The sequence below is a fragment of the Pseudomonas sp. BCRC 81390 genome (assembly GCF_030341915.1).
GTDB lineage: Bacteria > Pseudomonadota > Gammaproteobacteria > Pseudomonadales > Pseudomonadaceae > Aquipseudomonas.
In genome coordinates, this window is the sequence record NZ_JATAAG010000034.1 from 208,162 (window position 1) to 265,241 (window position 57,080).

Genomic DNA, 57,080 nt, shown 5'->3' on the forward strand with positions numbered 1-57,080 from the left:
CTACAGCCCCGACCAGGCCATGGCGGCGCTGGAGCGCGCGGTGGCCAAGCTGGGCCTGCCGGAGGAAGTGATTGCCAGGCTCGGCGGTAATGCCGACGCCTTTGCCAAGACCCAGCAAGGCCAGCCGCTGATGATCCTGGGCGCGCTGGTGCTGGTGTACCTGGTACTGGGCATCCTCTATGAAAGCTACATCCACCCGTTGACCATTCTGTCCACGTTGCCCTCGGCCGGCGTCGGCGCCTTGCTGGCGTTGTACCTCACTGGCGGCGAATTCAGCCTGATCTCGCTGCTGGGGTTGTTCCTGCTGATCGGCGTGGTGAAGAAAAACGCCATCCTGATGATCGACCTGGCCCTGCAACTGGAACGTCACCAGGGCCTGTCTCCGGAGGAGTCGATCCGCCGCGCCTGCCTGCTGCGCCTGCGGCCGATCCTGATGACCACCCTGGCGGCCATCCTCGGCGCCTTGCCGCTGCTGCTGAGCCGCGCCGAGGGTGCGGAAATGCGCCAGCCGCTGGGCCTGACCATCATCGGCGGGCTGGTGTTCAGCCAAGTCCTCACCCTTTATACGACGCCGGTGGTGTACCTGTACCTGGACCGCCTGCGCCACCGTTTCAACCGTTGGCGCGGTGTGCGCACCGACGCCGCCCTGGATACCCCGCTATGAATTTTGCCCAGACCCCGCTTCACCGAACCCTGCAGGTGCTGGCCCGTGCGCGTGGTTCACGCCTGCTCGGTGCCGGGTTGTGCGTGGCCTTGCTCAGTGCCTGCACGCTGAGCCCGGACTATCATCGCCCTGAGACGAGCGGCACGGCGCAGTTCAAGCACGCCGCTGGCTGGACCCAGGCCACGCCGTCCGATGCCATTGCCCGCGGGGCCTGGTGGGAAATCTACGACGATGCCGGGCTCAATGCGCTGGTCGAGGAACTGAACCGCAGCAACCAGACCGTGGCGCAATCCGAAGCCCAGTATCGCCAGGCCCAGGCACTGGTGCGCAGCAGCCGCGCAGCGCTGTTCCCCAGCCTCGACCTGAGTGTCGGCAAGAACCGCTCGGCCCAAGGCACCGGCAGCTCCAGCTCGAGCCTGTCCAACAACAGCAGCGGCATTCGCAACACCTATAACGCCCAGCTCGGCGTCAGCTGGGAAGTCGACCTGTGGGGCAAGCTGCGCGAAACCCTCGATGCCAACCAGGCCAGTGCCGAAGCCAGCCTGGCCGACCTGGCCTCGATCCGCCTCAGCCAGCAGTCGGAACTGGTGCAGAACTACCTGCAGTTGCGGGTGATCGACGAGCAGAAGCGCCTGCTGGAAGCGACCGTGGCCGCCTATGAGCGCTCGCTGCAGATGACCCAGAACCAGTACCGCGCAGGTGTCGCCGGCCCGGATGCGGTGGCCCAGGCGCGTACCCAGCTGAAAACCACCCAGGCCGACCTGATCGACCTGGCCTGGCAGCGTGCGCAATTCGAGAACGCCATTGCCGTGTTGCTGGGCAAGACGCCGGCCGAGTTCGCCCTGGCCGACAGCAAGCGCATACCGGCGCTGCCACAGATACCGGTGTCGCTGCCTTCGCAGTTGCTCGAACGGCGCCCGGACATCGCCGCCGCCGAACGCAATGTGATGGCTGCCAACGCCAACATCGGCGTGGCACGGGCGGCGTATTTCCCGGATCTCAGCCTGAGCATGAGTGGCGGCTATTCCAGCAGCAGTTTCAACAACTGGATCGAACTGCCCAACCGCTACTGGTCGGTGGGCCCGCAGCTGGCGCTGACCCTGTTCGACGCCGGCAAGCGCAGCGCCGAAGTGGACCGCACCGTGGCGGTGTATGACCAGACGGTGGCGCAGTACCGCCAGACCGTGCTCGATGGCTTCAAGGAAGTGGAGAACCTGCTGGTGCAGTTGAAGGTGTATGGCGATGAGGCAGTGGTGCGCCAGGAAGCGCTGGATGCTGCGCGCGAGTCGCTGCGCCTGACCGAAAACCAGTACCGCGCGGGGCTGATCGGCTACCTCGATGTGGTCAATGTGCAGACCACCGCGCTGAGCAACGAGCGCAGTGTGTTGAACCTGCTGCAAGGGCGCCTGGTCGCCAGCGTGCAGCTGATTGCCGCGCTGGGCGGGGGCTGGGACGCCGGGCAGGCATTCGCCGGGCGGGACTGACCTGCCTGGCTACTGCAAGGCACAAAAACCCCGTGCGTTTCGCCTAAGCTTGAGTACAATCGTCAGCTTTTTCGGGCCTGGGCCCGCCCCAGGAACTTCCAATGCTGACCGGTAGCTACTCCTCTTCGCTGGTGTTGATTTCGCTGTGCGTGGCGATCCTGGCGTCCTATACCGCGCTTGACCTGACCGGCCGCATCGCTACGGCAAAGGGCCGCGCTGCGTTATTGTGGATGGGGGGGGGCGCACTGGCCATGGGTATCGGTGTATGGTCGATGCACTTCATCGGCATGCTCGCCTTCAGCCTGCCCATCGACCTGGGCTACGACCTGGGCCTGACCGCCTTTTCGCTGCTGATCGCGGTACTTTCCTCAGGGTTTGCCTTGTGGCTGGTCAGCCAGCCGAGCCTGCCGTGGCTGCAGCTGGTGTTTGGCGCGCTGATCATGGGCGCCGGCATCGCCTGCATGCACTACACCGGCATGGCGGCGCTACGCATGCTGCCAGGCATCGACTACGACCCGACACTGTTCGGCGCCTCGTTGCTGATTGCCGTGGGCGCCTCGGCGGCGGCCTTGTGGATTGCCTTCCGCCTGCGCACGCACACCCCCTACGTGCGGCAGATCCGCGGCCTGGCGGCGGTGGTGATGGGGTTTGCCATCGTCGGCATGCACTACACCGGCATGGCTGCGGCGAATTTTCCCGAGGGCAGCTTCTGCGGCGCGCTGGCGGCCGGAGGCTTGCAGGGCGATGGTCTGGTCTACCTGGTGTTGATCACCACCCTGGCGGTGCTGGCCGTGGCCCTGCTCACCTCGGTGTTGGATGCCCGGCTGGAGGCGCGCACTGCCGAACTGGCGCGGTCGCTGACCCTGGCCAACCAGGAACTCACCCAGCTGGCGCTGCACGACACCCTCACCGACCTGCCCAACCGCACTCTGCTGGCCGACCGTATCGAGCAAGCGATCGCCAAGGTGGCGGAGCAGGGCGGCTGCTTTGCCCTGATGTTCATCGACCTGGATGGCTTCAAACCGGTCAATGATGCCTTCGGCCACCACGTCGGCGACCTGCTGCTCAAGGCCGTGGCGGCCCGCCTGCGCGGTCACCTGCACAGCCAGGATACGCTGGCGCGCATCGGCGGCGACGAATTCGTGCTGCTGGTGGAGTTGCAGGAGCCGAACGATGCCGTGGACGTGGCGGTGAAGCAGGTCAACCTGGTATCACGGCCGTTCCGCGTGGCCGAGCATGACCTGCAACTGTCGGCGAGCCTGGGTATCGTCCTGTACCCGGGCAATGGCCAGGACCAGCACGAGCTGCTGCGTAACGCCGACGCCGCCATGTACCACGTCAAAAGCGCTGGCAAGAACGGCTACAGCTTCTTCGACGTGTCGATGAACAGCAATGCCCGCCAGCAACTGCAACTTGTGCAGGACCTGCGCCAGGCGCTGGAGCAGCGCCAGTTCCGCCTGCATTATCAGCCCAAGTTCGACGCCCAGGCGTGCCAGCCGATCGGTGCCGAGGCCTTGCTGCGCTGGGAGCATCCGCAGCAGGGCCTGCTGCTGCCTGATCGCTTCATTGGCCTGGCGGAAAAGACCGGCCTGATCATCCCCATCGGTGAATGGGTGTTGATCGAGGCCTGCCGACAGATGCGCCAATGGCTGGATCAGGGCTACCAGGACTGGCGAATGGCTGTGAACCTGTCGGCTATCCAGTTCTGCCATGCAGGGCTGGTCGAAAGCGTTGCCCGGGCGTTGCAGCAGAGCGGCCTGCCAGCCAATTGCCTGACCCTGGAAATCACCGAAACCACCGCCATGCACGACGCCGATGCCAGCCTGACAGTGCTGCAACGCCTGTCCGACATGGGTGTGGATCTGTCCATCGACGACTTTGGTACCGGCTATTCCAGCCTGATGTATCTCAAACGCCTGCCGGCCAACGAGCTGAAGATCGACCGCGGTTTCGTGCGCGACCTGGAGCAGGACAGCGATGATGCGGCCATCGTTTCGGCGATCGTGGCGCTGGGCCAGGCGCTGGGCCTGCGTATCGTTGCCGAAGGGGTAGAAACCGACAAGCAGCAGGCCTTCCTGACCCGCCTGGGTTGTGATTCGCTGCAGGGCTACCTGCTGGGTCAACCAGTGCCGGCTGAACAGTTCATGGGCAAGTTGCAGGCCATGCGTCAGGACAATGCGGCAGTGGGTTAGACCGCATCACGCAGGGGGATGGCAGGAATGAAGGCATCCATTTCCGCTTCGACGGCTTCGATGATGCGTTCCACGTCCGCGGCAGCCATGATCGCCGCGCAGGGGATGCCGGCAATGGCCAGCAGGGTCTCGCCGGTGGCGCGGTCGAACAGCCGCGCAACCATGCTGCGCGGCGCATCCATGCTGGCTTCGAAGCCCAGCGGGTGGAAATGCCAGCGCATCACCTGGCAGGCGTTGGGGAACGTCATCTTGTTCATGCCTGCCTCCTTGTCCTTGCCTGGACGTGGTGAGCGGGTGGCCATCATGCTGTGGCCGTCGGGAAGGTAACCATAGCACCTGTCACGGGTGATTCTCGCTGGTGAATGCGACAAAAGTACTAATGCATGATGGCGGTCACATCTCTGGGCTCGGCGTCGGCCTGCGCGTACCGCTCAGGCAAACGTTTTCCCGGCAGGATAGCGGCAGTTGGCTTGGTGTCGCCTGCCGTTGTATCGATGATCGCTGACAGCTTTTTTTCGGACGAACGGTGCGGTTAGCCCAGCAACCCTGCCGCGATGTTGATGGTGAACCCGAGAATCGCGGTATTGAAGACGAACCCCACCAGGGAGTGCGCCAGCACGACCTTGCGCAGGCTGCGCCCGGCGACGCCGATATCCGAGGTTTGCACCGCCATGCTGATGGTGAACGAGAAGTAGTGGAAATCCCAATAATCCGGGTGGCGTTCGCCGTCGGCGAAACGCAGCGCGGGTTCATGGTTTTGCGCGGTGTAGAACAGCCGCGCGTAATGCAGGCTGAAAATGCAGCCGATCAACAGCCAGGAACCGGCCACGGTCAGGCCTGTGTAGAGGTAGTGCAGGGCCAACGCTGTGCCTTGCAGGCCGCGGCTGGAGACCAGTTGCAGGGTGACGGCGGCGAGGCTGGCAATGGCGGCGATGCACACGGTCAGCAGCACCAGGCCGGCGTTCTCGTCTTCGACGCGGGCGACCTTGTGTACTTTCGCCGGGGTGGCGGTCCAGGTCAGGTAGAACACCAGCAGCAGGTACAGCCAGACACCCAGGTTCCACCCGGCGAGGATGTGCTGAACGGTGTCGTCTGCAGGAATCAGCCATGCGCCGAGCAGGCCGACCAAGGTAGCGGCAGTCAGGCGCGGATGGGTGTGGGTCAGGCGGTGGAAAACCATGTGGCCTCTCTGGCTAAGGGTGTGGCTACTACTCTAGACGGTCATGGGGCCCGGGCCGCATGGCCTGATGTTTCTTTGATGTCGCCCATCGCACGGCATTGCAACTCTCAGTACACTGCACGCTCCAATCCCAACATCCCCAACATCCGTTGAACTCGAGGTTTTTGCATGACGCTCAGTCCTTTGGCAGGCAAGCCGGCTCCGACCAGCGTGCTGGTCGATATTCCACGACTGCTCACCGCCTACTACACCGGCCGCCCCGATGCGTCCGTGGCGGCCCAGCGGGTGGCCTTCGGCACCTCGGGGCACCGGGGCACTTCACTTGAGTTGAGCTTCAACGAATACCACGTCCTGGCCATCACCCAGGCCATCTGCCTGTACCGCGAAGAGAAGGGGATCGATGGTCCGCTGTTCATCGGCGCCGACACCCACGCCCTGTCGGCACCGGCCACCGCCAGCGCCCTGGAAGTGCTGGCGGCCAACGGCGTGCAGGTGATGCTGTCCAAGGACGATGAATACACGCCTACCCCGGCCGTGTCCCACGCCATCCTTTGCCATAACCGTGGCCGCGTGCAGGGTCTGGCCGATGGCATCGTCATCACCCCGTCGCACAACCCGCCGCAAAGCGGTGGCTTCAAGTACAACCCACCCAATGGTGGCCCGGCCGACAGCGACGTGACCAAGTGGATCGAGGCCAAGGCCAACGAACTGCTGGCGGCGGACCTGGCGGGGGTCAAGCGCATGGCGCATGCCCAGGCGCTGCAGGCCGCTACCACCCAGCGTCACGACTACGTCAGCAGCTATGTGGCCGACCTGGAAAATGTCATCGACTTTGACGTCATCCGTGGCGCCAGGTTGCGCCTGGGCGTCGACCCGCTGGGCGGGGCCGGGGTTCGTTACTGGTCGGCGATTGCCGAGCGCTACCAACTGGACCTGGAAGTGGTGAATACCGAGGTCGACCCGACCTTCCGCTTCATGAGCGTCGACTGGGACGGCCAGATCCGCATGGACCCGTCCTCGCCGTACGCCATGCAAGGCCTGATTGGCCTGCGTGAGCGCTTCGACGTGGCATTCGCCTGCGACCCCGACCATGACCGCCACGGCATCGTTACCCCGGATGGCCTGCTGCAGCCGAACAACTACCTGGCCGTGGCCATCGATTACCTGTACCGCCACCGTCCGCAATGGCGCAGTGATGCAGCAGTGGGCAAGACGGTGGTGTCCAGTGGCCTGATCGACCGGGTTACCCGACGCCTGGGCCGTGAGCTGTACGAAGTGCCGGTGGGCTTCAAGTTCTTTGCCCAAGGCCTGTTCGACGGTTCGCTCGGCTTTGGTGGCGAGGAGAGTGCAGGGGCCTCGTTCCTGCGCCGCGATGGTTCGGTCTGGGCCACTGACAAGGACGGCCTGATCCCGGCCTTGCTGGCTGCCGAGATGACTGCCCGCACCGGGCGCAACCCGAGCCAGGCCTACGCCGACCTCACCGCGGCGCTGGGCAAGCCATTCGCCACGCGCGTCGAAGCCAAGGCCGATGCCCGACAGAAGGCGCTGCTGAGCAAGCTGGCGCCGGAGCAGGTGAAATCGACCGAACTGGCCGGTGAGCCGATCGTGCAGATCCTCAGCCACGCGCCAGGCAATGGCCAGGCGATCGGCGGGCTGAAGGTGATGACCGCCAATGGCTGGTTCGCCGCCCGGCCGTCGGGCACCGAGGACATCTACAAGATCTACGCCGAAAGCTTCATCGACGAGGCACACCTGCAGCGCCTGGTGCAGGAAGCGCAGGTGCTGGTGGATGCGGCAATTGCCTGACAGGTAACAAACTGCTTGGTTCTGCGGCAGGCTGTAAATTAGAATTAATCTTATTTACGCCACCGCAGGGCCTACCCCATGATCGACGCCGCGCCGCCACCGGAGCATAGCCTGCCAGACCTGTACCGGGCCCATCGCGGCTGGCTGGAAACCTGGTTGCGGGTGCGCATGGGCAATGCCTGGGATGCCGCCGACCTTAGTCAGGATACCTTCCTGCGTATCCTGGCCAGCGCGCAGCCGCTGGCAGACATTCGCGAACCGCGCGCTTACCTGCTGACCGTGTGCAAGCGCCTGCTGAGCAACTTCCACCAACGGCGCCGCCTGGAACAAGCCTACCTCGATGCACTGGCGCAGTTGCCCGAGCAGCATGTGCCCTCGCCAGAGCAGCGCTGGCTGCTGCTGGAAACCCTGCAAGCGCTCGACGCGTTGCTAGACGGCCTCAAGGCGCCGGTACGCAAGGCCTTTCTCTGGAGCCAACTGGAGGGCCTGGGCTATGCCGATATCGGCAAGCGCCTGGGCGTTTGCGAGCGCTCGGTCAAACGCTACATGGCGCAGGCCTACGAGCATTGCCTGTTGGCAGAACTGTAGTGACCACCCATTCTCCCGAAACCCGCGAGGCACTGCGGGCAGCCGCGCACTGGCTGGCACTGGTGGATTCTGGCGGTGCCAGCGAGGACGACCTGCGCCGTCTGGAACAATGGCGTACCAGCAACACCTTGCACGAACACGCCTGGCAAAAGGCAATGCTGTTGCGCCAGCGCTTTTCCGCGCTACCCGGCGCAGTGGCCATGGCCACCCTGGACCGCCCGGATGCTGGTCGCCGGGCATTGCTCAAGCAGGCCCTGGGCGTGGCGGCATTGTTGCCGGCGGCCTGGCTGGCAAGCCGCGAACTGCCGCTGGAAGCCTGGACCGCCGACATGCACACCGCAGTCGGTGAGCGTCGGCGGATGCTGCTGAGCGATGGCACATTGTTGCAGTTGAACACCGACAGTGCGGCGGATATCGACGTGGGTGGCCGTCGCCTGACATTACTGCGCGGCGAAGTGGCAGTCAGGTTGCCCGGCCCCCTGGGCCTGACGTTGCAGGTGCCCTATGGCCAGGTCGCGCTGGATGCCGGTGAGGTGTGCCTGCGCCTTGTCGATCAGGCTTGCCGGGTAACGGTGCTCAAGGGCACGGCCAACCTGCTGCCGCAGCAAGGCCCGGCACTGCTGCTGCAGGCTGGGCAGCAGGCCAGCCTGCAAGCGACGGGCGTTGGCCCAGTCACCGGCCTGGACGCTTGGCTGCTGGGCTGGCGCGAAGGTGTGCTGCGCCTGGAAGATCGCCCCTTGGGCGAATTGCTGCACGAGTTGCGCAGGTACCGCCCCGGCGTGCTGCGTTGGGCGCCTGAACTGGAGGCCCTGCGGGTGACCGGTACGTTCCGCCTCGACGACACCGACCGGGTGCTGGCCTTGCTCGCCGGCAGCCTGCCTTTGCAGGTGCACACGCGCACGCGTTACTGGGTAAGCCTGACCGCGCGAGAAAACCGCGCATGAGGCTGTCCCCTTTTTTCTGCTCGCCGGTCATTACCGGTAGGAGCAAATAAAGGGGAGCTTTGTTCAATGCCTGTTGTCATGTCCTGCCGCCTGCGCCCACTGGCGCGTGCGGCACATCCGCTGTTCGCCATGAGCCTGTTGTTGTGTGCACCGGCCTGGGCCGATGAACCCGCCCGGCGCAGCTATCAGGTGCCGGCCGCAAGCCTGGGTGCGGCACTTACCCGGTTTGCCGACCAGGCCGGGGTCAGCCTGTCGCTGGACCCGACGCTGGTAAACGGCCGGCAGAGCAATGGCCTGTCCGGCAGCTACAGTGTTGACGAAGGCTTCACTCAGCTGCTGCGCGGCAGCGGCCTGCAGTTGCTGCCGGTGGGCCAGGGCGCTTTCACATTGATGCCGGCCCCCGGGGCGGGCGATGCCCTGGAAATCGCCCCGACCAGCATCGTCGGCGGCATGGCCGCAGGCAGCGAAACGCAACCTTATGCCGGTGGCCAGGTAGCCCGTCAGGGTTCACAGGGCCTGCTTGGTACGCGCGACTTCATGGAAACCCCGTTCAGCATCAGCAGCTACACCAGCGAACTGGTGAAGAATCAGCAGGCGCGGACGTTGGGCGAGCTGATCGCCAGCGACCCATCGGTGCGCGCCACCAACCCGGCGGGTGGGCGCTTCGAGCAGTTCACCATTCGCGGTTTCAGCCTGTTCAACAGTGATGTGGCCTACAACGGACTGTACGGTATCCTGCCGACCTACTCCATCGACATGGAAATGGCCGACCGGGTAGACATCCTGAAAGGCCCCAGCCAGCTGATCAATGGCATTTCGCCGCGAGGCAGTGTCGGCGGCGGCATCAATGTGCAGCCCAAGCGGGCCGGTGACCAGCCGCTCACCGAGTTTACCGGCAGCTATGCTTCGGCAGGCCAGGCAGGCGGTGCAGTGGACGTTGGCCGGCGCTTTGGCCAAGGCCAGCAGTTCGGCGTGCGCTTCAATGGCGTGAAACAGGCGGGCGACACCGAATGGGAGCACCAGCGTGTCGCGCGCGAAATGGCGGTATTGGGCCTGGACTTTCGTGACGAGCGCCTGCAGCTTTCGGCAGACCTGGGCCATACCGAGCGTGACACCGATGCACCGCAGGAGCGGGTGCTGATCGGCGCCAATGCCAAGGTGCCGAATGCCAACGATGTGCGCCACAACTACGCCCAGACCTGGAGCAAGGCGCGCACCAATGACACCTTCGGCGCGCTGCATGCCGAGTACGATATCAGCGAGTCGCTGCTGGCCTATGGCGCGGTCGGTGCGCGCAAGAGCAACCATGACTTCCTGCGCCACAACGTGTCCATCAGCAACGATGCCGGCGACTTCACCGTGCAGCCGCGCGACTTTACCCGGGATGAAACCGTGCGTACCGCCATGGCCGGTGTGCGCAACTGGTTCCATACCGGGCCGGTCAGCCACGAGCTGAACCTGGCCGCCACCTACTTCTACATGGACTTCACCAACGGCGGCGCCCGTTATGCCTCGGCGCCCAGCAACCTCTATCACCCGGTAGCCACGCCGACACCGGCCACGCCAACCCGCATCGACCCCGAGGTGTACACGGAAAACCGTTTTTCCGGCGTGGCCCTGGCCGACACCCTCGGCTTCTTCGACGACCGCCTGCTGCTGACCCTGGGCGCGCGCTGGCAGCGGGTGCAGGTGGATGACTGGAGCGACGGTGTCAAGGGCGATACCGCCTACGATGAAGAGAAGCTGTCGCCTTCGGGCGGTGTGCTGCTCAAGGTTACCGAGCAGCTGTCGTTGTATGCCAACTACATGGAGGGCCTGAGCCAGGGCAAGATCGCACCATCGACATCGGTCAACGAAGACCAGATCTTCCCGCCGTTCACCAGCCGCCAGGTCGAGGTGGGGGCAAAGTACGACCTGGGTCAGGTTGCCTTTACTGCCAGTGCCTTCCGCATCCGCCAGCCCGCCTACGAAACCAACCCCATGTCGCGGGTGTTCGGCCCCAATGGCAAGCGCGACAACCGCGGTATCGAACTGAGCATGTTCGGCGAGCCCGTGCAAGGGGTGCGAATGCTGGGCGGGGTGATGTACATCGACAGCGAGCTGACCGACACCATCGGTGGCGTGTACGATGGCAACCGCGCGCCGGCCACGCCTGAGTACAACGTCAACCTTGGCGCCGAATGGGACGTGCCTGGGGTGAACGGCCTGACCCTGACGGTGCGAGGCATCCATTCGAGCTCGCAGTACCTGGACCAGAACAACAGCAAGCAGATCGACGGTTGGGAGCGTTATGACCTGGGCGCGCGTTATGCCTTCAAGGTGGATGCCACACAGTTTACCTTGCGTGCCAGTGTCGAGAACGTGCTGGACGACCGCTACTGGAGTTCGGCCGGGGCCTCGGATGACAGCGAACCGGGGTTGACGCTTTCTACGCCGCGTACCTACTTGCTGTCAGCGACAGTGGGTTTCTAGCAGGTCAGTAGGTCGACCTGTTTGCCATGATACCTGTCAGATCAAGCAGCCCCCAAGAGCACTGTCAGGTATCAGGGCAAACCCGCTAGGCTTATCCCGCTAGCCCTGGTCAGGCACCACGGCGATCACGTCGATCTCCATCAGCCACTCGGCCTGGGCCAACCCGGCGACCACCAGCCCGGTGGAAATCGGGAACACTCCCTTCAGCCATTTACCCACTTCCTTGTACACCGGCTCGCGGAAGCGCGGGTCGGTGATGTAGGTGGTGGTCTTGACGATGTGCGACAGGTCCGAGCCGGCCTCTTCAAGCAGTTGCTTGACGTTTTTCATCGCCTGCTCGGCCTGCGCCCGCGGGTCGCCCAGGCCCACCAGGTTGCCTTCGAAGTCGGTGCCGACCTGGCCGCGCACATAGATGGTATTACCGGCACGTACTGCCTGGCACAAGTCGTTGTCCAGGGTCTGGTTGGGGTAGGTGGCCTTGGTGTTGAACATGCGGATGCGAGTATGGGTAGGCATCAGTGGGCTCCGAGGGTGCTGACGTTGCTGATCCGGGTTGGTTGCTGCGCATCCGCGGCGCGTTGCTGGCGGTCGCGGTAGGCGCTGTAGGTGCGTTGCGTGGCGATGTGGCCGGCGACGTGCTTGGCGTCGTGCCACACGCCCCAGATGAACGATGAGCCACGCCGCGACAGCCACGGCAGGCCAAGGAAGTAGATGCCCGGCTCGCGGGCCACGCCGCGTTGGTGCTGGGGCTTGCCATTGGCGTCGAAGGTGTCGACCTGCAGCCAGCTGAAATCCACGCTGTAGCCGGTGGCCCAGATGATGCTGGTGACACCGGCCTCGGCCAGGTCCAGTTGCAGCAGCGGGTTGCGCATGCATTCCGGGTCGGCCAGGCGTTCACGGGCTTCGGGCTCTTCCGGCAGGTCAAGGCCGTTGCGCTGGATGTAGGCATCGGCGGCGTCCAGCAGGGCCAGGTAGTTTTCGTCGCCACGGTTGATGTTCTCGACCAGGTTGTCCTGGAAGCGTGCCACTCCGTTTTCGAACGACTGGGTCAGGCCGACCAGGGTCATGCCCTGGTGGGCGAGGGCGCGGAAGTCCACGGTGTGGCCGCCACGGGCACCGCTGACGGCAATGGTCACGTGCTCGCGGCCGGGCTTGGCGACTTCCGCATCCCACTCACCCAGCACCCCCAGCCACCAGCAGAAGTCACGGTTGCGGTAGGCGCGTGGCGGGCGGTCGTGGGCACCGACCGACAGGTATACCTGGCGCCCGGCACGCATCAGTTCCTCGGCGATCTGTACACCCGAGGAGCCGGCGCCCACGACCAGCACAGCCCCTGCAGGCAGTTGTTCGGGGTTGTAATAGGCCGCCGAGTGGATCTGGTGCAGGTTGCTGTCTTGCGGCGCAATGGCCGGAATCACCGGTTTCTGGAACGGGCCGGTGGCCGCGACGACACGGTTGGCGCGGATAACGCCTTCATTGGTTTCGATGGTGAAGCCGGGGCGGTCGCTGTTGCGCACGACCTTCTTCACTTCGATACCGGTGCGTACTGGCAGGTTGTACTTGCGTACGTATTGCTCGAAGTAGTCGGCTACCTGGTCTTTACCGGCGAAGGCATCGGCGTCGAGGTCGAATTCCAGCCCCGGGAAGCGGTCGTGCCAGGCCGGGCCGTTGGCCACCAGCGAGTCCCAGCGGCCGCTGCGCCAGGCCTCGGCGATACGCTTGCGCTCCAGCACCAGGTGTGGCACGCCAAGCTTGCTCAGGTGTTCGCTCATGGCCACGCCGGCCTGGCCGGCGCCGACCACGAGGGTGTCGATTTCGAGATTGTTCAGTGTCATGTCCGAGCCCTTGTTCAGGCGGTTTTTGTCAGGTCGGTTTGGAGGACCGCCGTTACCTGGGGCCAGACTAGGGATGCCGTGGAAACGGCGAAAATAGTATTTAGCTTGGGCTTGCCGATAAAACGGCTAAGGCCTTGGGCCCAGTGGCCTGCTGGGCTGGCTACAGCAGCATTTGCGATGATTCCGAACGGCTTGTCCTGGCCTTAGTTTTTTCCTCTGCAAGCCCTCGGAAAAAGGTGGTTTCGCCTGCCGGAAGGTTCCACCCAGAATGCCTGTATCGCACAGGACAACAGGAACCATCACATGACTTTTTCCATCATTGGCCGCTGTCAGGAAACCGGGCAGGTCGGTATCGCCATCAGCTCGTCGAGCATTGCGGTAGGCGCCCGCTGCCCGTGGGTGCGGGCCGGCGTCGGGGCGGTGGCCACGCAGAACATCACCTTGCCGGCCTTGGGGCCGCAGATTCTCGATGTCCTGGAACAGCAGCAGTTGCCGCCCGCCGCAGCGCTGGACCGGGTGCTGAGCGCCAATGGCTGGAGCGAGTACCGCCAGGTCACGGTGATCGACAGCCATGGCCAGGTCGCGCTGTTCACCGGCAAGGAGGCCCTGGGCACGCACCATGCCGTGGCCGGTGAGCAATGCGCGGCAGCCGGCAACCTGCTGGCCTCGCCCCAGGTGATCGAGGCGATGGTGCAGGCTTTCGAACAGGCTGCGGGGCACCTGGCCGATCGCTTGCTGGCGGCCATGCAGGCGGCGATGGCCGCTGGTGGCGAGGCCGGGCCGGTGCATTCGGCGGCGTTGAAGATTGCCGGCGAACTGACCTGGCCGCTGGTGGACCTGCGGGTGGACTGGGCCGACGCCGACCCGATCGGCGTGCTCGAGGGCCTGTGGCAGGCGTACCGGCCGCAGATGCAGGACTATGTCACCCGCGCCCTGAACCCGACTGTGGCGCCAAGCTACGGGGTACCTGGCGATGAGTGAAGGTGCCAGCCGCGCGCTGCTGGCCCGCTTGATCGGCTTTGCCACGGTCAGCCGCGATTCCAACCTGGCGCTGATCGGTTTCATCCGCGATTACCTGGCCGGGCTGGGCGTGGAAAGCGAGCTGTTCCATAACCCGGAGGGCACCAAGGCCAACCTGTTCGCCACCATCGGGCCCAGGGACGTTGGCGGCATAGTGCTGTCCGGGCATACCGATGTGGTGCCGGTCGACGGCCAGGCCTGGAGCGTCGAACCGTTTGCCCTGAGCGAGCGCGATGGCCGCCTGTATGGCCGCGGCACCGCCGACATGAAGGGCTTCATTGCCTCGGTCCTGGCGGCTGTGCCTGCGTTGGTTGCGCAGCCGCTGCGCCTGCCGGTGCACCTGGCGTTTTCCTATGACGAGGAAGTCGGCTGCCTGGGCGTGCGCTCGATGCTGGCCGCCCTTGAGCAGCGCCCGCACAAGCCTCGGCTGTGCCTGATTGGCGAACCCACCGAACTCAAGCCGGTACTCGGGCACAAGGGCAAGCTGGCGATGCGCTGCCAAGTGCAAGGTGCGGCTTGTCATTCGGCCTATGCGCCGTACGGGGTGAATGCCATCGAATTTGCGGCGAAGCTGATCGGCAAGCTCGGGGATATCGGTGAGGCCCTGGCCTTGCCGGAACATCACGACGCGCGCTTCGATCCACCGTTCTCCACGGTGCAGACTGGTGTGATCAAGGGTGGCAGCGCGCTGAACATCGTGCCGGCAGAGTGCGAGTTCGATTTCGAAGTACGCGCATTGCCAGGCTTTGCCGCGCAGGCAGTGGCCGACCAGTTGCAGACTTATGCCGAGGCCGAGCTGCTACCACGCATGCGCAAGGTCGACGCGGCCAGCGCCATACGCCTGCAACCGTTGAGTGCCTATCCGGGGCTGGCGACCCCGGCGGACAGTGAGGCGGCGCAGTTGGTGGCGTTGCTGAGCGGCTCGGAGACGTTCGCTACGGTGGCGTTTGGCACCGAAGGCGGGTTATTCGACCAGGCGGGCATTCCCACCGTGGTGTGCGGCCCCGGGAGCATGGAGCAGGGGCATAAGCCGGACGAGTTTGTCAGTGTCGAACAGTTGCAGGGCTGTGATGCCATGTTGCTGAGGCTGGTGGATTACCTCAGGCAGGATTGATTGCGCTGGCCTCTTCGCGGATAAACCCGCTCCCACAGGAGCTCGTCAGTCTCAAGGCCTGTGCAGTACCTGTGGGAGCGGGTTTACCCGCGAATGGGCCGCAGCGCGGCCCCGGTATTCAGAAGGTTGCCTTGACCTGCAGGCCAAGCACCAATGCGTTGTCGATGGATTTCCCGGAAAATGCCCCTGGTTCGATGATGTACTGCAGGTCCGGGCGCAGGTTCAGCCACGGCGTGGCCTGGTAGCCATAGCTCAGCTCGATCAGTTGCTCGGCGCTGTCGATATCGGGGAACGGCTGGCCGGCGTTGTAGGCGGCATCCTCTAGTACGTCGCGGCTACGCGGGTTGGGCACGGCGCGGCCATAACCCAGCGCCACGGTATCCTTCGGGCGCCCCTCGAACGGCTGGTACAGCACCACGCCGGCGCCATACCAGCGGGTGAACGGCGAGGCGGCCTTGCTCGATGCCGAGTACTGGCCGAAGGCATGCAGGCTGCGGCCCGGCGAGCGTTGGTCATTCCACAGCGCCTGGTCGACCAGCAGGTAGTGGCCGCCACGGCCCGACACCTGTTCATCGCTGCCGATGCGCTGCACATCGGAGCTGTCGTAGTAGTAGCCCAGCTTGTACTCGCCCGGCAGCTCATCCTGCAGCCTGTATACCAGCTCGACCGGTACCACGGTGCCGGTGGTGTGCTTGGGCCCCAGGTGCCAGGCCCGGCTGGCGTTGCCGTTGCTCTCGGGGTCGACATTGAAGGCTGCCACGCGCAGTTGCCAGGCTGGTGACAGGTCGTATTTCACCCGTACGCCCAAGTGCGCATTGGGGTAGTTGGTCCAGCCACTGCCGCCGGACATGTTCAGCGGGTGGCCGCAGAAACCGGCATTCATGAAGTTGCACAGGATGCCGCTGTCCAGGCCACCGAGGTCGTTGCCCATGGCCATGTAGCCGAGCTTGACGTTCAGCGCCGGGGTGAACAGGGTGCGCTCGTAACTCAGTTCGGTCAGCCGGGTATAGAGGCCACCGTAGTTTTCCTGGATCGGCAGGCGGTTGCCCACCAGGTCTTCCGAGGCGCTGTTGCCGCGGCGGTCGTTGACGGTCAGCTGGACTTTCCCGCCGTTGTCCAGGCCATACAGCTTCGACAGGTCGAACTGCACGCCCAGTTTCAGGTTTTGCGAATAGCGTGCCGAGCGGTGCAGGCCGCCATGGGCGTTGTAGGCGGTTTCGCCACTGTAGTCGCCTGTGAACTTGACGCCATCTGCTTCCAGCTGCTTGCGCAGGCCGCCCCAGTCGCCGGTAAGCGTGCTGCGGGTAGTCAGGTCGGCGTCGGCCAGGGCGGTGGTGCTGGCCAGGGCCAGCAGCAGGGTGGGGGTGATGCGGGGTACGCGGGGCATTGCTGAATCTCGGTGTGTGTTGCGGGGGAATGCGCAAGCAAGCCCGCGTCCCACGAAGGCCAGTGGTGGCCCTGTGGGAGCGGGCGTGCCCGCGAAGCAGGCGACGCGGTGTTACGGCAGCGCGTAAGCCATTACGTAGTCGCCACGGTCAGTCGACTGGCGCGCGCCGCCAGCAGTGACCACCACGTATTGCTTGCCGGTTTTCGGCGAGACATAGGTCATCGGGCCGCCCTGGCTGCCCACGGGCAGGCGGGCCTTCCAGATCTCGTTGCCGTTGCTGCTGTCATAGGCACGCAGGTAGAAGTCCTGGGTGCCGGCGATGAACACCAGGCCACCTTGGGTCGACAGAGTGCCGCCGAGGGTTGGCAGGCCGATCTTGATCGGCAGGTGCATGCGGATGCCGAGCGGGCCGGTGTCTTCGACGGTACCGACCGGCACCTGCCAGGCCACCTGGCGGGTTTTCATGTCGATGGCGGTCAGGGTGCCGAATGGTGGCGCCTGGCACGGAATACCGGCTACCGAGAGGAAGCGGTTCTTGTTCACCGCATACGGGGTGCCCTTGAGCGGTACGGCGCCCATGCCGGTGTTCAGGGCCTCGCCGCCGGAGGCCGCACCGCCCTTGTTCTGTGACGGAATCATCTGGATCCACAGGCCCAGGCGCATGTCGTTGACGAAGATGAAACCATGCACCGGGTCGGTGGAAATGCTGCCCCAGTTCATGCCGCCCAGCGAGCCCGGGAAGCTCAGCGCCAGGTCGGTGCCCGGTGCGGTGTACAGGCCGTCATAGCGCATCTTCTTGAAGTCGATACGGCACAGCAGCTGGTCATACGGGGTAGCGCCCCACATGTCCGATTCGGTCAGGGTCTGCGCGCCGATCTGCGGCATGCCCACCGACTTCGGCTGGGTCGGGGAATAGGGTTCGTTGGGAATGTTGCCGGGCTTGACCGGTACTTCGTCGACCTGGGTCAGCGGCTTGCCGGTGGCGCGGTCGAGCACGTAGATCTGCCCGGCCTTGGTCCCGATCACCACCGCCGGTACCGACTGGCCGTCGTCCCTGGTGAAGTCGATCAGGCTCGGTTGCATCGGCAGGTCGAAGTCCCACAGGTCGTTGTGCACGGTCTGGAACACCCACTTCTGGTTGCCGGTGGTGGCGTCCAGGGCCAGCACCGAAGCGCCGTAGGTGTGGTCCAGCCGGGTGCGTTCGACGCCGTAGATATCGGTGGACGACGAGCCCATCGGCAGGAAGACGGTGTTCATCGCCGGGTCGTAGGACATCGGTGCCCAGCTGTTCGGGGTGCTGCGCACGTAGGTCTTGTCGCCCTGTGGCGCCTGGCGCTCTTGCGGGTTGCCCGGGTCGAAGGCCCAGCGCATTTCACCGGTGAACACGTCGAACCCACGGATCACGCCGCCAGGCATGTCGGTCTGCACGTTGTCGGCGACCCGGCCACCGACTACCACGGTGGTACCGGCCATCAGCGGTGCGGAGGACAGCTGGTAGTAGGAGTCCGGTACATTGCCCAGGCCGACCATCAGGTTGACCTGGCCGTTGTTGCCGAAGCCCTGGCAGAACTCGCCGGTGTCGGCGTCGACGGCGATCAGGCGGCCATCGATGGTGTTGGTCAGCAGGCGACGCTGGCAGTTGGCACCGGCCGGCACGCTACCGACGGTGACCGGCGTGCTGTTCGGCTGGGTTGGCTGGGCGATTGGCGCGCTGGCGTCGAAATAGGCCATGCCACGGCAGCGCTGCCACACCTTGGACTGGGCGTTGATCGTGTTCTTCCACAGTTCCTTGCCGGAGTCGGCGTCAAGCGCGATCAGGTTGTTGTGCGGAGTGCAGATGAACACCTTGTTGCCCACCTGCAGCGGCGTCAGCTGGACCTCCGCACCGTTGCCGTCGCTGATGGCCACGTCACCGGTATGGTAGGTCCAGGCCACCTGGAGCTTGCTGACGTTGTCGCGATTGATCTGGTCCAGCGCGGCGAAGCGGCTGCCGCCTTCGGTGTTGCCGTAGTGCGCCCAGTCCTTCTGCTGCTTGCCGGCTTCGACCGGGGTCATGCCCGGGCCTTTGCCCGCAGGAGCGACAGTGGGGTGGGCAACGAACATGTTGCCGACGGCGACGACCAGCGCCACGGCCATGACCGCGGCCACGCCATAGGCACCACGGCCGCTGCTGGCGCCGCCGGCACGCGCCAGCAGCGGGTAGGCCAGCGCCACCACCAGGCCGATGGCGCCGAACATGAACAGGCGCGAGAACAGCGGCCAGAACACCAGGCCAACGTCGACCAGTGCCCAGATCGCGGTACCCAGCAGGAACGCCGCGTACAGCCAGGCGCCAGCCGGCTTGCGACGTGCGATGAGAACACCGGCGATGGCCATGGCCAAGCCGCCGATCAGGAAGTACCAGGAACCGCCCAGGCCGGCCAGCTTGACGCCGCCCGCCGCCAGGAGGAGGCCAAGCAGGGCGATGATCACGCCCAGGCCGACCAGGATGATGTGTGTAGCGCCGGAAGCGCGCGGTATTGCTTTCATGCCAGGGATCTCAGCAGGTGGAATACGCGCAGTTTAAACGCTTAGCTTGCTAATTAACAAGTTGGTACATAATTTTGTAGGACTGATTGTCGCAGGGTTGAACTGGCCCGAATGCCACTAAAAGTATGGATCAGCTGGCGAAAATGACGAGAAGAAGCTGTTCATATGGCCCAGCTGCGGATGTTGCCTGGTTACGCCGGCCACGGACTGCCATTGCGGTAGAACACCACAAGCCAGATCGTCGCTGTGCCGGGGGCAGTCCATTCCACGCGATGGCGGTAATGCGGCGGGATGTCCAGGCAATCGCCCGCTGCCAGCAGGCGGGTGTACTGTTCATGCTCGAAGCGCAGGCCCGCGGCACCGCTGAGCAGGACCACCCATTCGCCTTCGCCCTGGTCGTACCAGAACCCGGGCGGGCTGGCCTGGCCAGTGGAGACGATACGTTCCACGCGTACGCCCGGGCGGCTGAGCAGTTCATCGACACGTTCAGCGCTGGTGGCGGCGCAAGGGGGCAGGTCGGTCAAGAGGTTGTGCAAAGTCATGGAGTGTCTCGCTCGAAGGGGACTGCTTCCACTATGGACGCGATTTCCAGGCGCCGCGCTTCTTGACCCGCCCGGTCGTTTGTAAGAACTTTCCGAGATTTGGAAGACGGGCAGCAAATGGACAAACTCCTGGCGATGAAAATGTTCGTGGCCACCGTCGATGCCCAGGGCTTTTCGGCTGCCGCGCGCAGGCTTGGGGTGGCGACCTCGTCGGTGACGCGCCTGGTCGATGCCCTGGAAACCGCGTTGGGCGCCACCTTGCTCAACCGCTCGACGCGCCAGGTCAGCCTGACCGAGGCCGGCGCACGCTATTACGAGCGCACCCGGGGTATTTTCGAAGCGCTGGAAGAGGCCGATGCCAGCGTCGCCGACCGAGGCGAGGAACCTGGCGGCGTGCTGCGCCTGTGCTTGCCGGTGGAATTCGGCAGGCGGGTCATCGCCCCGCACCTCGGGGCGTTCCTGGCGCAGCACCCGGCATTGGAACTGGACATCGACCTCAGCGACCGCCTGGATGACTTGCTCGATGGCCGCTACGACCTGTCGATCCGCCTGGGTGACCCTTCACCCAATGACGAGCTGGTGTGTCGCCAGTTGGGGCGCTTCGAGCGGTGGCTGGTGGCCAGCCCGGCTTACCTGGCCGGGCGTGATGCACTGGAGCATCCACGGCAGTTGCTCGAGCACGCCTGCCTGCGCTTTCGCTACGGGCAGAAAGGCCGCCCCTGGCGTCTGGCCCGGGCGCAGGAGAGCCTGGAGCTGGATGTGAGCGGGCCGTTGCGCAGTGCCAATGCCGACCTGTTGCGCGAAACCGCGTTGGCCGGCAGCGGCATTGCGCTGCTGGCCGATTGGCTGGTGCACGAGGATGTTGCCGCGGGGCGCCTGCAGCGGGTGTTCGCTGACTGGCTAGCCAGCCCCGGGGCGGCCAACAGCAGTATCAATGCCCTGTACCTGCCCAACCACCGCGGCTCCCGGCGGGTGAATGCGTTCATGCACTTTTGCGAAGGCTTGCTGACACCGCGTGGCTAGCGTTGCGCAGCGCGCAAAAGCGCGTTGCGCCAGCACCGGATTCCCGGCGTCAGCGTCGCTGGGTAAGGTGGCTGGCATATTCCATCCGTTGCCGAGGAACCTCGCATGAACCCCTCTCTTGCCGCCGCCCAGCCGGCAGCCACCGGCCTGAGCCGGGCCCTGGTCGCACTGCTGGCGTTCTGCTGCGGCGCAATTGTCGCCAACATCTACTATGCCCAGCCCATCGTCGGGTTGATCGCCCCGGACCTTGGGCTGTCCACCGAACATGCCAGCCTGATCGTCTCGCTCACCCAGCTAGGCTACGCCTTGGGCCTGTTGTTGCTGGTGCCGCTGGCTGACCTGCTGGAAAACCGCCGGCTGATGGTGGCCACGGCGGTGCTAGCCGGGGTCAGCCTGCTGCTGGCGGGTACCAGCCGCAGTGGCCAGGGCCAGCTGTTCCTCGGCTATGCGCTGCTGATCGGTTTCAGTTCGGTAGCGGTGCAGATGCTCATTCCGCTGGCGGCGCACCTGGCGCCGGAGCAGCAGCGTGGACGCGTGGTCGGCAACATCATGGGCGGCCTGTTGCTGGGCATCCTGCTGGCGCGGCCGCTGTCGAGCGTGGTGGCCGACCACTTTGGCTGGCGCGCGGTGTTCGTCGGTGCCGCCGGGGTCATGCTGGCGATCATCCTGTTGCTGGCGCTGACCTTGCCGCAGCGTCGCCCCGAGCACAAGGCCAGCTACGCCGGCTTGATGCTGTCGCTGCTGACGCTGCTGCGCCGCTACCCCTTGCTGCGCCAGCGCTCGCTGTACCAGGCGTTGATGTTCGCAGCGTTCAGCCTGTACTGGACCGCGGTGCCAATGGCCTTGGCCGGTGAGCATGGCTTGTCACAGAGCCAGATCGCGATATTCGCCCTGGTGGGCGCGGTGGGTGCCGTTGCCGCCCCCCTGGCCGGTCGCCTCGCCGATGCCGGGCATGCCCGGGCTGGCTCGCTGCTGGCGCTGCTGCTGGCCCCGGCGGCCCTGCTACTGGGGCTGACAGCGCCGGGCTACAGCGTGATTGGTCTGGGCGTGACCGGGGTGCTGCTGGATTTCGCCGTACAGATGAACATGGTGATCGGCCAGCGCGAGGTGTACGCGCTGGACCCGGCGAGCCGCGGGCGGCTCAACGCGGTGTACATGACCAGCATCTTCCTCGGCGGGGCGCTGGGCTCGGCGGTCGCCAGCGCAGTGTTCAGCCAGTTCGGCTGGCAGGGCGTGGCGTGGGTGGGGGCAGGGTTGCCGGGTGTAGCCTTGGTCATCTTCCTAGCCAAGGCCCGTCGCAACTGAAGGGCGACGCGCGCTGCTGCACAAGCTGCCTGGCTCATCGCCCAAGCGGCAGCGCCACGCCGATCAGGGCGAACAGGCTGCCACAGCAGCGATTGAAGCCTTTGCCGCCCTTGGCCAGCCAGGGGCGGATGCGAAACGCCAGGCGGGCCAACAGGTATTCGACCAGAAATTCGACACTGGCAAAGGTCGCCGCCATGACCACGAACTGCGAGAACAGCCCACGCTGCGGGTCGATGAATTGCGGCAGGAACGCACCATAGAACAACAGCACCTTGGGGTTGGCCATGGCCGACAGCAGGCCCTGGCGGAACAGACTGGCATTGCCCAGCCGGGCGCTTTGCCCGGTCGACTCAAGGTGCAGGCCCGGGCTGCGCCACAGCTGGATTCCCAGCCAGATCAGGTAGGCTCCCCCGACCCACTTGAGCACGTTCAGTACCGAGGCCGAGGCCTGCAGCAACGCGCTGAGGCCGAACATGGCCAAGGCGATCAGGGCGCTGAAGCCGAACACCCCGCCGATGATGGTGAACAATGTCCGCCGGGCGCCGTACAAGGCGCCGTGGCTCAGGGCCAGCAGGCTGTTGGGGCCTGGGGTGAGCGACAGGCCGATGCTGGCCAGCAGGTAGATCAGCCAGGTGTCGAGTGCCATGGCGGGATGAGCCTCATTGAGAAGAAGGGTCCAGTCTATGGTCTGGACCACGTCCCGGCAGGGTATGATCTGGACATTTCATGGTCGTTTCTGGACGCTATGCCATGCCACCCGACATCCGCCTACTGATCTTGCCGTTACCGGATTTCGCCTTGCTGCCGTTCGGCGCCTTTCTCGACAAGTTGCGCTTCAGCGCCGATGACGAGGATTACAGCCAGCAGCGTTATTGCAGCTGGACCGTGGCAGGGCTCAGCCCTGACCCGGTACGCTCGAGCAGTGGTGCGGTGGTGCAGGTCGAGGCCCTGGTCAGCCAACTTGACCTGGCCAGCTTCGATTACCTGGTGGTATTCGGTGGGCGCAACGCCATGGCCACTGCCGCACTGGCGCCTTGCTACAAGGCGCTGCTCAGGCAAGCGGGCAAAGCCGGTGTCAAGTTGGTGGGGGTGGACAATGGCGCCTTCCTGCTGGCTGCATGCGGCTTGCTGGAGGGGCACAAGGTGGTCGTGCACTGGCGCCATGAAGCCGAGTTTCGTGCAGCCTTTCCGCAGTTGCAGGTGCTGCCTGAGCAGCTGTATTGCATTGACGGCAGCCGCATCACCTGCGCGGGTGGTACCGCTGCCATCGACCTGGCCGTCGCGCTGTTGTCCGGCGCCTGTGGGCGCACCCGGGCGCTCAAGGGCCTGGCCGACATGCTGGTGGATGACCCGCGTGACAGCCGCCATGCCTTGCGCTCGCTGGAGCTGGGGCCCGGGCCGGGGCGGCAGGTGCAGCGGGCCCAAGCGCTGATGCGTCACCACTTGGGTACGCCGTGGACGGTGGAGCGCCTGGCAGCGGAGTTGGGCATCAGCCGCCGCCAGCTGGACCGGCAGTTCCATGCCAGCCATGGCATGAGCGCCAAGGCCTGGTGGCTGGAAATCCGCTTGCAGCAGGCGCGCTGGCGCTTGCTCAATTCCAGCCATAGCCTGGCGCAGATTGCCGACGAAGTGGGCCTGGGCGACGCCAGTTACCTGGGCAAGTGCGTACGCCGGCGGTTCGGTTGTAGCGCCCTTGCATTGCGTGCAGCTAGTGACCCGCGCTGATTTCACGCACCCCAGTGGCAGCGGGCGTGCCCGCGAAGCAGACGGCGCGTTGTATGGCACCGGCCTTGCCGGTGAACGCGGCTGAAGCCGCTACAGGGATAGCGCCAATTGGATTTATCCGCGATGCAGGCGACGCGGAGAATGGCACTGGCCCTGCCGGTATTCGCGGCCATGGAGGAACACAACGATGTGAGCCAAAAGCCCGTCATGCCGAACGGCTGAAACCAGGCTATCTGCGCCTGGCTCATTGCGGAGCCCCGAACACCCCCGTCCAGTAGATGCCCGCATCGCTTTTCGGGTCCACCGCATAGGCAGCCCCCAGTTCGCGGAACTCCGGGTTCATCAGCGTGGCGCAATGCCCCGGGCTGTCCAGCCAGCCATCGACCACCTTGTGTGCGGTATCACGCCCGGCGGCGATGTTCTCGCCAATCTGCCGGTACAGGTAGCCGGCCAGTTCGGCCCGGTCACCGGGGGTACGGCCATCCTTGTCGATGTGGTCGAAGAAATTCTGGTTGGCCATGGCCCGGGTGTGGTTGGCGGCGACACCGGCCAATACCCCGCTCCAGCTCAGCGCGGGGGCGGCGGCAAACGGCTGGCCACCGCACTGGCGCGGTACCTTGCGCGCGGCGTTGATTTCCTGCAGCACTTTCTGCCCTTCGGCCTGCCAGTCGCCCAGGCGGCCGCTGAGCAGCGGCCGCGCCAGCACGATACGCCATTCGCGGCCTTCCTGGCTGACGCCGATATCGACAAACTGCGGGTCGAGCACCACCTGGCAGAAGCTCTCCTCGATGGCGTGCATGGCGGCGCGCGCATCGCGCGGCCCCGACAGGCTGATGGCTTGTACGTTGACCATGGGATAGGCGGCGCGGGTCATGGCCTGCTGCAAGTCGCGGGTACCTTCTGGCGACAACGCCAGGCGGGTATCGCTGTTGAGCGGCGGCAGCTCCAGCGACGCTTCACCACCACAGGGCTGGGCCTTGCTGCGGTAGGTATTGATCGAATCGATCAGTTGCGCCTCTTCGCCGGTGGCAGCCAATGCCCCGGTCGAGACGACCAGGGCCAGCGACAAGGCGGCAACGGATGACAGGACGCGCATGTGGATCTCCCTATGACTGGCAGCGTCGTGGTTTGCGCTGCTCATCCTACACAAGCCCGGGGCTTTTGGCCCGGGATCGTGCAAAGCAATGAAAACGCCGGCAATCGTTGCTGGCAGCAAAAGAGGGGGTAGACCGGCCAGCGCGGAAAAAGTGCGATCTGGCGCCTCATTGCCATGGCTGGCCTGGGCGGGGTTCAGCGCGCCAGCGCCTGGTTTGGCTTGTAGAAGAGAAAATGCCGGGTCTGGGCCGTCCTGCGATAGGCCTTGGCCCAGTCCGGGTGCACGTTGCGATCATGAAAGTACAGCGCGCCACCGGTGGTGTCTTTCAGTTGCTGGTTGAGCGCCTTGCGCGCGATCTCCTTGGCGACGCCATAGCGCTGCGGCTCCTCGACTTGGTCGGGACGCCCGTCGCACCACCAGGAGAACTGGCAGGCCTTGCTCTCGACGCCTTGCTTGACCACGCCGCAGATGGTGTCCGGGAAGCCCTCGCTACCCAGCCGATTGAGTACCACGCTGGCCACGGCTGCCATGTCTTCTGCGTCGGCGCCCTTGGCCTCCCAGTAAACGGTCCGGGCCAGGCACGTGATGCTGTCATCCAGCGCTGCCTGGCCCGCTGGGTCAACGGCCTGCGCTTCCGCCGGGGTTAGGGTTTCTGTCTTCTTTGGCGGTGGCGCGTCGTTCACCACTTTGTCTTCGAGCCGCGCGGCCTTGTCTTCGGCGATCGCGGCCTTGGCGGGGTCGGCCGCATCCACTGGGCCTGCGAGCAGGGCCAGGCCGATCAGTATCCAGAACAGGCGCATGAGCGGGCTCCGAACCGTGAGGTGGTTCACAGTCTAGTCAAGCGCAAGCATCAATACCAAGGGCAACGTTGCAGCGGCAGCCACGGTCTGAAGCGCGATGATGGCAGCCATCAATGGTGCGTTGCCGCCCATTTGCCGGGCCATCACATAGGAAGAGGAAGCCGTGGGCAGTGCCTGGAACAGCACCGCCACCACCGCCGCCTGGCCACCCAGGCCCAGCAAGCGGCACAAGCCCCAGGTAGTCAGTGGCATGATCAAGAATTTGCACGCCGACGCGGCCAGCAACGGGTGCAGCTGCTGGCCAAGGCTGGCACCGCCAAGCGCGGCGCCGACGCACAGCAAGCCCAGTGGCAGGGCAGCCTGGCCCAGGGCCCTGACGGTGGGCTCGATACCCGCTGGCAAGCCCAGCCCGCTGGCGCGCAGCAGCAAGCCGCCAGCGCAACCGACGATCAAGGGGTTGGCGAATATCGCCCGCAGTACCGTGGCAGGTGAGCCATGGCGGGCACTGAAGCGGGCGAACACCAGCACGCAAAGCAGGTTGACCAGGGGGACGATGGCGGCGTTGGCCACCGCGGCCAGGGCAATGCCGGCGCTGCCGTAGAGGCCCGCTGCCAGGGTAGCCCCAATGTAGTTGTTGAAGCGGATACCGCCTTGGAACACTGAAGTGAAGTCGGCGCCATCGTGGTTCATTGCGCCCTGGTACAGCACCAGCAGTACTGCCCCGGCCAAGGTCGAAAGCATCAGCACGCCGACCATGCCCAGCACCGGTACGCCATCGAGGTTGGCGCTGGCCAGGCCGTGCAGAAACAGCGACGGCAACAACACGTAGTAGCTCAGGCGCTCGGCGCCAGGCCAGAAGCTTTCTGCGAGAATGCCACGCCGCCGCAGGAAAGTGCCCAGGGCAATCAGCAGGATGATCGGTAGCAGGGTGGTCAGCAGCAAGTGGAGCATGGTCAGCGTTCCGTGGACGGGTACAGGGCAAAGCCTACGGAGGCTGTTTGATTTATAAAAACGTTGTTTTCTTCATTGACCGTTGAGCAAAAATGCATGGTTGGCCAGTCACCGGCGTGTAGGAGCGGCCTTGCGCCGTGAAAGGCGGGGCGAAGCGCCGCCACACAGTCTTGCGGGTCTTTCGCGACACAATGCCCCCTTCCATAGCGCCAACCGTAACCTCAAGCTTCCAGCGCGGTCTTCACTACTGCACTCAAATGCCGCCGTTGGCTTTTCTGGTGCTCCAGCAGGACCACCTGCCGGGTCAGCTGCGGTTCGCCAAACGGCAGGCAGGTAGCCGCAGGCAGGCGGGCAAGGTCTTCGTCGGCCATGGGCACGATCGCCACACCCAGGCCCATCACCGCCATGCGCGCCAGGGCTTCCTGGCTATCCAGTTCCATCTGTTCACTTACCTGCAGGTGCTGGCGGCGTAGTTCCTGCTCGATCTGTCGGCCGGCCCAGGCACGCTTGTCGAAGCGCAGGAAGGGCTGGCTGGCCAGCAACTGCGCCACACTGTGCCCGGCCAGCTCGGCGCTGGCGATGGCCCAGAAGCGGTCCTCGAACAACGGCGTATAGTCCAGGCTCTGCGGGTAGGGGCTGACCGGCTCGGTGGTGATCGCTGCATCAAGCTCACCATCTTCCACGCGCCGCGCCAGTTCAGCCGACATGCCGGATGCCACGCTGATGTGCAGCTGCGGGTGGTGCGCCTTCAGCCACACCAGCGCCTTGGGCAAACGCCGCGCCAGCACCGTATGGATCGCCCCCAGGCGCAGGCGGCCGCGCAGGCTCGGGCCGCTGGCCAGGGTATCGGCCAGTTCGTCATAGGCAGCCAGGATCGACTCGGCGCGGGCTACCGCCAACTGGCCGGCCTCAGTCAGCGCCACCTGCCTGCGGCTGCGGTCGAACAGTGTCACGTGCAATTCGTCTTCGAGGGTCTTGATGTGCAGGCTCACCGCCGAGGGCGTGAGGCTGAGCAGGTCGGCGGCACGGGCGAAAGTGCCGTGGCGGGCGATGGTCACGAAGGTGCGCAGGGCTTTGAGGGACATGCAGGTGGGTCCGGGCTGAACAGTCAGTGCTGCATTGTCAGGCCCGCTCCGGTTGCCAGCAAGCCTGCACCCAGGCGGCTGCCTACAGGCTGCCTTCGACTTTGGCGGCGACGTCTGCCGGCAGCCAGGGTTTCCACACCTCGCGGTTATCGCGCAGGAAGGTGAGGGCGGCATCACGGGGTGGGGTGCGCTTTTCGCTCATTTCGGCCAGGGCCTTGTTCAGCCGATCGATCGGCAAGTCCACTCGCTCGAACACGCTCACCAGGTCCGGGTAGTGTTCATGAAACGCCTTGGACACCCCGATCGACAATTTCGCCGGCAGCGAGCGGCTGCCTTTCGGGTTGGGGTTGCCGGGATCGGTGAGGGTGGCCCAGGCCTGGGCGTCGAACGGCGGTTCTTCCAGGCGTATGAGCTTGTAGCGGCCCATCAATGGGGTTGGGTTCCAGTAATAGAACAGCACGGCTTGGCCGCGGCGGATAGCCGAGCCGATCTCGGCATCCATCGCCGCTCCCGAGCCCGTACGGAAGTTGCTGTACAGCGTGTCCAGGCCATAGGCCTTGAGTTTCTGGCTGTTGACGGTTTCCGACGTCCAGCCGCTGGGGCTGTTCAGAAAGCGCCCTTTGCCCGGTGATTCCGGGTCGCGGAAAACCTGTGGGTAGCGCTTGAGGTCGTCGACGCTGCGCAGGTCGGGTGCCATGGGCTTCAGGTTACGTGACGCGTCGCCTTCGACCACATAGGCCGGCACCCACCAGCCTTCTTCGGCGTTTTTCACCGTATCCCCCAGGGCATACACCTGGCCGGCCTGCTCGGCCTTGACCCACGCGGGGCTGCGCCCGGCCCATTCCTCGGCGATCACCTGCAGGTCGTTGCGGGCCAGCGCCACCTCCATGCTGACCGTGCTGCCGGGCAGGGTGTCGGTGGGGTAGCCATAGCCACGCTCCACGATCAGCCGCAGGATTTCGGTGGTCAGGGCGCCGCTTTCCCAGCCTATGGCGCCAAAGTGGATGGGCTCGCTGCGTTCAGCCGAGGCGGCACTGTCGGTACTGGCCAAGCCTATGCTGAGCAGCAGGCCGGCCAACAGTGTTGGGATCTTCTTCATCCAGGCCCTCGTCGGTTGCCGTTGAGTGGTGCGGCAAGTGTAGACGACCCGCGCGGGTGCCCCGGCAACGACGAGATTGCGGGGCCGGCGGGCGCCGGCCCCGCTCGCGGTCATACGCGGAACTGATCCATCAGCGCCTGCTGCTGGTTGGCCAGGCTGTTCAGCGACTGGCTGACCCGCGCCGATTCGTTGGCCTGCCCCGACAGCGATTCGGTGACGTCGCGGATGGTCGCCACGTTGCTGTTGATTTCTTCGGCCACGGCGCTCTGTTCCTCGGCGGCCGAGGCGATCTGCAGGTTCATGTCGGTAATCACCGTCACCGCTTGGCCGATGCGTTGCAGCGCGGTGACCGCCTGGCCAACCTGCTCGACACCACCCTGGGCCTGGCGGTGGCTGTTGTCCATCGCCCCGACCACTTCACGGGTACCGTTCTGCAGCGCCTCGATCACCTGGCGGGTTTCTTCCACCGACTCCTGGGTACGCTGGGCCAGGTTGCGCACTTCGTCGGCGACCACGGCAAAACCACGGCCGGCCTCACCGGCGCGGGCCGCCTCGATGGCGGCGTTGAGCGCCAGCAGGTTGGTCTGTTCGGCGATCGAGCGGATCACCTCCAACACTGAACCGATCTTCTCGCTGTTCTGCGCCAGGCCTTCGACTTCGGCCATGGCTTCGCTCATGTTGGCAGCCAGCGCATCGATGCTGCTCGTCGTCCGTTCGATCACCGTCAGGCCTTCGCGGGTCGCCTGGTCAGCGTCGCGTGCGGCCTGGGCGGCCTGCGCGGCGCTGCGGGCGACATCCTGGGCGGTGGCGCTCATCTCGTGCGAGGCGGTGGCTACCTGGTCGACCTGGCGGTACTGCTGCTCCATGCCAGCGCTGGTCTGCGTGGCAATCGCCGAGGACTGGTCGGCGGTGCCACGAGCGGCCTGTACCGAGCGCTTGACCTCGGCAATGGTCGGCTGCAGCTTGTCGAGGAAGCGGTTGAACCAGCCAGCCAATTCACCCAGTTCGTCACGTTTCTGGTAGGTCAGGCGGCGGGTCAGGTCGCCTTCGCCGCTGGCGATGTCCTTGAGCATGGCGGCCACGCCAAGGATCGGCCGGGTCACGCCGCGAGCCATCAGCCACACCATCAGCAGGCCGGCAACTGCCGCGGCCAGGCCCAGGCCCAGCTCCAGCAGGGTGCCGCTGGTGTTCAGCGCGTCCAGTTCCTGCTTCAGCGCCTCGGCCGGCCCGGTCAGGGCATCTTCCGGCACGTCCAGCAACACGCCCCATGGCTGGGCATCCGGGATCGGGCGGAACGCTGCCAGCACTTTAAGGCGCTGCTGGTCGTGCAGGGTGGTCAACTTGCCATCGGCCAGCGTGCGCACCAGTTGGGCGCCCTTGGCCGTATCGACCTGGTCGAAGCGCTGGGCCAGCTTGCTGGCGTCGGCGCTGTAGCCGGCCAGCAGGCCGACCGGGCTGAGGATGCCGACCGTTGTCCGGCCTTCGTACAGGCTGCGGCTGGCCTCCTGGCTCAGGGCCTGGAGGCTGTTGAGGTTGATGTCCACGGACAGGGTGGCGATCACCTTGCCGTCTACCCGCAGCGGGAAGACGATGCTGGTCATCAGTACCTGCTGGCCATCGATGTCATAGAAGTAAGGTTCCACCACACAGACCTTGCCGGACGTACGCGGGCAGACCCACCAGGTGTTGGCCGGCTGACCGCTGGGGCCGATCTCGGTGTTGGCCATGTCGGTTTCGGGCAGGGCCATGGACGTCAGCTGGCCGACCCGCGGCTGCGACCAGTACAGGGCGAAACGCCCGGTGGCGTTGCTACCCAGTTCCGCCTTGCCGGCGAACAGGCTGTCCTTGTTGTCCAGCGCGTTGGGTTCGAATACCAGCGACAGGCCGAGCAGGTCCGGGTTGGCCTGCAAGGCGGCACGTACCTGGCGGGTCATGTCCTCACGCAGGTCGAAGGCATCGAGAAAGCGCTTTTCAGCCTGTTCACGCAGGAACAGCACCTGGCGGGCGAAGCCGGCGCCGTACTGGTAGGCGTCCATGAACTGGCGGCGGATGTTCAGTGCCTGCACTTCGCCCTGCGACTCGATGCGCGACTGCGCCGACTCGGTCAGCATCTGCATGCTGCTGGCCTTGACCAGGTCCGAGCTGTGCTCCATGCGGTATAGCGACAGGCCGACGAGCAGGGTGACGATGCCGGCCAGGCAGAGACCGGCGAGCAGGGTAATTTTCCACTGGATGGAAAGTTGTCGCAAAGGCATGGGATGGGTCCCTTGTAATAGGAGTGTGGCTGACGATTGTGTCGGCCGGCGCGGTTTTTTCTTTATTCAGACGTTCAATTTAACCTTCAGACCTGTTGGGGCTGCGCCAGGCATTGGCAATCTGCCGCAACATGGCGCTTTTGACTTCTGTCGCCCACTGCTTCAGAGTTCGCGCTTTTTTTCTGTCGCAATGAGGTAAACCAACCATGAATGCAGTGATCGCCGCGGTCGGCATCATGCTGATACTCAGCCTGTCGCGCGTGCACGTGGTCATCGCCCTGATCATTGGCGCCTTGGCCGGTGGCCTGGTGGGCGGTCTGGGTATCGAGGGGACGCTGAAGGCCTTCAATGGTGGCCTGGGCGGCGGCGCCACGGTGGCCCTGTCCTATGCGCTGCTGGGCGCTTTTGCCGTGGCCATCGCCAAGTCCGGCCTGGCCCACGCCCTGGCCGACCGCGCCCTGGGCATGATCGAGCGGCAGGGTCATGCCAATGGCGGCAAGGTCAAATGGTTGCTGGTCGGCCTGATGCTGGCAGTGGCGGTGTCGTCGCAGAACATCCTGCCCATCCACATCGCCTTCATCCCGTTGCTGGTGCCGCCGCTGCTCTATGTGCTGACCCGCCTGCGCATCGACCGCCGGCTGATCGCCTGCGTCATCACCTTCGGCCTGATTACCCCATACATGTTCCTGCCGGTGGGCTTTGGCAACATCTTCCTCAACGAAATCCTGCTGGCCAACGTCGCCCGCGCGGGCGTCGATGTGAACGGCGTCAATGTCACCCACGCGATGGCCATTCCAGCCGCCGGCATGCTCGCCGGCCTGTTGCTGGCGGTATTTGTCAGCTACCGCAAGAAGCGTGACTACGACCTGGCGCGCATCGAGCAGGTAGAACAGGTGAGCGTGCAGTACAACCCGCTGACCCTGCTGGTGGCCGGGCTGGCCATTGCCGCAGCGTTCATCGTCCAGTTGTGGCTGGACTCGATGATCATCGGTGCCATGGTCGGCTTCCTGATCTTCTCGCTGTCGGGCATCGTGCGCTGGAAAGACACCGACGACCTGTTCACCGAGGGCATGAAGATGATGGCCATGATCGGTTTCATCATGATCGCCGCCTCGGGCTTCGCCGATGTGATGAAAGCCACCGGCGAGGTGAAAAGCCTGGTGGAAACCTCGGCGCAGTGGATCAACCACAGCAAGGGTATCGGTGCCTTGCTGATGCTGTTGGTGGGATTGCTGGTGACCATGGGTATCGGCTCGTCCTTCTCCACCGTACCGATCCTGGCAGCGATCTTCGTGCCGTTGTGCGTGCAACTGGGCTTCGACCCGCTGGCCACGGTGTGCATCGTGGGCACTGCAGGCGCACTGGGCGACGCGGGTTCGCCGGCCTCGGATTCGACCCTTGGTCCGACCTCGGGGCTGAACGTGGACGGCCAGCACCACCACATCTGGGACACCGTGGTACCCACCTTCATCCACTATAACCTGCCGCTGCTGGCGTTCGGCTGGCTGGCGGCGATGACGCTGTAGGGCAGGGTGGGCGTCAGCCCTTGTCGGGTGGCGGCGAGATGCGGTTGAGCACGGTGCTGCCATCCTTGCTGCGGGTCAGGTAGACCGGCAGCACCTTGGGCAGGTTGTTGACCAGGCGCCCCACCTCGCGGGTGTTGTAGATACCGCTGATGCGAATGCGCCCGGTGCTGGCATCGGCCAGCAGCAGCGGTGTATCGAGGTAACGGTTGATCATTGGCAGCGCCTGGGCCAGGCTCAGGTTTTCGAGCACCAGTTTGCCCTCACGCCAGGCCAGGCTGTTGGCGTAATCGCCGCTCTGTTGCAGTTGCGGTTCGAAATCGCCCAGGCGATAGCTGGCCTGCATCCCCGGGCCGAGGCGGTAGCCTCCGTCGTTGCCGTCGCTGGACACCAGTACCGAACCTTCCACCAGCGTGACCTTGACCTGGTCCTGGTACTTCCATACGTTGAACTGGGTGCCGGTGACACGGGTCTGGCCACGACCGGCATGCACGATAAACGGGTGGCTGCTGTCGTGGCGTACCTTGAAAAACGCCTCGCCACGCTTGAGCGTGACCTGGCGCTGGTCCTTGTAGTTGAGGAAGGTGAGTTCGGTATTGAGGTTGAGTTGCACCGTGCTGCCATCGCTCAGTTCCACGGTCTGCATGCGCTCGCCGACTGCGAAGTGCTGGTAGTGGTTGGGCAGCCAGCCTTGTTCCCAGCCCAGCCAGCCAGCCAGCGGCAGCACCGCCAGGGCGATGGCGGCAGCAGACGCCAGGGGCCGCCAGCGGCGCGGGCGTGCCTGCCGCTGAACGGGCGGGTTGAAGTCGATGACGGTGGCGTTGCGTGGCAGCAGGTCGGCGGTTTGCCAGATCTCCAGCATTGCCTGGTATTCCTCGGCATGCTGCGGGTTGGCCGACAGCCAGCGGTTGAACGCCTCACGCTCGGCCACCGTGCAATCCTCGGCGTGCAGGCGCATGCACCAGTGCGCGGCGGCGTCAGTAATGGCATCGTCTGGGCTGGGGGGGTGGCGGTCGTGGTTCATTGCGGCTCCGGGTTTTGCGCATTCTACCCTTGGCGCAGGGCTGCCGAGAACCGAGGCAATAGCGAGTGACTCCCAGTTGTGCCGGTTTTTCATCGGATTGGCAATGGATTTCCAGCGTTTGAGAACCCTTCGCGGCAGAACCGCGGGGGGGGGGGGTACCCTTGCAGTCCCGCCGGGCCGGGCGATCAGAATTGTTCGGCGGTCAGCCCATAAAGGCTGGCGCTGCCTGCGCGAATACTCGCCTCCAGGCCCAGGCCACGCGGTAGCACCCGCTGGAAGTAGAACTGCGCGCACGCCAGCTTGGCCTCATGGAATGCGCCATCCTCGTCACGCTTGGCCAACGCCACCGCAGCCATTCGCGCCCACATGTAGGCATACGCGGTCAGCCCGAACAGTTGCAGGTATTCCACCGCCACGGCACTGACCAGGTTGGGCTCCTCGCTGGCCCGCGAGCGCAGCCAGGCACTGGTCGCCTCCAGCCGTGCCAGGCTCGCTTGCAGGGCTTCACGGTACAGCGGCGCGTCGAGGCTGAAGGCGCGTACCTCGGCAGCAAAGCTGGCCAGTGCCTGACCGCCGTCGGCCAGCACCTTGCGCCCGAGCAGGTCAAGGGCCTGAATGCCGTTGGTACCTTCATAGATCTGGGCGATGCGCACGTCGCGCACGCGCTGTTCCTGGCCCCATTCACGGATGTAGCCATGGCCGCCATACACCTGCTGGCCAAGCACACAGCTTTCCAGGCCGTTGTCGGTGAAGAACGCCTTGGCCACCGGTGTCAGCAGCGCCACCAGGCGTTGGGCGTGCTCGCGTTCGCCGGCGTCGTCGGCGTAGCGAGCCAGGTCCAGCTGTTGGCCAACGTAGGCGGCGAAAGCCCGGCCACCTTCGGTGAGGGTGCGCATGGTCAGCAGCATGCGCCGCACGTCACCGTGCTGGATGATCGGGTCAGCCACCTTGTCCTTGGCCTGCGGGCCATTGGCGGCGCGGCTTTGCAGGCGCTCATTGGCATAGCGGGCGGCGCTTTGGTAGGACGCTTCGGCACAGCCGATACCCTGCAGGCCGATGGACAGGCGTTCGTAGTTCATCATGGTGAACATCGCGGCCAGGCCCTTGTTCGGCTCACCCACCAGGTAGCCGACCGCGCCGTCGAAGTTCATCACGCAGGTGGCCGAGGCCTTGATGCCCATCTTGTGTTCGACCGAGCCGCAATGGGCGGGGTTGCGTCTGCCCAGGCTGCCATCGGCCTCGACCAGGTACTTGGGCACCAGGAACAGCGAAATACCCTTGGCACCGGCTGGTGCATCGGGCAGCTTGGCCAGCACCAGGTGGATGATGTTCTCGGTCAGGTCCTGCTCGCCGCCGGTGATGAAGATCTTGCTGCCGCTGATGCGATAGCTGCCGTCGGCCTGGGGTTCGGCGCGGCTGCGGATCAGCCCCAGGTCGGTGCCGGCATGGGGCTCGGTGAGGCACATGGTGCCGGCCCAGCGCCCGGCGTACAGGGGCGGCAGGTAGGTGGCCTTCAGCGCTTCGCTGGCGTGGGCATCGATCGCCAGGCAGCTGCCGGCACTCAACGCCGAATACAGGCTGAAGCTGCAATCGGCGGCATAGAGCATTTCCTCGAACAGCACGCCGAGCATTTTCGGCATGCCCATGCCGCCATGCTCAGGGTTGCCACCCAGGCCGACCCAGCCGCCTTCGCGGTAGGTGTGCCAAGCCTCACGGAAGCCGTCGGGGGTAGTGACGGTGCCGGCCTCGAAGCGCACGCCTTGCTCGTCACCGTTGCGGCTGAGCGGGGCGATCAGCTGGCCGGTGACCTTGGCCGCTTCCTCGAGGATGGCATCGGCGGTTTCAGCGTCGATGCGCTCGCCCAGGGCAGGCAGGCGCGCCCACAGGGCAGGGGCGTTGAACACATCATGCAGGACGAAGCGCATGTCGCGCAGGGGGGCGGTATAGGTAGTCATCGCGGGACTCTCGAAAGGTTGGGCAATCAGGGCTGGCCTGTTCGCGGGTAAAGCCGCGAACAGGCCGCCAGGGTTTCAGAGGGCCTTGGCCCGGTCGCGCAGCACGTATTTCTGGATCTTGCCGGTGGAGGTTTTCGGCAGTTCGCCGAACACCACGGTCTTCGGTACCTTGAACCCGGCCAGGTGCTCGCGGCACCAGCCGGTGATGTCGGCTTCGCGGGTGTCTTCGCGGCCCGGCTTGAGGGCGACGAAGGCGCACGGGGTTTCGCCCCATTTTTCGTCCGGGCGAGCCACTACCGCGGCTTCCAGCACGGCGGGGTGCTTGTACAGGGCATCCTCGACCTCGATGGTGGAAATGTTCTCGCCGCCGGAGATGATGATGTCCTTGAGCCGGTCCTTGATCTCGACATAGCCGTCGGCATGCCACACGGCCAGGTCGCCGGTGTGGAACCAGCCGCCACGGAAGGCTTGCGCGGTCGCTTCGGGGTTTTTCAGGTAGCCCTTCATCACGGTGTTGCCGCGCATGAAGATCTCGCCCAGGGTATTGCCGTCGCGCGGTACCGGCTCAAGGGTCTGCGGGTCGGCGACCATCAAGCCATCAAGGGTCGGGTAACGCACGCCCTGGCGTGACTTGATCCGCGCGCGGTCTTCCAGCGCAAGTTGGTCCCATTCGTCATGCCAGGCGCACACGGTCACCGGGCCATAGACTTCGGTCAGGCCGTAGGTGTGGGTCACCTGTATGCCCATTTCCTCCACGGCGCCGATCACCTTGGCGGGAGGCGCGGCGCCGGCGACCATGGCCTGTACCGGGTGCTCGATGGCCGCCTTGGCCGCCTCGGGCATGTTGACCAGGGCGTTGAGCACGATCGGCGCGCCGCACAGGTGGCTGACCCGGTTTTCGCGGATCAGGGTGAGGATCTTCTGCGGGTCGACCCGGCGCAGGAACACGTGGGTGCCAGCCAGCGCGGTGATGGTCCACGGGTAGCACCAGCCGTTGCAGTGGAACATCGGCAGGGTCCACAGGTACACCGGGCGATGGCCCATGGCCCAGGTCATCTGGTTGCCCAGGGCATTCAGGTAGGCGCCGCGGTGGTGGTAGACCACGCCCTTGGGGTTGCCGGTGGTGCCGGAGGTGTAGTTGAGCGAGATCGCCTGCCACTCGTCGTCCGGCCATTCCCAGGCAAATTCCGGGTCGCCTTCGGCGAGGAAGGCCTCGTAGTCCAGCTCGCTGAGCGCACGGCCTTCGCCGAACTCCGGGTCATCCACATCCACCACGAGGGGCGGGTGTTCGAGCAGGGCCAGGGCAGCCTCGATGACCGTGTGGAACTCGCGGTCGGTAATCAGCACCTTGGCCTCGCCATGTTGCAGCATGAAGGCGATGGCCTCGGCGTCCAGGCGCACGTTCAGGGTGTTGAGCACGGCGCCGGTCATGGGCACGCCAAAGTGGGCCTCGAGCATGGCCGGAATGTTCGGCAACATCACTGCCACGGTATCGCCCCGGCCGATACCCCGGCCCACCAGGGCGCTGGCCAGGCGTCGGCAGCGCTGGTAGGTTTCCTGCCAGTTGCGGCGGATGGCTCCGTGTATCACTGCGGGGTAGTTGCCGTAAACGGCAGCGGTGCGCTCGATGAAACTCAACGGGGTGAGGGCGACATGGTTGACGGCTGCGGGCATCAGGCCCTGGGCATAGATCGACATGCAGTAGTCCTGTAAGGGAGGCAGGCGCAGCCAGTGCGCTGGACCCCCGGTGGCTGATTGTTAGCTCTGTTCAGGGTGCAGGGTGGCGGATGTTGAGCCGCTACCCTTGGCGGATTTTTACGCGAGTCGCTATGGTATTAGGAATATCGACTATAGCAATATAGTAAAACTACTATAACAACGAGCCGTTCACTTTGGACAAGACTGCCTACCCCTTGCTCGCCAAGGACCCCCAGCCCAGCCTGATGCTGGCCGCTGATGCCAGGCCGCTGGCGCTAAACCCGGCGATGCAGGCGTGGCTCGATGAAGGTCCCGCACTGGCCAGCTGGCTGCCGGCCAACTGTGCCGCCCTGGTGCGCGCCTGCCTGCGCCAACGCCGGGCAATTGCCGACGTCGAGGTGCAGATCGGCGAGCGCATCGTGTTGTGGCACTTCATTCCCGACGATCAGGGCCAGCACGTGCTGGCGCGTTGCCGCGATGCCAGCGACGAGCGCCACGGTGCGCGCGAAGCCAGCCGCGCCCGGCGCCTGTACCGGCTGATCATCGAGAACACCACCGACCTGATCTCCCGGCACAGTCCTGATGGCCGTTTTCTCGATGCCTCGCCGGCGGCATTCCGCCTGCTCGGCCTGTGGCCCGAGCAATTGCGCGGCATGGCCGTGTACAGCCTGCTGCACCCGCGCGAACGTCGCCAGGTGCTGCGTCAGGCCGCGGCGGCCCTGGACCAGGACGGTTACCACACCATGACCTGCCGGGTGCGCCAGGCCGCAGGCGGCTACCGCTGGTTCGAAATTGCCAGCCGGGCGATCCGCGAAACCTACACCGGCGCGGTGGTGGAGGTGGTCAGCGTGTCCCGCGACATCACCTTGCGTATCGAGGCCCAGGAGGGCCTGGCGCACAGTGCCCGCTTGGCCACCCTGGGCGAGCTGGCTTCAGGTATCGCCCACGAGATCAACCAGCCATTGGCCGCCGTGGTCAACTATGCCAATGCCAGCCAGCGCTACCTGCGGGGCGTGGCGCACGACCCGCAGGCGCGCGAGCGGGTCGGGCAGGGCCTGCAGCGCATCAGCGAGCAGGCCACCCATGCCGCCGAAGTGATCCGCCGCCTGCGTGCTTTCCTGCGCAAGGGGCCGCGCCGCCTGCAGGCGCTGGACGTAGCCAAGGTGGCCGGTGAAGCCATGCGCCTGTGTGCCTGGGAAGCCGCGCGCGACCAGGTGCTGGTCGAACTGCGCATGAGCGGGCAGCTGCCCTCGGTGTACGCCGACCGGGTATTGCTGGAGCAAGTGCTGCTCAACCTGCTGCGCAATGCCATCGAGGCCAACCGCGAGCAGCACGGCGAGCGGCCGTCGCGTATCCTGCTGAGCGCCGCGCGCGATGGTGACGGCGTGCTGGTGGAAGTGGCCGACCAGGGGCCAGGCGTAGCCCCCGGGCAGCTGGACGAAATCTTCACGCCTTTCACCACCAGCAAGGCCGATGGCCTGGGCCTGGGGTTGAGCATGAGCCGCAGCCTGATCGAAGGCTTTGGCGGCAGCCTGTGGGCGCGGCCCGGTGACAAGGGTGGTCTGGTGCTGTGCTGCCGTCTGGCGGTCAGCAGGGGATAAGGGGAAACGCAGTGCAAGCGAAAGTGTATGTGGTCGATGACGACCAGGGCATGCGGGATTCGACCGTGTGGCTGCTGCAGTCGGTAGGTTTGCAGGCCCTGCCGTTCGCCAGCGGGCAGGCGTTTCTTGACGCCTGCGTTGATGATGGGCCTGCCTGTGTGCTGTTGGATGTGCGCATGCCGGGGCTGGGCGGGTTGGCGGTGCAGCAGGCGATGCGTGAACGCGGCCTGGCGCTGCCAGTGATTTTCGTCAGTGGCCATGCCGATGTGCCGATCGTGGTGCGGGCGTTCAAGAGCGGTGCCTGCGATTTCATCGAAAAACCGTACAACGATCAGTTGCTGCTCGACAGCGTGCAGGCTGCGCTGGAACACGCCGGGCGGGCGCGCCAGGACGATCAGGCGCTGGCTCAGGTGCAGGCGCGTATCGATGCCCTGACGCCACGCGAGCGCGACGTGTTCGTACCGTTGGCGCAGGGCTTGAGCAACCGTGAGATTGCCGAGCAGTTGGGCATCAGCGTGAAAACCGTTGATCTTTACCGGGGGCGGGTGATGAAGCGGTTGCACGCCGGCAGCCTGGCAGAACTGGTGGGCATGGCCATTGCCTGCGGGGCGGTCGAGGCGTTGGGTCTGCAAGCTCGACGATAACAGCGTAACGAACCCCTGTGGGCGCGCGTGCCCGCTGCCACAGGGATCGCGCGGAAGAGCCAAATGTTAAATTTTTACATAGCAACCTAATCAAAGCTTTGACATTCACTGCCTAAGCAGTAATATTTTTACACACTTACCCGAGCAGTCGCTGATGGCCCATTTCACCCCAGACAACTTCCAGACCTGCGCCATCGGCATGCTGCTTGGCCGCGCGGCGATCCTCAAGGACCGCATCCTCGACTGGCACCTCGAATCAGAGGGCGTCACCGCCGCGCAGTTCAAGGTGCTGATCATCGTCACCCAGTACCAGGTGGATACCCCGGCCGAACTGTGCCGCTACCTGGGCCTGGACAGCGGCTCGATGACGCGCATGCTCGACCGCCTCGAGCAGAAGGAACTGATCGTGCGCAACCGCTGCGCCGACGACCGTCGCCAGGTGCGCCTGGCATTGACCGCCGACGGCCAGCGCCTGGCCGACCGGCTGCCGGAAATCGGCGCCGCCGCCATGAACGAATTGTGCGGCGCACTGGACGCCGAAGAACTCAAGGCCCTGGAGGGCCTGCTGGCCAAGGTACTGCTTGCTGCCGGCGACCCGTTGACGATCCGCCGCTTCGGCGATCGCTGAACCCTGTCACGCATTTTCCAAGGTACTGTCATGGCCACTTCCGCAGACACCCCGTCTACCTCCGCACCGCCCGAGCCCTCGCGCAAGCGCAAGGCCTGGCTGCTTGGCCTGTTGTTGCTGGTGATCCTGGCCGCCGCAGGCGCCTGGGCCTGGTACAGCCTGGTCGGGCGTTGGCACGAAAGCACCGACGATGCCTATGTCAACGGCAACGTGGTGGAAATCACGCCGCTGGTCAGCGGTACGGTCACCAGCATCGGCGCCGATGACGGCGACCTGGTGCATGCTGGCCAGGTGCTGCTGCAATTCGACCCGGCCGACAGCGAAGTGGCCTTGCAGTCCGCCGAAGCCAGGCTGGCGCGCAGTGTGCGCCAGGTACGCGGGCTGTACAGCAACGTCGACTCGCTCAAGGCCCAGCTGGAAACCCGCCAGGCCGAATTGCGCAAGGCCCAGCAGGACTTCAACCGGCGCAAGGTGCTGGCCGACAGCGGGGCGATTGCCGCTGAAGAGCTGTCCCATGCCCGCGATGACCTGAGCGTGGCCCAGGCCGCGGTCAACAGCGCGCGTCAGCAACTCAGTACCAGCAGTGCGCTGGTCGACGACACCGTGGTGTCCTCGCACCCCGAGGTGATGGCGGCTGCCGCCGACCTGCGCCAGGCTTACCTCGACCACGCCCGTACCACCCTGGTCGCGCCGGTGACCGGCTACGTCGCCAAGCGTACCGTGCAGCTGGGCCAGCGCCTGCAGCCTGGCACCGCGACCATGGCGGTGATTCCACTGGACCAGGTGTGGATCGATGCCAACTTCAAGGAAACCCAGCTGCGCGACATGCGCATCGGCCAGCCGGTGCAGATCAGCGCCGACCTGTACGGCAGCGAGGTCAAGTACAGCGGCACGGTCGACAGCCTCGGCGCCGGCACCGGCAGTGCCTTCGCCCTGTTGCCCGCGCAGAATGCCACTGGTAACTGGATCAAGATCGTCCAGCGCGTGCCGGTACGCATTCACCTCAGCCCCGACCAGCTCAAGGAGCACCCGCTGCGTATCGGCCTGTCCACCGTGGTCGAGGTCGACCTGCATGACCAGAGCGGCCCGGCACTGGCCCAGCAGCCACCGCAGCAGGCCAGCTATACCACGCAGATTTATGATCGCCAGTTGGTCGAAGCCGACAACCTGATCGCCCGGCTGATCCACGAAAACAGCGCCAACGGCAAGACGGCGCAGCGATGAGCAATACCACCGCGGCCCAGTTCACCCCGCCGAGCCTGCTGCTGACCACCATCGGCCTGTCGCTGGCGACGTTCATGCAGGTGCTCGACACCACCATTGCCAACGTCGCCTTGCCGACCATTTCCGGCAACCTCGGGGTGAGCTACGAGCAGGGTACCTGGGTCATCACCTCGTTCGCGGTGAGCAACGCCATCGCCTTGCCACTCACCGGCTGGCTGAGCCGACGGTTTGGCGAGGTGAAGCTGTTCATCTGGGCCACGCTGCTGTTCGTGCTGGCGTCGTTCCTCTGCGGGATTGCCCAGTCGATGCCGGAACTGGTCGGTTTTCGCGTGTTGCAGGGCGTGGTGGCCGGGCCGTTGTACCCGATGACCCAGACGTTGCTGATTGCGGTGTATCCGCCGGCCAAGCGCGGGATGGCCCTGGCGTTGCTGGCGATGGTAACGGTGGTGGCGCCGATTGCCGGGCCGATCCTCGGCGGCTGGATCACTGACAGCTACAGCTGGCCGTGGATCTTCTTCATCAACGTGCCCATCGGCCTGTTCGCCGCCGCCGTGGTGCGCCAGCAGATGCGCAGTCGGCCGGTGGTCACCAGCCGCCAGCCGATGGACTACATCGGCCTGCTGACGCTGATCATTGGCGTCGGTGCCTTGCAGGTCGTACTCGACAAAGGCAACGACCTGGACTGGTTCGAATCGTCGTTCATCGTCACCGGCAGCCTGATTTCGCTGGTGTTCCTGGCGGTGTTCGTGATCTGGGAGCTGACCGACCGCCACCCGGTGGTGAACCTGCGCCTGTTCGTGCACCGCAACTTCCGGGTCGGTACCCTGGTGCTGGTCGGCGGCTATGCGGGGTTCTTCGGCATAAACCTGATCCTGCCGCAGTGGTTGCAGACGCAGATGGGCTACACCGCCACCTGGGCCGGCCTGGCGGTGGCGCCGATCGGCCTGTTGCCGGTGATCATGTCGCCGTTCGTGGGCAAGTATGCGCACCGTTTCGACCTGCGCGTGCTGGCGGGGCTGGCATTTCTGGCGATCGGTACCAGCTGCTACATGCGCGCCGGGTTCACCAGCGAGGTGGACTTCCAGCACGTGGCCCTGGTGCAGCTGTTCATGGGTATCGGCGTGGCACTGTTCTTCATGCCGACCTTGAGCATCCTGCTGTCCGACCTGCCGCCGCACCAGATTGCCGATGGCTCCGGGCTGGCGACCTTCCTGCGGACCCTGGGTGGGAGTTTTGCGGCGTCGTTGACGACCTGGATCTGGATTCGCCGGGCGGACCAGCACCATGCCTACCTGAGCGAACATATCAGCCAGTTCGACCCGGCGACACGGCATACCCTGGAGCAGCTCGGCGGGGCCAGCCCGCAAAGCTATGCCCAGCTGGAGCAGATGCTCAACGGCCAGGCCTACATGATGTCGACGGTGGACTACTTCACCCTGATGACCTGGGTGTTTGCCGGGTTGATCCTGCTGGTGTGGTTTGCCAAGCCGCCCTTTACCGCCAAGGCGGGGCCGGCGTCGGCGGGGCATTGACGGGCGAGGGGGCTTGGCTTGTGACGTTGGGCGGTGCGGATATCGAGCACCATCCCCCCCTTGCTGTTCCCACATCGTGTCTTTTCCCCTATTGTCGGACCTCCCTTTTGCAACCTTCGGCAAATCCATGGAGAACGTCATCGTCATCACCGGTGCCAGCCGTGGCATCGGCGCCGCCACAGCGCTGCTGGCCGCCCGCCAGGGCTACCGCATCTGCATCAATTACCACGCCGACGACCAGGCCGCGGAGAATGTCCTCCATCAGGTTCGTGCCCTGGGTGCCGAGGCCATTGCCGTGCGTGCCGACGCCAGCGTCGAAGATGAAGTCATCCAGCTGTTCCTGCGCGTCGATCAGGAACTTGGCCCGGTCACCGCGCTGGTCAACAACGCCGGCACCATTGGCCAGCAGAGCCGGTTCGAGGACATGTCCGAATTTCGCCTGCTCAAGGTCATGAAAACCAACGTCGTCGGCCCCATGCTCTGTGCCAAGCACGCCTTGCTGCGCATGGCGCGTCGACACGGCGGGCAGGGCGGGGCCATCGTCAACGTGTCGTCAGTGGCCGCACGCCTGGGCTCGCCCAACGAATACGTGGACTACGCCGCCTCCAAAGGCGCACTCGACACCTTCACCATTGGCCTGGCCAAGGAAGTCGCAGGCGAGGGCGTGCGGGTCAACGGCGTTCGCCCGGGCTATATCCATACCGGCTTCCACGCGCTTTCCGGCGACCCCGACCGTGTCAGCAAACTTGAACCCGGCTTGCCCATGGGCCGTGGCGGGCGCCCCGAGGAAGTCGCCGAGGCCATTCTCTGGCTGCTTTCAGACAAGGCTTCGTATTCCACCGGCAGCTTCGTCGACCTGGGTGGTGGGCGCTGAGCCCGCCGCTCAGCTATCCAGTAGCGTGCGTACCCGTTCGGCCAGCACCTGCAGCTCGAACGGCTTGGTCAGTACCAGCGTGCCGTGCAACAACTGGCCGTCGGTGAGCGCTGCGCTTTCGTCGTAGCCGGTGATGAACAGCACCTTGAGCTCGGGGTAACGCTCGCGGCACCGTTCCGCCACCTGGCGGCCATTCAGGCCACCCGGCAGGCCGATGTCGCTGAGCAGCAGGTCTGGCCGCTCGCCGTCCTGCAGGTAGGCGAGGGCGGCCGGGCCGTTGTCGAATGCATCGACCCGATAACCCAGTTCCTCCAGCACTTCGCAGACCACCAGGCGCAAGGCGAGCTGGTCTTCGATCAGCAGGATACGCTGCGCGTTCGTGCTGCGTTGCTCTGGCAGCGTGCGCTTTGGCACGGCGGCCGGCGCCTCAGGTTGCTCGTGGTGGCGCGGTAGCAGCAGCTCGATGCGAGTACCTTCGCCAAGCGTCGACGATAGCCGTAGCTGACCGCCGGATTGCCGCACGAAACCGTAGGTCATCGACAAGCCCAGGCCAGTGCCTTGGCCCATGGGCTTGGTGGTAAAGAACGGGTCCACTGCGCGCTCGGCTACCTCAGGCGCCATGCCGTTGCCGTTGTCGACAATGCTCAGCCGCACGTATTCACCGGCTGGCAGCTCCACTGCGCGGGCCTGCTCGTCGTCCAGCACCAGGTTGTCACCGTGGATGTCGATCGCGCCACCGTCAGGCATGGCGTCGCGGGCATTGATGCAGATGTTGAGCAGGGCGCTTTCCAGTTGCGGCGGGTCGATGAACGTTGGCCACAGCTGGCAGGGAAAGCGGCTGGTCAGGTTGATGGACGGGCCGATGGTGCGGCACAGCAGCTCTTCCATGCCTGCCACCAGCGTGGCGACCTGCGTGGCACAAGGTTGCAGGGTCTGCTGGCGGGAAAACGCCAGCAGCCGGTGCACCAGCGAAGAAGCCCGCTGCGCCGAGCCGCTGGACAGGTCCAGCAACCCTTCCAGGCTATCGAAGCGCGACTGTTGCAAGTGCTGGCGCATCAGGTCCTGGGCAGCCAGGATGCCGCCCAGCAGGTTGTTGAAGTCGTGGGCGATGCCGCCGCTGAGCTGGCCTACTGCTTCCATTTTCTGTGCCTGGCGCAAGGCCTCTTCGGCCTTGGCCAGACGTTCCTGCTCCTGCACCCGCTGACTGATGTCATAGGCGAACAGATAAGCGCCCTGGATTTCGCCTTCATGGTCACGCAGGGCGTTGAAGCGCAGCTCATAGTGGCGTTGCCCGGGCGCTTGGCCAAAGGCGCCTGTCGCGATGAACTGCTCGCCCGCCAGCGCGCGTTGCCACAATGGCAGGATCGGCGTCTGCCCGGTGTAATCGTGGTTGATCAGCCCGGGCATGTAATCGCCGACTTGCGGTGTTTGCCCGTACAGAAGCCGAAAGTCGTGCCTGGCCTGCCGGTTTACAGCCAGCCAGCGCATGTCCTTGCCGATCACGTGCACGTTGACCATGCTGTGATCGACCAACTCGGCAAACAGCCTGCGCTCTGCCAGTGCGGTGCTGACCCGTTGCTCGAGCTCCTGGTTCAGGCGCTGCAAGGCCTGTTCTGCCCGTCGCCGTTCGGTCACGTCCTTGAACAGCACGGCCACCTGGCGCTTCTCGGCAGGTTCTACGCGGAACGTGGTAATGGATAACACGCGCCCGGTGGCCACCAGTTCCTGCTCGAAATGCAGCGGTTCGCCCGTGCGTAGCACAGCGCCATAGCGTGCCACCCAATCATCCGCCTCGTCGGGCACCATTTCGCGCAGCTTCTGCCCCACCACATCGGCAATGCCGGCATGCTTGGCGTAGGCGGCATTGGCCAGCACGTGCACATAGTCACTGAGGGGGCCGTGCGGGCCGTCGAAGAATTCGATGATGCAGAAACCTTCGTCCATGGTGGCGAACAGCGAACGGTAGAAGTCCTGGCCGTGGTCCTGAAGGCTGGAAAGGCGTGCTTCCAGCAGCGCATTGTGCCGTTGCAGGTCTTCGACTTGTTGGCGCAGGTTGAGCAGTTCACGTTGAGGCATGCCGACATCCGACAAAAGGTACCGCCCAGACTTTAGCGCGTTCACCGGCACACGAATAGCCGCTCAGCGTGGCTGCGGGTCAACCTCTAGCAGGCGGTTGATGCGTTCGCCAAGGGACTGCAGGGTGAATGGCTTGGCCAGCAGTTCGATGCGCCCGCCGAGCCGCGCCATGGGTAGCGTGCCGGCAATGTCGTAACCGGTAATCAGCAATACCGGGGCGTCTTTCACCAGCTCCTGGTACACCGCGGCAAGCTGGTAACCATCGGTTCCCTCGGGCAGGCCGATGTCCGCGACCAGCAGGTCTGGTGGCGGGCTTTGGCGCATTGCCTCAAGGGCCTGGCGACCATCCTCCAGAGCCCGCACTTCATGGCCCAGTTCCGTCAGCACTTCGACGAGCACCAGGCGCAGCGCCGGTTGGTCCTCCACCAGCATGATCCGACGCGCCTGCGGGCTCTCGGGCTGTGCATGGGTGGCGACAGCTGCAAAGTTGGCGCCGCTGTCCGTGTGTCGACCCTGGGGAAAATACAGGTGTACGCAGGTACCTTCCCCGGCAACGCTATCGATCAGCAACTGCCCGGCGGACTGGCGGGCGAAGCCATAAGCCATCGCCAGCCCCAGGCCGGTGCCCTGGCCCAGTGGTTTGGTGGTGAAGAAAGGTTCGAGGGCACGCTGCAGCACGGCGTCGGACATGCCCATGCCGGAGTCCTCGACGCGAATGTGCAGATAGCGGCCCGGCGGCAGGTCCAGGCGCCTGGCCTCGGCCGCCGTGAGATCGGTATTTGCACTGGCGATACGCAGGGTGCCGCCGCTCGGCATGGCATCGCGGGCATTGATGCACAGGTTGAGCAATACGTTTTCCAGCTGTTGCGGGTCGACATGGATCGGCCATTGCGCGGCCAGCGTGTGGTCCTGGAAGTCGATGTGCGGGCCGGTCGCGCTGCGGACCAGGTCGTGCATGTCGGCGACCAGTGCATGCACATCGAGCGCTTGCGGAAGCAGGGCTTGCCGGCGCGAAAAAGCCAGCAGGTGCTGCACCAGGGCTGCGGCGCGCGAGGCATTGTCGTGGCTGAGTTCGAGCAGGCGGGTGGCATCGGCGAGACGTTGCTGGCCGAGGCGTTGCCTGGCGAGTTCCAGTGAGCCCAGCAGGCTACCCAACAGGTTGTTGAAGTCGTGGGCAATGCCCCCGGTCAACTGGCCCACGGCTTCCATCTTCTGCGCCTGGCGGAGGGCATCCTCGGTCTGGCGCAGGCGCTCCTGCTCGACCACGCGCTCGGTGATGTCGAAGGCGAACATGTAACCGCCCTGGATCTGTTGCAGGGCGTCGCGCCACGGGTGGTAGCGGATTTCGTAATGCCGTGGCGCGTCGGCTGTCCCGAGCGTGATGGTATCGATGAAGGCTTCGCCGGCCAGCACGCGGGGCCACACCGGTGCCAGGCGGTCCATGAGATCGGGCTGGTCGACCAGGAACTGCGGCACGTAATCGCCGATTTGCGGCACGAAACCACGATAACGTTCGAAGGTTTCCCGGGCTGTCCGGTTGATCGCCACCAGGCGCAACTTGCGGTCGGCGGCGAACACGTTGGCCCGGCTGTTATCGAGCAATTCGCCCAGCAACCGGTTGTTGGCCTGTGCAGTGTCGTCGCCCTCGGCCAGGCGTGCCTCCAGTTCGGCGACACGCGCCTGCAACTGAGCCAGTGACGGGAACGTGTCTGGTTGCATGGCGAAGCCCCGGTGAACGGATCGGCCAACTATAGCCGCCCACTGGGCCATCAGCCATCAGAACGAGCGGATAATCCGTCCCAGCGTCTCCATGGCCCGTTCGGCATCTTCATGCCAGGGGCTGCCGTAGTTCAGGCGGATGCAGTTGCCGAAGCGCCGGGTAGGCGAGAAGATCGGCCCGGGGGCGATGCTGATGCCCTGGGCCAGGGCCATGTGGAACAGCTTCAGGGCATCCATCTGCTCGGGCAGTTCCAGCCACAGGAAGTAGCCGCCGGACGGTTGGCTGACCCGTGTCTGTGCCGGAAAGTGGCGGGCAATGGCCGCCAGCATGTTGGCCTGCTGGCCTTCCAGGGCGTAGCGCAGCTTGCGCAGGTGGCGGTCGTAGCCGCCGTGCTGCAGGTAGTCGGCGATGGCGGCCTGGGCCGGCATCGAAGCACACAGCGAAGTCATCAGTTTCAGGCGCTCGATCTTTTGCGCAAAACGCCCGGCCGCCACCCAGCCGATACGGTAGCCGGGCGCGAGGCTCTTGGCGAACGAACCACAGTGCATCACCAGGCCCTCGCTGTCGAAGGCCTTGGCCGGTCTGGGCGCTTGCTGGGCGTAGTACAGCTCGGCATACACGTCGTCTTCGATCAACGGCACCTGATGCCGGGCCAGCAGCGCTACCAGTGCCTGCTTTTTCGCTTCCGGCATGCTGGCGCCCACCGGGTTCTGGAAATTGGTCATGCACCACACGGCTTTGACCGGATGTTTTTCCAGGGTCTGCGCCAGTACGTCCAGGTCCATGCCTTCGCGCGGATGCACGGGGATTTCCACCGCCTTGAGCTTGAGCCGCTCCAGCACCTGCAGGCAGGCGTAGAAAGCCGGCGCCTCAATCGCCACCAGGTCGCCGGGCTGGGTAACCGCCTGCAGGCACAGGTTCAATGCTTCCAGCGCGCCGTTGGTGATCAGCAGTTCCTCCATCGGCAACATCAGCCCGCCGACCATGTAGCGCAAGGCAATCTGCCGGCGCAGCTGCGGGTTGCCTGGCGACAGGTCGGTGACCACCATGCGCGGGTCCATGCTGCGGCTGGCGCTGGCCAGCGAACGCGACAGGCGTTGCAGCGGGAACAGCTCGGGGCTGGGGAAGGCCGAACCGAACGGCACGGTGTTCGGGTCCTTGATCGAGTCGAGGATCGAGAACACCAACGCGCTGACGTCGACAGCGGTGGACTCGCTGACCGGCTGCAAGGCCTGCGGCTCGCTGAACTGGCGCGGGGCGTAGGCATTGACGAAGTAACCCGAACGCGGCCGCGCGCGAATCAGGCCGCGCCGTTCCAGCAGGTAATAGGCCTGGAACACGGTGGACGGGCTGACCCCGTGGGTCTGGCTGGCATAGCGCACCGAGGGCACACGCTCGCCCGGGCCCAGCACCCCGGAGCGGATCAGTTCGGCAATGTCGTCGGCAAAGCGTTCGTAGCGTTTCATTCTGGCCTTCTGTCGAAGCCTGGCAGGCAAGGTGGGGTCAGTGTAAGGGATCAACGGTTCAGTGGCGCGACGAAGCGGCTGTGGGCCACGCTGCGGATGCCGGGGTCGTCGTGGTCGCTGATTTCGAAGCTCAGGGTCTGCGAGCTGCTGGCCGGGCGCTCGGCCAGAAGCGCTACCGACACCGGCACCTCGCTCATGTCGCCGGCCGCGACAGTGAAGGCAGTCTTGCCCTGCAAGCTGAAGCCGTCGGCGTCCAGCAGGCGCACCTGATAGTGCCGGGCACGCTCGGTCTTGTTGATGACTTTGAGCAGGTAGATGTTCTCGATCTGGCCTTGGGCATTTTCGCGGAACAGGCCGCGGTCCTTGATCACGTCCAGCGATACCATCGGGCGCAATTGCACGGCCAGCACCAGCGCTGCGAGCATCACCACCAACGCGGCGGCGTAACCCAGCAGGCGCGGGCGCCACCAATGGGTGCTGCCGCCTTGCAGGCTGTGTTCGGACTTGTAGCCGATCAGGCCACGGGCGTAACCCATCTTGTCCATGACCTCGTCACAGGCGTCGATGCAGGCCGCGCAACCGATGCAGGCCATCTGCAGACCGTCACGGATGTCGATGCCGGTGGGGCATACCTGAACGCACAAAGTGCAATCGATGCAGTCCCCCAGGCCCTGGGCGCGGGCGTCGCTGCCTTTCTTGCGCGGACCACGGGCTTCGCCACGACGCGGGTCATAGGCGACTGCCAGGGTGTCCTTGTCGAACATCACGCTCTGGAAGCGCGCGTAGGGGCACATGTGCAGACACACTGCTTCGCGCAGCAGGCCGGCGTTGATGTAGGTGGCGGCGGTGAAGAACAGTACCCAGAACAGCGCCACACCCCCCAGTTGCAAGCCGAACAGCTCTGCGGCCAATGGGCGAATCGGCGTGAAATAGCCGACGAAGGTCAGGCCGGTGAGCAGGCCGATGGCCAACCACAGGCTGTGCTTCAACACGCGGCGGCCCAGTTTGTTCAGGCTCCAGGGGGCGGCGGCCAGCCTGATGCGCTGGTTGCGGTCGCCCTCGGTGACCTTTTCGCACCACATGAACAGCCAGGTCCAGGTGCTTTGGGGGCAGCTATAGCCGCACCATACACGGCCGGCAAACACGGTGATGGCGAACAGGCCGAACGCGCAGATGATCAGCAGGGCCGATAGCAGGATGAAGTCCTGCGGCCAGAAGGTGGCGGCAAAGATATGGAACTTACTGTCAGCAAGGTCCCAGAGCACGGCCTGGCGACCCTCCCAGTCCAGCCAGGCGGTGCCGAAGAACAGCACGAACAAGGCGCCGGCGAAGCCGATGCGCAGGTTGCGGTACAACCCGCTGAAGCTGCGCGTGTGAATGCCGCTGTCGTTGCGTCGTGGCCGGGGGCTGGCCGGGGCGGCGGCGATCTCTGTGAGAAGGATTCTATCGGTCATGGCTCGGTGCTCATCAGGCCTCGATCAGGCACGCACACTATGGCCCTGGGCCTGTTATCAGCACAGGCTCAGGTTTCCCGATAAAAACCGTATCAGATTGCCCGGCTCGCCCCGCCAGGCCCTAGATTACCGAGCCAGGCGCGCTGGCTTTCAGATGCCTGCGGCTATCTACCGCACCCGCTACGGTCAGCGCATCGGCCTCGGCTTCGGTGATCGGCACGCGCTGGCCGGCAAGCAAGGCCACCGACATGCGCAACTGTTCATCGGTGATGATCTCGATGGCCGGGCCATCGCCTTCGATGCGCAGGTCATCGCCAACGAGGGTGCAGCGGCGGGTGGTTGGGTCGATTTCAACGGGCATGGGGTGATCCTCCGGCGGCGGTTACAGGGTGGACCACGGAATCGAGTGGGTTGCTGCATTGGCCGGTTCAGCGGCACTTTGCGCTGGGTATGGCGGTCAACCTTTGCAGATGGCAGGCATGGGAACGAGCGCAATGGACCTCATCTGGCAAGCAATCCAGGCCGAATTCGCCGATATCACCGATACCCGCGAGGTCACCCAGATCCTCGTGCGCCTGCTGATGGCCGCCTTGCTCGGTGCCGTGCTCGGCTTCGAGCGCGAACACAAGGGCAAGTCGGCGGGCGTGCGCACGCATATGCTGGTGTCGCTGGGGGCCGCGCTGTTCGTGCTGGCACCGAGCATGGCCGGTGCCGAGGAAGATGCCCTGAGCCGGGTGATCCAGGGGATCGTCGCCGGCATCGGCTTTCTCGGCGCGGGCACCATCCTGAAAGGTAACGGCCAGGACCCCAGCCATGTCAAAGGCCTGACGACAGCAGCCGGGTTGTGGATGACTGCCGCCATCGGCACGGCCGCCGGCATGGGCCGCGAGGCCACGGCGGTGATCAGCACGGTGCTGGCCCTGCTGGTGCTGGGTACGATGCCGTTGCTGGTGGAAAAACTGGAAGGGCAGGACGAGAACAAGCAGGAAGAGGAGGAAGGCAGGAAGCACTGAGGGGAGCCGAAGCTCCCCTCAAAGCGTTGTTGCCTGCTCTTTTTTATTATTGGGACCGGCCTGTTGTTGTTTTTGTCAGCCTGTCCGGGTGTTGCGGGCGACCCCCATGCGGGGTCAAGAGCAAACGTATTTTTTTGAGCGCTGACCCGCTTTCATCATGGCTGATCCGAACCTGGCTGCCGCTACCTGGAGGTAGTTTTATTGTTCTGTGCCAGACCGCGGGGCGTACCCCTGAAAAGCGTGTCGACTCCAAAAAAATCTGCTTGCTGCGTCTCTGCCGTGTTGTTCTTGTTATGTCAGAGCCGTTACCTGTTGTTTTTATTGGGTGTCACATTCTTTTTGTTTTTGTACGAAAGATATAGCAGGGTGCGTGCCAACTTTTAAAAAGCTTTTCAAATCAACAAGTTAGCGATTTCTGTGAAAATCGCCAGGCCTGAAAATCTGCTGATTTGTTTCCCTGTTACCCGATTTTTCGCTGCAAAACGTGGCGGCGGTAACACTCACCCACAACTCTGTGACACCCGTATGACCTAGTGCGCGCTGCGCGCCCGTGCCACCCGCGACCCATTGTCGCGGCCCAGCACGCCGCTGATGCGCTGGCCGGCGGCAATCAGCCGGTCCAGGTCGATGCCGGTTTCGATACCCAGCCCCTGCATCAGGTACACCACATCCTCACTGGCGATATTGCCAGTCGCCCCCTTGGCGTACGGACAGCCGCCCAGCCCGGCTACCGAGCTGTCGAAAACACGGATGCCTTCGAGCAGGCTGGCATACACGTTGGCCAGGGCCTGGCCATAGGTATCGTGGAAGTGCCCGGCCAGTTGCTCGCGTGGTACCTGTGCCGAGACCACCTCGAACAGGCGCCGGGTATCACCGGCCGTACCGGTACCGATGGTGTCGCCCAGGGAAACCTCGTAACAGCCCATGTCGTGCAGGGCGCGCGCCACCGGGGCGACCTGTTCGGCGCTGACCTTGCCTTCATAGGGGCAGCCGAGCACGCACGACACGTAGCCACGCACGCGCACGCCGTGGTTACGGGCCGCTTCCATGATTGGCTCGAAGCGCTTGAGGCTGTCGCTGATCGAGCAGTTGATGTTGCGTTGTGAAAACGCTTCGGAGGCAGCCGCGAATACCGCGACCTCCTTCACCCCTGCGGCCACGGCGTCTTCGAAACCGCGCAGGTTCGGCGCCAGCGCGGCATAGGTGACCCCCGGGCGCTGCTGGATGCCGGCGAACACCTCGGCGGAGCCCGCCATCTGCGGCACCCACTTGGGCGAGACGAAACTGCCCACTTCGATATAGGCCAGCCCCGCCTCGGTAAGGTCATCCACCAGGCGTACCTTGTCGGCGACGCTGATGGGCTGGGCTTCGTTCTGCAGGCCGTCGCGGGGGCCGACTTCGACCAGGCGGACGTGTTTGGGCAAGGGCATGGCGGGTTTCCTGTGGCGTTCAGCGGTTGTCTTTGTTGTTCAGGGTGGCGGCCAGGGCCTGTTCGCAGCGCTCCTGGGCGGTATCCAGTTCCAGTTGCATCTGGTGGATGTCGAGCATCTGCTGTTCCAGCTGGGCACGGCGCTCGGCGATTTTCGCCAGCATGCTGTTGAGCTGCTTGAGATTGCCGCTGGACGGGTCGTACAGCTCGATCAGCTCGCGGCATTCGGCCAGGGAAAAGCCGATGCGCTTGCCGCGCAGGATGAGTTTCAGGCTGACCTTGTCGCGGGCCGAATAGATCCGTTCCAGGCCGCGGCGTTCCGGGCTCAGCAGGCCCTGCTCTTCATAGAAGCGGATGGCGCGGGTGGTGATGTCCAGCTCACGGGACAGGTCGGAGATGCTGTAGGTCTGGGTGCTCATGCTGGGGCTCGGCGTGGTGTATGCGGCTATCCTGACGTCAGGTTGACGTTTACGTCAAGCAGGGGCGCAGATGCGTCGTCGGTGCGCGCCTGCCTCAGTCTGGCTGTGCCGCCCGCCGATAGCCATTGGGGGTCTGCCCGCTCAAGCGCTTGAACCAGCGGGCAAAGTACGTCGGGTCGGTGAACCCCAGGCTATCCGACAACTGGCCGATACTCATCCGCGTGTAGACCAGATTGCGCCGCGCCTCCAGCAGCAACCGCCGGTGCACCACCTGCAACGCAGTTTGCCCACTCAGCGCACGGCACAGCTGGTTCAGCTGCAGGCTCGGGATATTCAGCCGCGCGGCAAATTCCTCCACCGACAGGTGCTCGCGATAATGCGCCTCGACCAAGCGCAGATATTGCCCCAGCAAGTGGCGGTCACGCTCATCGCGGTTGCGTGGTGCCTGCCCTGACTGCTGGCGGCGGCTGATCCATACCATCAGCGCCGTCACCAAGGCCTCGAGCAGTGCTGCCCGTGCCGGGGCGTTGCCCTGGTACTCCTGCTGCAGGGTGTCGATCAGGCTGCGCAAGCGCCCACGGTCCTGGCCCAACGGGTAGCACGCCGCTTTTGCCAGTACCGCCAGTGGCGCGCCCAGGCGCTGCTCCAGGTTCGCTACCAGCGCCGTACCGAAAGTCAGTACATGCCCCTGGATATCGGCACTGAAGCGAAAGCCGTGCACGGTCAGCGGCGGCACCACCTGGATCGCCGCTTCGCCGATGGTGCTGCGTAACCCCTCGATCTCTACGTCGGCCCGGCCGCGCTGCACGTACAGCAGCTGGAACAGTTCGGCATGCTGGTGTGGCTTGATTTCCCAGTGGTGCAGGCGGCTACGCGCCTCAATCGGTTCGCAGTGCAGCAGGTCGTTGCCGGGCCAGGCCTGGTTTCCGCCATACAGCGTGAACACCGGGACGCTTGAGAGGGGAGATTTCATGCGGGAGTGCCTGTCCGTTAATCGAACGATTTTTGTAAAAGTGCAGGTTATGCATGGAATAGCACAGCTTTACAGCGGTTTTTGCCAGTAAAAATGCAAAGGCAAACCCTAACAGCAGATGCCGCCTCACTGCCAGTCCGGGGCCGGTGTCGTCCGCACAGAGACAACAACAATGAACACTCAGGTTGCAATTATTGGTGCAGGCCCGTCTGGCCTGCTGCTGGGCCAGCTGCTGCACAATGCCGGTATCGAGACGCTGATCGTCGAACGCCAGACCCCGGAATATGTACTGGGTCGGATCCGCGCCGGGGTGCTGGAACAAGGTACCGTCGACCTGCTGCGCGAAGCCGGCGTGGCTGCGCGCATGGACCGCGAAGGGCTGGTTCATGAAGGGGTCGAGCTGCTGGTCGGCGGGCGTCGCCAGCGCCTGGACCTCAAGGCCCTGACCGGCGGCAAGACGGTGATGGTGTACGGCCAGACCGAAGTGACACGTGACCTGATGCAGGCGCGTCAAGCCAGTGGAGCGCCGACCATCTACTCGGCGAGCAATGTCCAGCCGCACGAACTCAGGGGCGAGCGGCCCTACCTGACGTACGAGAAGGACGGCCAGGTCCACCGCGTGGACTGCGACTACATTGCCGGTTGTGACGGCTTCCACGGTGTCTCGCGGCAGAGCATCCCCGACGGTGTACTCAAGCAGTACGAGCGGGTCTACCCGTTTGGCTGGCTGGGCCTGCTGGCCGATACCCCGCCGGTCAATCACGAGCTGATCTACGCGCACCATCCACGCGGCTTCGTGCTGTGCAGCCAGCGCTCGCTCACACGCAGCCGCTACTACCTGCAAGTCCCGCTGGAAGATCAGCTGGAAGCGTGGCCCGATGAACGCTTCTGGAATGAGCTCAAGTCACGCCTGCCCGAAGACGTCGCGGCGCGCCTGGTGACTGGCCCGGCCCTGGAGAAGAGCATTGCGCCGCTGCGCAGCCTGGTGGTCGAGCCAATGCAGTACGGTCATCTGTTCCTGGTCGGCGACGCCGCGCACATTGTCCCGCCCACCGGGGCCAAGGGCCTGAACCTGGCGGCCTCGGACGTCAACTATCTATACCGCATCCTGCTCAAGGTGTACCGCGAAGGGCGCATCGAGCTGCTGCAGCAATATTCGCCGCTGGCCTTGCGTCGGGTGTGGAAGGGCGAACGCTTCAGCTGGTTCATGACCCAGCTGCTGCATGATTTCGGCAGCCACAAGGACGCCTGGGACCAGAAGATGCAGGAGGCCGACCGTGAGTACTTCCTGACTTCGCCAGCGGGGTTGGTGAACATTGCCGAAAACTATGTGGGCCTGCCGTTCGAGGAGGTGGCCTGAAGCCCGTGCATGCCTGGATGCATGCCGAAAAGCCGCCAGGGCTTGCCGTGAAGTTGGCGTATGACCGACAGTGCCGTGCTGAACAGCTGATGGCAGGAAGCAAACGATGACATTCTTCACCCACCTGACGGGCACCCTGTGCCTGCTGGCCGCCAGTGGTTGGGCAGGTGCCGACGCGGTGCTGCCCGCACCACCGGAAGCGGCCTCCGGCTATCGCTCTGGCTTGCAGCCGGTGCACGCCAGCCGGCACATGGTCGCTGCCGCCAACCCGCTGGCCAGCGAGGCGGGGCGGGCGATGCTGCGTGCCGGTGGCAGCGCCATCGACGCGGCCATCGCCATGCAGATGGTACTGACCCTGGTCGAGCCACAATCCAGTGGTATTGGTGGCGGGGCGTTCATCCTGTACTGGGACGGCCAGCGTGTGCAGGCCTACGATGGCCGTGAGGCAGCCCCGGCGGCGGTGTCGGAAAAATTGTTCCTGCAAGCCGACGGCTTACCCATGCCGTTCAGGGCGGCGCAGATCGGCGGGCGTTCGGTAGGGGTGCCCGGGGTCTTGCGGGCGTTGCAACTGGCCCATGCACAACACGGCAAGCTGCCATGGAGCGAGCTGTTTACCCCGGCGATCTCCTTGGCGCGCAACGGTTTCCCGGTGTCCGAACGCCTTCACGCCCTGCTTGCGGGCGACCCGTTCATTGCCCGTTCCCCGGCCATGGCCCGCTACTTCCTGGATGCGCACGGCAAACCGCTGGCGGTCGGCGTGACCTTGCGCAACCCCGAGCTGGCGCAAACCTTCGAGCAGATTGCCGCGCATGGCGCCGAGGCGTTCTACACCGGCGCAATCGCCGAAGCCATCGTGGCCAAGGTGCGCAGCCATGCCAACGCCGGTTACCTGACGCTGCAGGACTTGCAGCAGTACCAGGCCAAGGAGCGCGAGCCGGTATGCGGCCCCTACAAGGCGTGGCGCGTCTGCGGCATGCCGCCGCCTTCGTCGGGCGGGGTGGCGGTGCTGCAGACCCTGGGCATTCTCGAAGCGCTGCAGCAGGCTGCACCGGCACGCGACCTTGCCGCCATGCCGCCGCTACCCGCTGCATCGGTTGCCGGACTCGAAGCCCCACCGCTGGCCGTGCACCTGGTTGCCGAAGCCGAGCGCCTGGCGTATGCCGACCGCGCCCAGTACCTGGCCGACAGCGATTATGTGGCTGTTCCGGTCAAGGCCTTGATCGACCCCGCCTACCTGGCCGCCCGCGCCGGGCAGATCGGCGACTACAGCATGCAGCACGCGCGCCCCGGGCAGCCGCAGGGGGCCGACCTGGCTTTGGCCCCCGACCGCTCGCCACTGCGGGTTTCCACCTCGCACCTCAGCGCGGTCGA

Annotated in this window: 47 protein-coding genes and 1 pseudogene (2 of these 48 only partly in view); 22 read left to right on the top strand and 26 right to left on the bottom strand. The window is 65.0% G+C overall.

Translation table 11 applies throughout. From position 1 onward, the window contains the following. From QSV36_RS13895 to QSV36_RS13905, 3 genes are all read left to right on the top strand, one after another. Positions 1–664, top strand: the 3' portion of a protein-coding gene (locus QSV36_RS13895; protein WP_289132425.1) for an efflux RND transporter permease subunit. The gene continues 2,444 nt to the left of window position 1, outside the view; only the last 664 of its 3,108 coding nucleotides appear in the window; its start codon lies beyond the left edge, outside the window; its stop codon occupies positions 662–664. Further along, complete coding sequence (locus QSV36_RS13900; RefSeq protein WP_289132427.1) at positions 661–2,148, top strand: efflux transporter outer membrane subunit; 1,488 nt, start codon at positions 661–663, stop codon at positions 2,146–2,148. Before QSV36_RS13895 ends, QSV36_RS13900 begins: the two co-directional genes overlap by 4 nt. Positions 2,149–2,249: 101 nt before the next feature. Continuing rightward, positions 2,250–4,340, top strand: coding sequence for a putative bifunctional diguanylate cyclase/phosphodiesterase (locus QSV36_RS13905; protein WP_289132430.1), 2,091 nt, complete (start codon positions 2,250–2,252; stop codon positions 4,338–4,340). Here the strand turns inward: QSV36_RS13905 and QSV36_RS13910 are convergent. Then, on the bottom strand, positions 4,337–4,597 hold the full coding sequence (locus QSV36_RS13910; protein WP_170030233.1) for a DUF1652 domain-containing protein: 261 nt from the start codon (positions 4,595–4,597) through the stop codon (positions 4,337–4,339). The two genes, QSV36_RS13905 and QSV36_RS13910, sit on opposite strands and share 4 nt — an antisense overlap. Before the next feature lie 275 nt (positions 4,598–4,872). After that, positions 4,873–5,520, bottom strand: a complete 648-nt coding sequence (locus QSV36_RS13915; RefSeq protein WP_289132433.1) for a DUF1345 domain-containing protein — start codon at positions 5,518–5,520, stop codon at positions 4,873–4,875. A 168-nt stretch (positions 5,521–5,688) separates the two neighbouring features. On the opposite strand from QSV36_RS13915, the gene pgm reads away from it, so the two are divergent. The 4 genes from pgm to QSV36_RS13935 all read left to right on the top strand — a co-directional run bounded on the left by pgm (position 5,689) and on the right by QSV36_RS13935 (position 11,330). After that, positions 5,689–7,326 carry a phosphoglucomutase (alpha-D-glucose-1,6-bisphosphate-dependent) gene (gene pgm / locus QSV36_RS13920; protein ID WP_289132436.1) on the top strand — a complete coding sequence of 546 codons (1,638 nt, stop codon included), beginning with the start codon at positions 5,689–5,691 and terminating at the stop codon, positions 7,324–7,326. A 78-nt stretch (positions 7,327–7,404) separates the two neighbouring features. Further along, entirely contained in the window at positions 7,405–7,914 is a 510-nt protein-coding gene (locus tag QSV36_RS13925; protein ID WP_289132438.1) for a sigma-70 family RNA polymerase sigma factor, read from the top strand. After that, positions 7,914–8,858, top strand: a complete 945-nt coding sequence (locus tag QSV36_RS13930) for a FecR domain-containing protein (RefSeq protein WP_289132439.1) — start codon at positions 7,914–7,916, stop codon at positions 8,856–8,858. The genes QSV36_RS13925 and QSV36_RS13930 overlap by 1 nt, the downstream gene beginning before the upstream one ends. A 66-nt stretch (positions 8,859–8,924) precedes the next feature. Then, complete coding sequence (locus tag QSV36_RS13935; RefSeq protein WP_289132441.1) at positions 8,925–11,330, top strand: TonB-dependent receptor; 2,406 nt, start codon at positions 8,925–8,927, stop codon at positions 11,328–11,330. A gap of 99 nt (positions 11,331–11,429) precedes the next feature. On the opposite strand, the gene QSV36_RS13940 is transcribed toward QSV36_RS13935, so the two are convergent. Both QSV36_RS13940 and QSV36_RS13945 read right to left on the bottom strand, forming a co-directional pair. Continuing rightward, the gene (locus QSV36_RS13940; RefSeq protein WP_289132443.1) at positions 11,430–11,846 is read right to left on the bottom strand and encodes a RidA family protein; all 417 of its coding nucleotides are present in this window, start codon (positions 11,844–11,846) and stop codon (positions 11,430–11,432) included. Next, positions 11,846–13,165: a flavin-containing monooxygenase gene (locus QSV36_RS13945; RefSeq protein WP_289132444.1), complete on the bottom strand. Its 1,320-nt coding sequence runs from the start codon at positions 13,163–13,165 to the stop codon at positions 11,846–11,848. The genes QSV36_RS13940 and QSV36_RS13945 overlap by 1 nt, the downstream gene beginning before the upstream one ends. Before the next feature lie 303 nt (positions 13,166–13,468). Between QSV36_RS13945 and QSV36_RS13950 the strand changes: the two genes are divergently transcribed. Both QSV36_RS13950 and argE read left to right on the top strand, forming a co-directional pair. Beyond that, entirely contained in the window at positions 13,469–14,146 is a 678-nt protein-coding gene (locus QSV36_RS13950) for a DUF1028 domain-containing protein (RefSeq protein WP_289132446.1), read from the top strand. Next, a complete protein-coding gene (argE, locus tag QSV36_RS13955) occupies positions 14,139–15,299 on the top strand; it encodes an acetylornithine deacetylase (RefSeq protein ID WP_289132447.1) in 1,161 nt (386 codons plus the stop codon). Before QSV36_RS13950 ends, argE begins: the two co-directional genes overlap by 8 nt. A 118-nt stretch (positions 15,300–15,417) precedes the next feature. Here the strand turns inward: argE and QSV36_RS13960 are convergent, their stop codons facing one another. From QSV36_RS13960 to QSV36_RS13970, 3 genes are all read right to left on the bottom strand, one after another. Continuing rightward, complete coding sequence (locus tag QSV36_RS13960; protein WP_289132448.1) at positions 15,418–16,686, bottom strand: carbohydrate porin; 1,269 nt, start codon at positions 16,684–16,686, stop codon at positions 15,418–15,420. A 111-nt stretch (positions 16,687–16,797) separates the two neighbouring features. Continuing rightward, positions 16,798–19,215 (bottom strand): glucose/quinate/shikimate family membrane-bound PQQ-dependent dehydrogenase, encoded by a 2,418-nt coding sequence (locus QSV36_RS13965; RefSeq protein ID WP_289132450.1) that lies wholly within the window; start codon positions 19,213–19,215, stop codon positions 16,798–16,800. 191 nt (positions 19,216–19,406) lie between these two features. Next, a complete protein-coding gene (locus QSV36_RS13970; protein WP_289132452.1) occupies positions 19,407–19,757 on the bottom strand; it encodes a cupin domain-containing protein in 351 nt (116 codons plus the stop codon). A 117-nt stretch (positions 19,758–19,874) separates the two neighbouring features. Between QSV36_RS13970 and QSV36_RS13975 the strand changes: the two genes are divergently transcribed. Together QSV36_RS13975 and QSV36_RS13980 are read left to right on the top strand one after the other, a co-directional pair. After that, complete coding sequence (locus QSV36_RS13975) at positions 19,875–20,780, top strand: LysR family transcriptional regulator (RefSeq protein WP_289132453.1); 906 nt, start codon at positions 19,875–19,877, stop codon at positions 20,778–20,780. Between the two features lie 105 nt (positions 20,781–20,885). Continuing rightward, positions 20,886–22,085, top strand: coding sequence for an MFS transporter (locus QSV36_RS13980; RefSeq protein ID WP_289132455.1), 1,200 nt, complete (start codon positions 20,886–20,888; stop codon positions 22,083–22,085). Positions 22,086–22,119: 34 nt separating this feature from the next. Here QSV36_RS13980 and QSV36_RS13985 read toward each other — a convergent pair whose 3' ends face one another. Next, positions 22,120–22,731: a LysE family translocator gene (locus QSV36_RS13985; protein ID WP_289132457.1), complete on the bottom strand. Its 612-nt coding sequence runs from the start codon at positions 22,729–22,731 to the stop codon at positions 22,120–22,122. A 104-nt stretch (positions 22,732–22,835) separates the two neighbouring features. Between QSV36_RS13985 and QSV36_RS13990 the strand changes: the two genes are divergently transcribed. Beyond that, entirely contained in the window at positions 22,836–23,810 is a 975-nt protein-coding gene (locus QSV36_RS13990; RefSeq protein ID WP_289132532.1) for a GlxA family transcriptional regulator, read from the top strand. A 244-nt stretch (positions 23,811–24,054) separates the two neighbouring features. On the opposite strand, the gene QSV36_RS13995 is transcribed toward QSV36_RS13990, so the two are convergent. From QSV36_RS13995 to QSV36_RS26080, 7 genes and pseudogenes are all read right to left on the bottom strand, one after another. After that, positions 24,055–24,906, bottom strand: a complete 852-nt coding sequence (locus QSV36_RS13995) for a CAP domain-containing protein (RefSeq protein WP_289132459.1) — start codon at positions 24,904–24,906, stop codon at positions 24,055–24,057. Between the two features lie 194 nt (positions 24,907–25,100). After that, a complete protein-coding gene (locus tag QSV36_RS14000) occupies positions 25,101–25,706 on the bottom strand; it encodes a cell wall hydrolase (RefSeq protein WP_289132461.1) in 606 nt (201 codons plus the stop codon). Positions 25,707–25,739: 33 nt separating this feature from the next. Beyond that, the gene (locus QSV36_RS14005; protein ID WP_289132463.1) at positions 25,740–26,657 is read right to left on the bottom strand and encodes an AEC family transporter; all 918 of its coding nucleotides are present in this window, start codon (positions 26,655–26,657) and stop codon (positions 25,740–25,742) included. 221 nt (positions 26,658–26,878) lie between these two features. Then, positions 26,879–27,742, bottom strand: coding sequence for a LysR family transcriptional regulator (locus QSV36_RS14010; RefSeq protein WP_289132465.1), 864 nt, complete (start codon positions 27,740–27,742; stop codon positions 26,879–26,881). 82 nt (positions 27,743–27,824) lie between these two features. After that, on the bottom strand, positions 27,825–28,841 hold the full coding sequence (locus QSV36_RS14015; RefSeq protein ID WP_289132467.1) for an ABC transporter substrate-binding protein: 1,017 nt from the start codon (positions 28,839–28,841) through the stop codon (positions 27,825–27,827). Positions 28,842–28,951: 110 nt separating this feature from the next. Beyond that, on the bottom strand, positions 28,952–29,707 hold the full coding sequence (locus QSV36_RS26075) for a methyl-accepting chemotaxis protein (protein ID WP_502945670.1): 756 nt from the start codon (positions 29,705–29,707) through the stop codon (positions 28,952–28,954). A 102-nt stretch (positions 29,708–29,809) separates the two neighbouring features. Continuing rightward, positions 29,810–31,096, bottom strand: a pseudogene (locus tag QSV36_RS26080) (methyl-accepting chemotaxis protein); the annotation flags it as partial. A 206-nt stretch (positions 31,097–31,302) separates the two neighbouring features. Here QSV36_RS26080 and QSV36_RS14025 point away from each other — a divergent pair. Further along, positions 31,303–32,622 carry a Na+/H+ antiporter family protein gene (locus tag QSV36_RS14025; RefSeq protein ID WP_289132470.1) on the top strand — a complete coding sequence of 440 codons (1,320 nt, stop codon included), beginning with the start codon at positions 31,303–31,305 and terminating at the stop codon, positions 32,620–32,622. Positions 32,623–32,635: 13 nt separating this feature from the next. Here the strand turns inward: QSV36_RS14025 and QSV36_RS14030 are convergent, their stop codons facing one another. The 3 genes from QSV36_RS14030 to QSV36_RS14040 all read right to left on the bottom strand — a co-directional run bounded on the left by QSV36_RS14030 (position 32,636) and on the right by QSV36_RS14040 (position 37,296). Beyond that, positions 32,636–33,643: a FecR family protein gene (locus tag QSV36_RS14030; protein ID WP_289132472.1), complete on the bottom strand. Its 1,008-nt coding sequence runs from the start codon at positions 33,641–33,643 to the stop codon at positions 32,636–32,638. Positions 33,644–33,828: 185 nt separating this feature from the next. Further along, entirely contained in the window at positions 33,829–35,598 is a 1,770-nt protein-coding gene (locus tag QSV36_RS14035) for an acyl-CoA dehydrogenase C-terminal domain-containing protein (RefSeq protein ID WP_289132474.1), read from the bottom strand. A 75-nt stretch (positions 35,599–35,673) separates the two neighbouring features. Continuing rightward, the gene (locus QSV36_RS14040; protein WP_289132476.1) at positions 35,674–37,296 is read right to left on the bottom strand and encodes an acyl-CoA synthetase; all 1,623 of its coding nucleotides are present in this window, start codon (positions 37,294–37,296) and stop codon (positions 35,674–35,676) included. Between the two features lie 194 nt (positions 37,297–37,490). On the opposite strand from QSV36_RS14040, the gene QSV36_RS14045 reads away from it, so the two are divergent. The 6 genes from QSV36_RS14045 (at position 37,491) to QSV36_RS14070 (ending at position 43,799) form a co-directional block, all read left to right on the top strand. Continuing rightward, the gene (locus QSV36_RS14045; RefSeq protein WP_289132478.1) at positions 37,491–38,897 is read left to right on the top strand and encodes a sensor histidine kinase; all 1,407 of its coding nucleotides are present in this window, start codon (positions 37,491–37,493) and stop codon (positions 38,895–38,897) included. A gap of 11 nt (positions 38,898–38,908) precedes the next feature. Continuing rightward, positions 38,909–39,541 (top strand): response regulator transcription factor, encoded by a 633-nt coding sequence (locus QSV36_RS14050; RefSeq protein WP_289132480.1) that lies wholly within the window; start codon positions 38,909–38,911, stop codon positions 39,539–39,541. A 154-nt stretch (positions 39,542–39,695) separates the two neighbouring features. Next, positions 39,696–40,169, top strand: a complete 474-nt coding sequence (locus tag QSV36_RS14055; protein ID WP_225777527.1) for a MarR family winged helix-turn-helix transcriptional regulator — start codon at positions 39,696–39,698, stop codon at positions 40,167–40,169. 30 nt (positions 40,170–40,199) lie between these two features. Then, positions 40,200–41,393 carry an HlyD family secretion protein gene (locus QSV36_RS14060; protein ID WP_289132482.1) on the top strand — a complete coding sequence of 398 codons (1,194 nt, stop codon included), beginning with the start codon at positions 40,200–40,202 and terminating at the stop codon, positions 41,391–41,393. Continuing rightward, positions 41,390–42,925, top strand: a complete 1,536-nt coding sequence (locus QSV36_RS14065; RefSeq protein ID WP_289132484.1) for a DHA2 family efflux MFS transporter permease subunit — start codon at positions 41,390–41,392, stop codon at positions 42,923–42,925. Before QSV36_RS14060 ends, QSV36_RS14065 begins: the two co-directional genes overlap by 4 nt. A gap of 127 nt (positions 42,926–43,052) precedes the next feature. Continuing rightward, complete coding sequence (locus tag QSV36_RS14070; RefSeq protein ID WP_289132485.1) at positions 43,053–43,799, top strand: SDR family oxidoreductase; 747 nt, start codon at positions 43,053–43,055, stop codon at positions 43,797–43,799. Between the two features lie 9 nt (positions 43,800–43,808). On the opposite strand, the gene QSV36_RS14075 is transcribed toward QSV36_RS14070, so the two are convergent. From QSV36_RS14075 to QSV36_RS14095, 5 genes are all read right to left on the bottom strand, one after another. Further along, positions 43,809–45,875 (bottom strand): PAS domain-containing protein, encoded by a 2,067-nt coding sequence (locus QSV36_RS14075; RefSeq protein ID WP_289132487.1) that lies wholly within the window; start codon positions 45,873–45,875, stop codon positions 43,809–43,811. 63 nt (positions 45,876–45,938) lie between these two features. Further along, the gene (locus tag QSV36_RS14080; RefSeq protein WP_289132488.1) at positions 45,939–47,594 is read right to left on the bottom strand and encodes a PAS domain-containing hybrid sensor histidine kinase/response regulator family protein; all 1,656 of its coding nucleotides are present in this window, start codon (positions 47,592–47,594) and stop codon (positions 45,939–45,941) included. A gap of 57 nt (positions 47,595–47,651) precedes the next feature. After that, positions 47,652–49,061: a GntR family transcriptional regulator MpaR gene (gene mapR, locus QSV36_RS14085; protein WP_289132489.1), complete on the bottom strand. Its 1,410-nt coding sequence runs from the start codon at positions 49,059–49,061 to the stop codon at positions 47,652–47,654. A 50-nt stretch (positions 49,062–49,111) separates the two neighbouring features. Further along, the gene (ccoG, locus tag QSV36_RS14090; protein WP_289132490.1) at positions 49,112–50,515 is read right to left on the bottom strand and encodes a cytochrome c oxidase accessory protein CcoG; all 1,404 of its coding nucleotides are present in this window, start codon (positions 50,513–50,515) and stop codon (positions 49,112–49,114) included. Between the two features lie 121 nt (positions 50,516–50,636). Further along, positions 50,637–50,876: a DUF3203 family protein gene (locus QSV36_RS14095; RefSeq protein ID WP_289132491.1), complete on the bottom strand. Its 240-nt coding sequence runs from the start codon at positions 50,874–50,876 to the stop codon at positions 50,637–50,639. Between the two features lie 133 nt (positions 50,877–51,009). Here QSV36_RS14095 and QSV36_RS14100 point away from each other — a divergent pair, with 133 nt between their 5' ends. Continuing rightward, complete coding sequence (locus tag QSV36_RS14100) at positions 51,010–51,528, top strand: MgtC/SapB family protein (RefSeq protein ID WP_289132492.1); 519 nt, start codon at positions 51,010–51,012, stop codon at positions 51,526–51,528. 530 nt (positions 51,529–52,058) lie between these two features. Here the strand turns inward: QSV36_RS14100 and QSV36_RS14105 are convergent. The 3 genes from QSV36_RS14105 to QSV36_RS14115 form a co-directional block, all read right to left on the bottom strand. Continuing rightward, positions 52,059–52,958 (bottom strand): hydroxymethylglutaryl-CoA lyase, encoded by a 900-nt coding sequence (locus QSV36_RS14105; protein WP_289132493.1) that lies wholly within the window; start codon positions 52,956–52,958, stop codon positions 52,059–52,061. A 19-nt stretch (positions 52,959–52,977) separates the two neighbouring features. Beyond that, positions 52,978–53,376 (bottom strand): MerR family transcriptional regulator, encoded by a 399-nt coding sequence (locus QSV36_RS14110; RefSeq protein WP_013972930.1) that lies wholly within the window; start codon positions 53,374–53,376, stop codon positions 52,978–52,980. 94 nt (positions 53,377–53,470) lie between these two features. Continuing rightward, entirely contained in the window at positions 53,471–54,349 is an 879-nt protein-coding gene (locus QSV36_RS14115) for a helix-turn-helix domain-containing protein (RefSeq protein ID WP_289132494.1), read from the bottom strand. A 172-nt stretch (positions 54,350–54,521) separates the two neighbouring features. Here QSV36_RS14115 and pobA point away from each other — a divergent pair, with 172 nt between their 5' ends. Together pobA and ggt are read left to right on the top strand one after the other, a co-directional pair. Next, a complete protein-coding gene (pobA, locus tag QSV36_RS14120; RefSeq protein WP_289132496.1) occupies positions 54,522–55,709 on the top strand; it encodes a 4-hydroxybenzoate 3-monooxygenase in 1,188 nt (395 codons plus the stop codon). Positions 55,710–55,815: 106 nt separating this feature from the next. Continuing rightward, positions 55,816–57,080, top strand: the 5' portion of a protein-coding gene (ggt, locus tag QSV36_RS14125; RefSeq protein ID WP_289132497.1) for a gamma-glutamyltransferase. It continues 526 nt past the right edge of the window; 1,265 of the gene's 1,791 nt are visible here — the first part of the coding sequence; it begins with the start codon at positions 55,816–55,818; its stop codon lies off the right edge, out of view.

Excerpts from the sequence above, each read along its gene's own strand:
- QSV36_RS13900 (WP_289132427.1), top strand. The coding sequence starts at position 661 with ATGAATTTTGCCCAGACCCCGCTTCACCGAACCCTGCAGGTGCTGGCC.
- QSV36_RS13905 (WP_289132430.1), top strand. The coding sequence starts at position 2,250 with ATGCTGACCGGTAGCTACTCCTCTTCGCTGGTGTTGATTTCGCTGTGC.
- QSV36_RS13910 (WP_170030233.1), bottom strand. The coding sequence starts at position 4,597 with ATGAACAAGATGACGTTCCCCAACGCCTGCCAGGTGATGCGCTGGCAT.
- QSV36_RS13915 (WP_289132433.1), bottom strand. The coding sequence starts at position 5,520 with ATGGTTTTCCACCGCCTGACCCACACCCATCCGCGCCTGACTGCCGCT.
- pgm (WP_289132436.1), top strand. The coding sequence starts at position 5,689 with ATGACGCTCAGTCCTTTGGCAGGCAAGCCGGCTCCGACCAGCGTGCTG.
- QSV36_RS13925 (WP_289132438.1), top strand. The coding sequence starts at position 7,405 with ATGATCGACGCCGCGCCGCCACCGGAGCATAGCCTGCCAGACCTGTAC.
- QSV36_RS13935 (WP_289132441.1), top strand. The coding sequence starts at position 8,925 with ATGCCTGTTGTCATGTCCTGCCGCCTGCGCCCACTGGCGCGTGCGGCA.
- QSV36_RS13940 (WP_289132443.1), bottom strand. The coding sequence starts at position 11,846 with ATGCCTACCCATACTCGCATCCGCATGTTCAACACCAAGGCCACCTAC.
- QSV36_RS13945 (WP_289132444.1), bottom strand. The coding sequence starts at position 13,165 with ATGACACTGAACAATCTCGAAATCGACACCCTCGTGGTCGGCGCCGGC.
- QSV36_RS13950 (WP_289132446.1), top strand. The coding sequence starts at position 13,469 with ATGACTTTTTCCATCATTGGCCGCTGTCAGGAAACCGGGCAGGTCGGT.
- argE (WP_289132447.1), top strand. The coding sequence starts at position 14,139 with ATGAGTGAAGGTGCCAGCCGCGCGCTGCTGGCCCGCTTGATCGGCTTT.
- QSV36_RS13960 (WP_289132448.1), bottom strand. The coding sequence starts at position 16,686 with ATGCCCCGCGTACCCCGCATCACCCCCACCCTGCTGCTGGCCCTGGCC.
- QSV36_RS13965 (WP_289132450.1), bottom strand. The coding sequence starts at position 19,215 with ATGAAAGCAATACCGCGCGCTTCCGGCGCTACACACATCATCCTGGTC.
- QSV36_RS13970 (WP_289132452.1), bottom strand. The coding sequence starts at position 19,757 with ATGACTTTGCACAACCTCTTGACCGACCTGCCCCCTTGCGCCGCCACC.
- QSV36_RS13975 (WP_289132453.1), top strand. The coding sequence starts at position 19,875 with ATGGACAAACTCCTGGCGATGAAAATGTTCGTGGCCACCGTCGATGCC.
- QSV36_RS13980 (WP_289132455.1), top strand. The coding sequence starts at position 20,886 with ATGAACCCCTCTCTTGCCGCCGCCCAGCCGGCAGCCACCGGCCTGAGC.
- QSV36_RS13985 (WP_289132457.1), bottom strand. The coding sequence starts at position 22,731 with ATGGCACTCGACACCTGGCTGATCTACCTGCTGGCCAGCATCGGCCTG.
- QSV36_RS13990 (WP_289132532.1), top strand. The coding sequence starts at position 22,836 with ATGCCACCCGACATCCGCCTACTGATCTTGCCGTTACCGGATTTCGCC.
- QSV36_RS13995 (WP_289132459.1), bottom strand. The coding sequence starts at position 24,906 with ATGCGCGTCCTGTCATCCGTTGCCGCCTTGTCGCTGGCCCTGGTCGTC.
- QSV36_RS14000 (WP_289132461.1), bottom strand. The coding sequence starts at position 25,706 with ATGCGCCTGTTCTGGATACTGATCGGCCTGGCCCTGCTCGCAGGCCCA.
- QSV36_RS14005 (WP_289132463.1), bottom strand. The coding sequence starts at position 26,657 with ATGCTCCACTTGCTGCTGACCACCCTGCTACCGATCATCCTGCTGATT.
- QSV36_RS14010 (WP_289132465.1), bottom strand. The coding sequence starts at position 27,742 with ATGTCCCTCAAAGCCCTGCGCACCTTCGTGACCATCGCCCGCCACGGC.
- QSV36_RS14015 (WP_289132467.1), bottom strand. The coding sequence starts at position 28,841 with ATGAAGAAGATCCCAACACTGTTGGCCGGCCTGCTGCTCAGCATAGGC.
- QSV36_RS26075 (WP_502945670.1), bottom strand. The coding sequence starts at position 29,707 with ATGGAGCAGCAGTACCGCCAGGTCGACCAGGTAGCCACCGCCTCGCAC.
- QSV36_RS14025 (WP_289132470.1), top strand. The coding sequence starts at position 31,303 with ATGAATGCAGTGATCGCCGCGGTCGGCATCATGCTGATACTCAGCCTG.
- QSV36_RS14030 (WP_289132472.1), bottom strand. The coding sequence starts at position 33,643 with ATGAACCACGACCGCCACCCCCCCAGCCCAGACGATGCCATTACTGAC.
- QSV36_RS14035 (WP_289132474.1), bottom strand. The coding sequence starts at position 35,598 with ATGACTACCTATACCGCCCCCCTGCGCGACATGCGCTTCGTCCTGCAT.
- QSV36_RS14040 (WP_289132476.1), bottom strand. The coding sequence starts at position 37,296 with ATGTCGATCTATGCCCAGGGCCTGATGCCCGCAGCCGTCAACCATGTC.
- QSV36_RS14055 (WP_225777527.1), top strand. The coding sequence starts at position 39,696 with ATGGCCCATTTCACCCCAGACAACTTCCAGACCTGCGCCATCGGCATG.
- QSV36_RS14060 (WP_289132482.1), top strand. The coding sequence starts at position 40,200 with ATGGCCACTTCCGCAGACACCCCGTCTACCTCCGCACCGCCCGAGCCC.
- QSV36_RS14065 (WP_289132484.1), top strand. The coding sequence starts at position 41,390 with ATGAGCAATACCACCGCGGCCCAGTTCACCCCGCCGAGCCTGCTGCTG.
- QSV36_RS14070 (WP_289132485.1), top strand. The coding sequence starts at position 43,053 with ATGGAGAACGTCATCGTCATCACCGGTGCCAGCCGTGGCATCGGCGCC.
- QSV36_RS14075 (WP_289132487.1), bottom strand. The coding sequence starts at position 45,875 with ATGCCTCAACGTGAACTGCTCAACCTGCGCCAACAAGTCGAAGACCTG.
- QSV36_RS14080 (WP_289132488.1), bottom strand. The coding sequence starts at position 47,594 with ATGCAACCAGACACGTTCCCGTCACTGGCTCAGTTGCAGGCGCGTGTC.
- mapR (WP_289132489.1), bottom strand. The coding sequence starts at position 49,061 with ATGAAACGCTACGAACGCTTTGCCGACGACATTGCCGAACTGATCCGC.
- ccoG (WP_289132490.1), bottom strand. The coding sequence starts at position 50,515 with ATGACCGATAGAATCCTTCTCACAGAGATCGCCGCCGCCCCGGCCAGC.
- QSV36_RS14095 (WP_289132491.1), bottom strand. The coding sequence starts at position 50,876 with ATGCCCGTTGAAATCGACCCAACCACCCGCCGCTGCACCCTCGTTGGC.
- QSV36_RS14100 (WP_289132492.1), top strand. The coding sequence starts at position 51,010 with ATGGACCTCATCTGGCAAGCAATCCAGGCCGAATTCGCCGATATCACC.
- QSV36_RS14105 (WP_289132493.1), bottom strand. The coding sequence starts at position 52,958 with ATGCCCTTGCCCAAACACGTCCGCCTGGTCGAAGTCGGCCCCCGCGAC.
- QSV36_RS14110 (WP_013972930.1), bottom strand. The coding sequence starts at position 53,376 with ATGAGCACCCAGACCTACAGCATCTCCGACCTGTCCCGTGAGCTGGAC.
- QSV36_RS14115 (WP_289132494.1), bottom strand. The coding sequence starts at position 54,349 with ATGAAATCTCCCCTCTCAAGCGTCCCGGTGTTCACGCTGTATGGCGGA.
- pobA (WP_289132496.1), top strand. The coding sequence starts at position 54,522 with ATGAACACTCAGGTTGCAATTATTGGTGCAGGCCCGTCTGGCCTGCTG.